The organism is Sediminibacillus sp. JSM 1682029, from assembly GCF_041366435.1.
In the GTDB taxonomy this organism is placed as follows: Bacteria; Bacillota; Bacilli; order Bacillales; family Amphibacillaceae; genus Sediminibacillus; species Sediminibacillus terrae.
The window spans coordinates 230,685-288,355 of record NZ_JBEWYY010000004.1 but is presented as its reverse complement, the minus strand read 5'-3'; the positions used below and the strand labels follow the sequence as shown (position 1 = coordinate 288,355).

At 43.2% G+C, this 57,671-nt stretch carries 55 protein-coding genes, 1 pseudogene and 1 riboswitch (2 of these 57 cut by a window edge); of the genes and pseudogenes, 12 read left to right on the top strand and 44 right to left on the bottom strand.

What is annotated here, in order from left to right:
• Positions 1–951, bottom strand: the 5' portion of a protein-coding gene (gntK, locus tag ABVF09_RS09485) for a gluconokinase (RefSeq protein WP_026772220.1). It extends 597 nt beyond the left edge of the window; the window shows 951 of its 1,548 coding nt (coding positions 1–951); it begins with the start codon at positions 949–951; its stop codon lies beyond the left edge, outside the window.
• 238 nt (positions 952–1,189) lie between these two features.
• Between gntK and ABVF09_RS09480 the strand changes: the two genes are divergently transcribed.
• Positions 1,190–2,047 carry a MurR/RpiR family transcriptional regulator gene (locus tag ABVF09_RS09480; RefSeq protein WP_026571052.1) on the top strand — a complete coding sequence of 286 codons (858 nt, stop codon included), beginning with the start codon at positions 1,190–1,192 and terminating at the stop codon, positions 2,045–2,047.
• 472 nt (positions 2,048–2,519) lie between these two features.
• On the opposite strand, the gene ABVF09_RS09475 is transcribed toward ABVF09_RS09480, so the two are convergent.
• Positions 2,520–3,326, bottom strand: coding sequence for an alpha/beta fold hydrolase (locus ABVF09_RS09475; protein ID WP_026571053.1), 807 nt, complete (start codon positions 3,324–3,326; stop codon positions 2,520–2,522).
• Between the two features lie 170 nt (positions 3,327–3,496).
• On the opposite strand from ABVF09_RS09475, the gene ABVF09_RS09470 reads away from it, so the two are divergent.
• The gene (locus ABVF09_RS09470) at positions 3,497–3,967 is read left to right on the top strand and encodes a nucleoside deaminase (RefSeq protein WP_153463094.1); all 471 of its coding nucleotides are present in this window, start codon (positions 3,497–3,499) and stop codon (positions 3,965–3,967) included.
• A 59-nt stretch (positions 3,968–4,026) separates the two neighbouring features.
• Here ABVF09_RS09470 and ABVF09_RS09465 read toward each other — a convergent pair whose 3' ends face one another.
• Together ABVF09_RS09465 and gloA2 are read right to left on the bottom strand one after the other, a co-directional pair.
• On the bottom strand, positions 4,027–4,479 hold the full coding sequence (locus ABVF09_RS09465) for a hypothetical protein (RefSeq protein WP_026571055.1): 453 nt from the start codon (positions 4,477–4,479) through the stop codon (positions 4,027–4,029).
• Positions 4,480–4,597: 118 nt separating this feature from the next.
• Positions 4,598–4,981, bottom strand: coding sequence for an SMU1112c/YaeR family gloxylase I-like metalloprotein (gloA2, locus tag ABVF09_RS09460; RefSeq protein ID WP_026571056.1), 384 nt, complete (start codon positions 4,979–4,981; stop codon positions 4,598–4,600).
• A 370-nt stretch (positions 4,982–5,351) separates the two neighbouring features.
• Here gloA2 and ABVF09_RS09455 point away from each other — a divergent pair, with 370 nt between their 5' ends.
• Both ABVF09_RS09455 and ABVF09_RS19790 read left to right on the top strand, forming a co-directional pair.
• Positions 5,352–6,203 carry a C40 family peptidase gene (locus ABVF09_RS09455; protein WP_051382205.1) on the top strand — a complete coding sequence of 284 codons (852 nt, stop codon included), beginning with the start codon at positions 5,352–5,354 and terminating at the stop codon, positions 6,201–6,203.
• A 377-nt stretch (positions 6,204–6,580) separates the two neighbouring features.
• Positions 6,581–6,714: pseudogene (locus ABVF09_RS19790) on the top strand (transposase); the annotation flags it as partial.
• 452 nt (positions 6,715–7,166) lie between these two features.
• On the opposite strand, the gene dhaM reads toward ABVF09_RS19790, so the two are convergent.
• The 7 genes from dhaM to ABVF09_RS09415 all read right to left on the bottom strand — a co-directional run bounded on the left by dhaM (position 7,167) and on the right by ABVF09_RS09415 (position 13,519).
• Positions 7,167–7,541 (bottom strand): dihydroxyacetone kinase phosphoryl donor subunit DhaM, encoded by a 375-nt coding sequence (gene dhaM / locus ABVF09_RS09445; RefSeq protein WP_026772218.1) that lies wholly within the window; start codon positions 7,539–7,541, stop codon positions 7,167–7,169.
• Positions 7,542–7,544: 3 nt separating this feature from the next.
• Positions 7,545–8,165: a dihydroxyacetone kinase subunit DhaL gene (gene dhaL, locus ABVF09_RS09440; RefSeq protein WP_026772217.1), complete on the bottom strand. Its 621-nt coding sequence runs from the start codon at positions 8,163–8,165 to the stop codon at positions 7,545–7,547.
• 18 nt (positions 8,166–8,183) lie between these two features.
• Positions 8,184–9,179: a dihydroxyacetone kinase subunit DhaK gene (dhaK, locus tag ABVF09_RS09435; RefSeq protein ID WP_371069079.1), complete on the bottom strand. Its 996-nt coding sequence runs from the start codon at positions 9,177–9,179 to the stop codon at positions 8,184–8,186.
• A gap of 244 nt (positions 9,180–9,423) precedes the next feature.
• Positions 9,424–10,917 (bottom strand): glycerol kinase GlpK, encoded by a 1,494-nt coding sequence (glpK, locus tag ABVF09_RS09430; RefSeq protein WP_026571252.1) that lies wholly within the window; start codon positions 10,915–10,917, stop codon positions 9,424–9,426.
• A gap of 13 nt (positions 10,918–10,930) precedes the next feature.
• A complete protein-coding gene (locus tag ABVF09_RS09425) occupies positions 10,931–11,761 on the bottom strand; it encodes an MIP/aquaporin family protein (RefSeq protein WP_026571251.1) in 831 nt (276 codons plus the stop codon).
• 258 nt (positions 11,762–12,019) lie between these two features.
• Positions 12,020–12,862 (bottom strand): MIP/aquaporin family protein, encoded by an 843-nt coding sequence (locus tag ABVF09_RS09420; RefSeq protein ID WP_026571250.1) that lies wholly within the window; start codon positions 12,860–12,862, stop codon positions 12,020–12,022.
• A gap of 108 nt (positions 12,863–12,970) precedes the next feature.
• Positions 12,971–13,519 (bottom strand): glycerol-3-phosphate responsive antiterminator, encoded by a 549-nt coding sequence (locus tag ABVF09_RS09415; RefSeq protein ID WP_026571249.1) that lies wholly within the window; start codon positions 13,517–13,519, stop codon positions 12,971–12,973.
• Positions 13,520–14,205: 686 nt separating this feature from the next.
• Here ABVF09_RS09415 and ABVF09_RS09410 point away from each other — a divergent pair.
• The gene (locus ABVF09_RS09410) at positions 14,206–14,493 is read left to right on the top strand and encodes a VanZ family protein (protein ID WP_371069078.1); all 288 of its coding nucleotides are present in this window, start codon (positions 14,206–14,208) and stop codon (positions 14,491–14,493) included.
• 130 nt (positions 14,494–14,623) lie between these two features.
• On the opposite strand, the gene ABVF09_RS09405 is transcribed toward ABVF09_RS09410, so the two are convergent.
• The 4 genes from ABVF09_RS09405 to ssuE form a co-directional block, all read right to left on the bottom strand.
• On the bottom strand, positions 14,624–15,013 hold the full coding sequence (locus ABVF09_RS09405; RefSeq protein WP_026571247.1) for a hypothetical protein: 390 nt from the start codon (positions 15,011–15,013) through the stop codon (positions 14,624–14,626).
• Between the two features lie 25 nt (positions 15,014–15,038).
• Positions 15,039–16,184 (bottom strand): trans-sulfuration enzyme family protein, encoded by a 1,146-nt coding sequence (locus tag ABVF09_RS09400; protein WP_371069077.1) that lies wholly within the window; start codon positions 16,182–16,184, stop codon positions 15,039–15,041.
• A 286-nt stretch (positions 16,185–16,470) separates the two neighbouring features.
• Positions 16,471–17,850: an LLM class flavin-dependent oxidoreductase gene (locus ABVF09_RS09395; protein ID WP_153463086.1), complete on the bottom strand. Its 1,380-nt coding sequence runs from the start codon at positions 17,848–17,850 to the stop codon at positions 16,471–16,473.
• 29 nt (positions 17,851–17,879) lie between these two features.
• Positions 17,880–18,488, bottom strand: a complete 609-nt coding sequence (ssuE, locus tag ABVF09_RS09390; protein WP_371069076.1) for an NADPH-dependent FMN reductase — start codon at positions 18,486–18,488, stop codon at positions 17,880–17,882.
• Between the two features lie 59 nt (positions 18,489–18,547).
• Positions 18,548–18,655: riboswitch (SAM riboswitch) on the bottom strand.
• 168 nt (positions 18,656–18,823) lie between these two features.
• Here ssuE and ABVF09_RS09385 point away from each other — a divergent pair.
• The gene (locus tag ABVF09_RS09385; protein ID WP_026571243.1) at positions 18,824–20,059 is read left to right on the top strand and encodes a cation:proton antiporter; all 1,236 of its coding nucleotides are present in this window, start codon (positions 18,824–18,826) and stop codon (positions 20,057–20,059) included.
• A 280-nt stretch (positions 20,060–20,339) separates the two neighbouring features.
• On the opposite strand, the gene ABVF09_RS09380 is transcribed toward ABVF09_RS09385, so the two are convergent.
• The 5 genes from ABVF09_RS09380 to ABVF09_RS09360 form a co-directional block, all read right to left on the bottom strand.
• Positions 20,340–20,756, bottom strand: coding sequence for a hypothetical protein (locus ABVF09_RS09380; protein WP_371069075.1), 417 nt, complete (start codon positions 20,754–20,756; stop codon positions 20,340–20,342).
• Between the two features lie 303 nt (positions 20,757–21,059).
• Entirely contained in the window at positions 21,060–22,016 is a 957-nt protein-coding gene (locus ABVF09_RS09375) for an LCP family glycopolymer transferase (RefSeq protein WP_237648639.1), read from the bottom strand.
• A gap of 276 nt (positions 22,017–22,292) precedes the next feature.
• Entirely contained in the window at positions 22,293–22,649 is a 357-nt protein-coding gene (locus tag ABVF09_RS09370; protein WP_035427145.1) for a hypothetical protein, read from the bottom strand.
• Between the two features lie 81 nt (positions 22,650–22,730).
• Entirely contained in the window at positions 22,731–23,102 is a 372-nt protein-coding gene (locus tag ABVF09_RS09365; RefSeq protein ID WP_371069074.1) for a hypothetical protein, read from the bottom strand.
• Complete coding sequence (locus tag ABVF09_RS09360) at positions 23,099–23,551, bottom strand: hypothetical protein (protein ID WP_371069073.1); 453 nt, start codon at positions 23,549–23,551, stop codon at positions 23,099–23,101. The genes ABVF09_RS09365 and ABVF09_RS09360 overlap by 4 nt, the downstream gene beginning before the upstream one ends.
• Before the next feature lie 137 nt (positions 23,552–23,688).
• On the opposite strand from ABVF09_RS09360, the gene ABVF09_RS09355 reads away from it, so the two are divergent.
• Positions 23,689–24,912, top strand: coding sequence for a dicarboxylate/amino acid:cation symporter (locus ABVF09_RS09355; protein ID WP_026772209.1), 1,224 nt, complete (start codon positions 23,689–23,691; stop codon positions 24,910–24,912).
• A gap of 65 nt (positions 24,913–24,977) precedes the next feature.
• Here the strand turns inward: ABVF09_RS09355 and motB are convergent, their stop codons facing one another.
• Positions 24,978–25,754: a flagellar motor protein MotB gene (gene motB, locus ABVF09_RS09350; RefSeq protein WP_026571238.1), complete on the bottom strand. Its 777-nt coding sequence runs from the start codon at positions 25,752–25,754 to the stop codon at positions 24,978–24,980.
• The gene (motA, locus tag ABVF09_RS09345) at positions 25,751–26,533 is read right to left on the bottom strand and encodes a flagellar motor stator protein MotA (RefSeq protein ID WP_026571237.1); all 783 of its coding nucleotides are present in this window, start codon (positions 26,531–26,533) and stop codon (positions 25,751–25,753) included. The genes motB and motA overlap by 4 nt, the downstream gene beginning before the upstream one ends.
• Before the next feature lie 1,325 nt (positions 26,534–27,858).
• Between motA and ABVF09_RS09340 the strand changes: the two genes are divergently transcribed.
• Entirely contained in the window at positions 27,859–28,425 is a 567-nt protein-coding gene (locus ABVF09_RS09340) for a ribonuclease H-like YkuK family protein (protein WP_037329376.1), read from the top strand.
• Positions 28,426–28,619: 194 nt separating this feature from the next.
• On the opposite strand, the gene ABVF09_RS09335 is transcribed toward ABVF09_RS09340, so the two are convergent.
• Positions 28,620–28,991 (bottom strand): hypothetical protein, encoded by a 372-nt coding sequence (locus ABVF09_RS09335; RefSeq protein WP_371069072.1) that lies wholly within the window; start codon positions 28,989–28,991, stop codon positions 28,620–28,622.
• A gap of 189 nt (positions 28,992–29,180) precedes the next feature.
• Here ABVF09_RS09335 and ABVF09_RS09330 point away from each other — a divergent pair, with 189 nt between their 5' ends.
• The 4 genes from ABVF09_RS09330 to ABVF09_RS09315 all read left to right on the top strand — a co-directional run bounded on the left by ABVF09_RS09330 (position 29,181) and on the right by ABVF09_RS09315 (position 33,179).
• The gene (locus ABVF09_RS09330) at positions 29,181–29,381 is read left to right on the top strand and encodes a hypothetical protein (RefSeq protein ID WP_371069071.1); all 201 of its coding nucleotides are present in this window, start codon (positions 29,181–29,183) and stop codon (positions 29,379–29,381) included.
• Between the two features lie 169 nt (positions 29,382–29,550).
• Positions 29,551–29,748, top strand: coding sequence for a hypothetical protein (locus ABVF09_RS09325; RefSeq protein WP_371069070.1), 198 nt, complete (start codon positions 29,551–29,553; stop codon positions 29,746–29,748).
• Positions 29,749–30,012: 264 nt separating this feature from the next.
• The gene (locus tag ABVF09_RS09320; protein WP_371069097.1) at positions 30,013–31,716 is read left to right on the top strand and encodes a serine hydrolase domain-containing protein; all 1,704 of its coding nucleotides are present in this window, start codon (positions 30,013–30,015) and stop codon (positions 31,714–31,716) included.
• A gap of 179 nt (positions 31,717–31,895) precedes the next feature.
• On the top strand, positions 31,896–33,179 hold the full coding sequence (locus ABVF09_RS09315) for an exo-beta-N-acetylmuramidase NamZ family protein (protein WP_371069069.1): 1,284 nt from the start codon (positions 31,896–31,898) through the stop codon (positions 33,177–33,179).
• A 46-nt stretch (positions 33,180–33,225) separates the two neighbouring features.
• On the opposite strand, the gene ABVF09_RS09310 is transcribed toward ABVF09_RS09315, so the two are convergent.
• The 21 genes from ABVF09_RS09310 to ABVF09_RS09210 all read right to left on the bottom strand — a co-directional run.
• Positions 33,226–33,948, bottom strand: coding sequence for a LutC/YkgG family protein (locus ABVF09_RS09310; protein WP_153463078.1), 723 nt, complete (start codon positions 33,946–33,948; stop codon positions 33,226–33,228).
• Positions 33,929–35,374, bottom strand: coding sequence for a LutB/LldF family L-lactate oxidation iron-sulfur protein (locus tag ABVF09_RS09305; protein WP_371069068.1), 1,446 nt, complete (start codon positions 35,372–35,374; stop codon positions 33,929–33,931). Before ABVF09_RS09305 ends, ABVF09_RS09310 begins: the two co-directional genes overlap by 20 nt.
• Entirely contained in the window at positions 35,374–36,099 is a 726-nt protein-coding gene (locus ABVF09_RS09300) for a (Fe-S)-binding protein (protein WP_026571232.1), read from the bottom strand. Before ABVF09_RS09300 ends, ABVF09_RS09305 begins: the two co-directional genes overlap by 1 nt.
• A 154-nt stretch (positions 36,100–36,253) precedes the next feature.
• Positions 36,254–37,015 (bottom strand): DeoR/GlpR family DNA-binding transcription regulator, encoded by a 762-nt coding sequence (locus tag ABVF09_RS09295; RefSeq protein WP_026571231.1) that lies wholly within the window; start codon positions 37,013–37,015, stop codon positions 36,254–36,256.
• 224 nt (positions 37,016–37,239) lie between these two features.
• Positions 37,240–39,309, bottom strand: coding sequence for a bifunctional aldolase/short-chain dehydrogenase (locus ABVF09_RS09290; RefSeq protein ID WP_371069067.1), 2,070 nt, complete (start codon positions 39,307–39,309; stop codon positions 37,240–37,242).
• Between the two features lie 334 nt (positions 39,310–39,643).
• Complete coding sequence (gene rhaA, locus ABVF09_RS09285) at positions 39,644–40,897, bottom strand: L-rhamnose isomerase (protein WP_371069066.1); 1,254 nt, start codon at positions 40,895–40,897, stop codon at positions 39,644–39,646.
• Positions 40,894–42,321 (bottom strand): rhamnulokinase, encoded by a 1,428-nt coding sequence (rhaB, locus tag ABVF09_RS09280; RefSeq protein WP_371069065.1) that lies wholly within the window; start codon positions 42,319–42,321, stop codon positions 40,894–40,896. The genes rhaA and rhaB overlap by 4 nt, the downstream gene beginning before the upstream one ends.
• Before the next feature lie 91 nt (positions 42,322–42,412).
• Positions 42,413–44,086 (bottom strand): ribulokinase, encoded by a 1,674-nt coding sequence (locus tag ABVF09_RS09275; RefSeq protein WP_371069064.1) that lies wholly within the window; start codon positions 44,084–44,086, stop codon positions 42,413–42,415.
• Positions 44,087–44,105: 19 nt separating this feature from the next.
• On the bottom strand, positions 44,106–44,792 hold the full coding sequence (locus ABVF09_RS09270) for an L-ribulose-5-phosphate 4-epimerase (protein ID WP_371069063.1): 687 nt from the start codon (positions 44,790–44,792) through the stop codon (positions 44,106–44,108).
• A 40-nt stretch (positions 44,793–44,832) separates the two neighbouring features.
• The gene (locus ABVF09_RS09265; RefSeq protein ID WP_371069062.1) at positions 44,833–45,789 is read right to left on the bottom strand and encodes a sugar phosphate isomerase/epimerase family protein; all 957 of its coding nucleotides are present in this window, start codon (positions 45,787–45,789) and stop codon (positions 44,833–44,835) included.
• Between the two features lie 101 nt (positions 45,790–45,890).
• On the bottom strand, positions 45,891–46,937 hold the full coding sequence (locus ABVF09_RS09260) for an autoinducer 2 ABC transporter substrate-binding protein (protein WP_371069061.1): 1,047 nt from the start codon (positions 46,935–46,937) through the stop codon (positions 45,891–45,893).
• A 124-nt stretch (positions 46,938–47,061) separates the two neighbouring features.
• On the bottom strand, positions 47,062–48,024 hold the full coding sequence (locus ABVF09_RS09255) for an ABC transporter permease (protein WP_026571224.1): 963 nt from the start codon (positions 48,022–48,024) through the stop codon (positions 47,062–47,064).
• An 11-nt stretch (positions 48,025–48,035) separates the two neighbouring features.
• Positions 48,036–49,019: an ABC transporter permease gene (locus ABVF09_RS09250; protein ID WP_026571223.1), complete on the bottom strand. Its 984-nt coding sequence runs from the start codon at positions 49,017–49,019 to the stop codon at positions 48,036–48,038.
• Positions 49,020–49,023: 4 nt separating this feature from the next.
• Positions 49,024–50,580, bottom strand: a complete 1,557-nt coding sequence (locus ABVF09_RS09245; RefSeq protein ID WP_202616131.1) for a sugar ABC transporter ATP-binding protein — start codon at positions 50,578–50,580, stop codon at positions 49,024–49,026.
• Between the two features lie 15 nt (positions 50,581–50,595).
• Entirely contained in the window at positions 50,596–51,546 is a 951-nt protein-coding gene (gene rbsK / locus ABVF09_RS09240) for a ribokinase (protein WP_026772201.1), read from the bottom strand.
• Positions 51,547–51,572: 26 nt separating this feature from the next.
• Positions 51,573–52,262, bottom strand: coding sequence for a ribulose-phosphate 3-epimerase (gene rpe, locus ABVF09_RS09235; protein ID WP_026772200.1), 690 nt, complete (start codon positions 52,260–52,262; stop codon positions 51,573–51,575).
• Between the two features lie 243 nt (positions 52,263–52,505).
• On the bottom strand, positions 52,506–53,309 hold the full coding sequence (locus ABVF09_RS09230) for a DeoR/GlpR family DNA-binding transcription regulator (protein WP_235162503.1): 804 nt from the start codon (positions 53,307–53,309) through the stop codon (positions 52,506–52,508).
• A gap of 442 nt (positions 53,310–53,751) precedes the next feature.
• Positions 53,752–54,618, bottom strand: coding sequence for a MurR/RpiR family transcriptional regulator (locus tag ABVF09_RS09225; RefSeq protein WP_371069096.1), 867 nt, complete (start codon positions 54,616–54,618; stop codon positions 53,752–53,754).
• Between the two features lie 44 nt (positions 54,619–54,662).
• Entirely contained in the window at positions 54,663–55,493 is an 831-nt protein-coding gene (locus tag ABVF09_RS09220) for a carbohydrate ABC transporter permease (protein ID WP_026571219.1), read from the bottom strand.
• A 59-nt stretch (positions 55,494–55,552) separates the two neighbouring features.
• On the bottom strand, positions 55,553–56,446 hold the full coding sequence (locus tag ABVF09_RS09215; RefSeq protein WP_153463066.1) for a carbohydrate ABC transporter permease: 894 nt from the start codon (positions 56,444–56,446) through the stop codon (positions 55,553–55,555).
• A 192-nt stretch (positions 56,447–56,638) separates the two neighbouring features.
• A protein-coding gene (locus tag ABVF09_RS09210) for an ABC transporter substrate-binding protein (RefSeq protein ID WP_371069060.1) crosses the window boundary here: on the bottom strand, positions 56,639–57,671 show its 3' portion. The gene runs 350 nt beyond the window's last position; 1,033 of the gene's 1,383 nt are visible here — the last part of the coding sequence; its start codon lies off the right edge, out of view; it ends in the stop codon at positions 56,639–56,641.

Genomic DNA, 57,671 nt, shown 5'->3' with positions numbered 1-57,671 from the left:
TTTTATGTCTGGGAACAAGTTGTCCCTGGCCCAGCGGAAAGTTATCCCTCCATTGTTGATCGGACCACCGATCACCCACTGATCGTCTGTCAGCGCATAACAAAATATCCTTCCTTTCGGATCGACAGATGGTTTGGAAACAACTGTACGGATGGCCCCGCTTGTGCCGATTGAACAGGCCACAGACCCAGGGTCGATCGCACCGACTCCTAAATTGGCGAGGACTCCGTCACTGGCTCCGATGACAAACGGAATGTCCGTTGGCAGGCCGAGGTCTTTTGCTTTTTCAGCGCTTAATCCACTGACTAGATATGTCGTCGGCACTGGATCGGAGAGCTGTTCTTTGCTGATTCCAGTCAGATCAAGTGCTTCCTTGTCCCAATCAAGCTTTTCCAAGTTGAAAAGGCCGGTTGCCGAGGCGATGGAATAATCGACAATATACCTGTCAAACAATCGATAAAACACATATTCTTTAATCGAAATCCATTTTGAAGCCCTTTCAAAAGTTTCCTGATCATGCTTGCGGAACCAAAGCAATTTGGTCAGCGGAGACATCGGATGGATAGGGGTTCCGGTGCGCAAGTAAATTTCATGACCTTCTCCGCTTTTCAGTTCTTCGGTTTCCTCAACCGACCGCTGGTCCGCCCAAGTCAGCGATCCCGTCAGCGGGTTACCGTTTTCATCCATGGCGATCAAGCTGTGCATCGCTGCGCTGAAGCCGATACCGCCGGGAGTGCCCCCTTGTTTATCAACCGCTTTCAAAACTAGTCGAAGTGCGGTTTTCAAAGCTTGAAAGATCTCTTCCGGATTTTGTTCTTTCCAGCCAGGATGCGGGGTGTAAAGCGGGTATTCCTGTTCTTCTTCGGCCCAGGCATTTCCGGCTTTATCATATGCAAGTATTTTTGTACTCGTTGTCCCGATATCGATGGCTATGACTACTTGCTCACTCATTGGATTTCCTCCATTCTTAAAACTTTCATTAAGTAGAGCGCTTTCAAACTAACGCTAAATTATCTTTTCCCTAAAAAACAAGTATTTGTTAAAGAAAATATTTTTCTTGTTTACCAATTATACATGAAATTTTTTTCGCATCAAGTGTTAAAAGAAATATTTTTTCACATTTTTCTCTTTATTATTAAAATAATTTCCTTTAGTATTATAGAAAAGAGATTCACAAGGAGGAGCATTCGTGGTTGAAAACCAAAATGTAAGCGTAACCAGGAGGATTCGTTCGATTTATCAGCAATTAAGTGACAAGGAAAAGCAAATCGCCGACTTTATACTGGAGCAGCCTGCCGGCATCATCCACTCTACCATCAATCAGGTTTCGGATGATTTGAATGTCGCGGATGCCACCGTGTTCCGATTTTGCAAACGTCTCGGTTTCAAAGGGTATCAAGCATTGAAAATTGCATTGGCCTCGGAAATTGTAAATCCCATCAAGGATATTCACGAAACCATCAGTGCGGAAGATTCTGAATTGGAGATTGCACAAAAGGTTTTTCAATCCAATATCAATGCTTTAGAATATACACGGGAAATCCAGGATCCGGGGAATTTCCAAAAAGCTGTCCAGCTCCTCGTTCAATCAAACCAAGTCCATTTTTACGGAAATGGCGGTTCCGGGATAATTGCTCTCGATGGACAGCATAAATTCATGCGGACAGGACTGCCGAGCTACGCACACACCGATACCCATATGCAATTAATGGCCGTTTCGCAATTAACCAGTAGTGATACCGCTGTCTTCATTTCTCATACGGGAGCAAACAAAGATTTACTCGAAGTTGCTGAACTGGCGTTTGAAAACAGGGTACAGACAATCGGAATCACCAATTATGCCAAGTCTCCGTTGAATAAACTGGTCGATGTCTGCCTTTATACCGCATCGCAAGAAACCGAATTCCGATCAGAAGCATTATCTTCACGAATAGCAGAACTCTCCTTGATCGACGCTCTGTACGTGAATTACAGCATCAAAAAAGCCAATCAATCAAAAGAAGCACTCACCCACATGCGCAATGCTATATCGAGAAAACGTATGTGACAACAAAGGGGGGTTACTTCCAGCATCCTTGGAACTTTCAAGTGAATTCCTTACTTTCTTCTATTATAAGAAAAAACCAGTGTCATGTGGCGAGGCCACTGAAAAAGTTCTTTTATTATAAAATTGCTGTCAACGTTCGTTGTTGATTCCCCGAATAAATTGTCGGTGTATGCTTGCCGCGGGCACGCTAAGCTAACTTGGTCTAGAAAATCACTTGACCAAGTGGATCTTCTGCTCGCGCTGTTCCCGCAGGCGTCATCACGGTCCGCTCATCGTGGAATTTTCAAGGGCCAGTCCAAAAAGAGTCGATTTTCTTTGACTTAAAAAAAGAAAATCGACTCTTTTTTCTTGTCCAATGATTGGTTTATTGAAAAGAATGAGGGCTTTCTGCCTCCTTTCCATCTTCAACTATTTCTCTGAAAAATAGAAAAGATGGCGCCCTTACCTACAGGCGCCATCCTTTTGTATCTTCTCACTTTAATGATCGAAAAAACGCATCTAATTCCCTGTTAAACTTATCCGGTTCCTCCAAAAATAAACAATGGCTGCTATTTTCAAAGGCAATCAGTCTAGAATCGGGTATGCGCTGCTGGATATATTCTCCGGCAGCCACCGGGAAGAATGTGTCGTCACGGCCGAAACAAATCAGTGTCGGTACCGTGACGTTTGAGAGCGTTTCTCGATAATCGACTGCTGTTTGATTGAATACAATAGTGCTCGCTATCGCTGCGGGCAGCTTCATCATCTCTTCTAAAATCCAACGATGCTGGTCCGGATCGGGCTTTTCCTTGAACATGCCGTAAATGAACTCACTGTTAAAAGCATGCTGATCCTCCTGGATTGCCTGCATGACACCTTTGATTGCTTCAAAATTGAATGCCCCATACTCCCAACCATCCCATAGATAATCAGATGGGGATTGATCAACAATGGTCACCGCTTTAACATGGTCACTGCCAAATTGATTGAAATAGTCCCACACAACAAAAGCACCCATTGACCAGCCAACAAGGATCACTTCGTTCAAATCGAGTTTTTCCATGAACCGTTTCAAGTCCTTTGCATAGTTCGCGACCGTGTGCCCATAAGGCACTTTGCTCGATTCCCCGTGTCCTCGCAAATCGAATGTAATGGTCCGATAACGTTGCTTGAAATAGTCAAGCTGATTCCCGAAAAACTTGCTGCTCATCATCACTCCGTGAACAAACACGACAGTTTGCCCTTCTCCCTGATCCTGATAATACAATTCCGTCCCCGCTTCTATTTCCATATAAGGCATAGCAGTTCTCCTTTTCTGCTTATTTAGAGTGATTCAATAATACCTTCCAAAACATCAGCCATTCCCTACCTGTAAATAGCAATTCTGTTTGTTTCTATGTAAAATAGTTGCTGTAGTATTGATTTTCCGACCACTCGACCAGATTCCCTTGTAAGAACAGGAGGTATAAAATGAAAAAAGCAACATATATAGAAGAAACAATTCAACTTGCTTTCGACAATGTCGAAAACGACGGCGGACCTTTCGGAGCAATTATCGTAGATAAAACCGGGAACATTATCGGCAAAGGTACCAATATTGTCACAAAATCCAACGATCCGACGGCCCATGCGGAAATACAAGCAATCCGCGAGGCTTGCCAAGAAAAGCAAACATTCCAATTGTCTGATTGCATTTTGTATACCAGCTGTGAACCGTGTCCGATGTGCTTAGGTGCTATATACTGGGCTCGCCTTGAAAAAGTATACTACGCGGCTGATCAAAATCTGGCAGCAGCGGTCGGGTTTGGTGATACTTTCATATATGAAGAAATCGAAAAAGCACCCAGCGAAAGACATATTCCATTTCGGGAAGTACCAGTGAAGGAAAGAAACCGCCCCTTCGAGGAATGGGACAACAAGCCAGACAAAATAACATACTGACGGTCAGTAAATATCCTTCCTGCCAAACAAGATTTTTCTTGTTTGGCGATCCCGCTCAGCTACTTTTGGTAGTTCCACAGCACTCTCCATTCGCCATCATCCTTGGCAGCAAACACGTCTTGCACAATACTGAAATTTCCATACTTGCCCTTATAATTTTGAGTTACTGTTATTTTATAAACAACAGCTAGCGGTTCCACATCTTCCTCCATTTTCCAATCCTTTATTTTGTCGGTATCGCCTAACGAATAAGTGAAGGTTTCGGAACCTAACTGATTCATGAATACGTGGGCCCGATCCTGTAAGTAAGCGCCCTTCTCAAATTTCTCCTTCATCAGTGGATGAAACAAAGCATAGGATTCTGCAAACATTCCCTGTTGTTCATAACTATAGAAGCTATCCACTACAGCCTTTGCCTGCCGATTCGGCAAAAAATATACCAGTCCAGTCATACCAAGGATCAAAATCAGGATCAGCACCAATATGATTAGCGGATTTATTCCTCTGCGCACTGAACATCCTTCTCCCTCGAACAACCATATACAACCATATTATTCTGCTTGCCGGGAAAATATTACATGATCCAGGACAGCCCCTGCTCCTTCTCTCATGGAAAGCCGGGGAATCACTTTATTTTTCATAAAGCTCAATGGGAAGCTGGTCGGGGTCGGTAAAAAAAGTGAATTTCTTTCCAGTTGAAGAATCGATCCGGATGCTTTCCGGCTCTATCCCCCTTGCCTGCAGTTCCTTTAACGTCGATTCCAGCTGGTCTACTTCAAAAGCCAGATGCCGTAAACCGCACGCTTCCGGGTAATTCGGCCTTTCAGGAGCATCCGGAAAACCGAACAGTTCAATAATATAATCCCCGTTCAGTGCTAAGTCCAATTTATATGTGCCTCTATGAGACTGGAATGTCTCCTTAATGATTTCCAACCCCAGTTTTTCTGTATAAAAATGCTTGGATTGCTGGTAATCGGAACAAATGATGGCGGTATGATGAACTCTATTAAACATATTTTCCCCCTCGTTTTTATGATGATATTGCCTTTACTTCTTGGGCAATTCTATCAAAAAAGGGAAAAACAAGGTTACAAAAAGATTAAAGCAACCCGCCAGACTGCTTCTATGATATACACTAAAACCTGTCACGACAGTAATTTGGCAATCATTTCTAGCATTTCCTTATTTAACAGCTAGATTAAAATCCTTTACAGTTCTATTACAACCCTTCTCAGTTGGTAAATCCATGCTATACTGTATCCAGTTCTCCAAAAGAGAGAAAAAATAGTAACCACGTACCTTTGCTTTGTGACTCTTCATTATCTTTTCTTTTGCAGATAGCAAGGGAAAAATTAATCTTAAACATTATCAGGGAGTGGAAGAATTGAGAAAGTCTAACAAAACATTATTTTCTGTAGCGGCAACTGTGGTTTTGGCATCAGCTTTTACAACAAGTGTGGAAGCTTCTTCCTATAAAGTGCAAAGTGGGGATACATTGTGGAGCATTTCACAAAAATATAATACGACTGTACAAAATTTACAATCTACTAATAATATATCAGGCACCATCATCTATCCGAACCAAGTGATTGAAACCGGCGACGGCGAAAGCAGCAGCAAGTCTCACGCTTCTTCGTCCAATGGAAAAACGTACAAGGTGAAATCCGGCGATACTTTATGGGCAATCGGAAAGAATCATGGTGTATCGGTAAGCAACCTGAAAAGCTGGAACAACCTTTCTTCTGATTTGATTGTAACTGGTCAGACGCTTAAGGTAAGCGGATCTTCCAGCTCTAGCCAAGCATCCTCCAATTCTAGTGAAAAGGTTAGCGAGAAAGAAACAAAAGTTAAATCTGCCAGCGTTTCAACGAGCGGCAACAATGGTTCTGCCCTTGTCAACGAAGCGAAAAAGCATGTCGGCACTCCATATGCATGGGGCGGCGCATCTCCAAGCGGTTTTGACTGCAGCGGATTTATCTATTATGTAAGCAAGCAAGCTGGTGATAGCTTCGGTCGTACGTCTGCTGCGAACCTTTACAATCAATCTACCAAGGTAAGCAGTCCGCAGCCTGGCGATTTGATTTTCTTTAAAGGCACATATAAATCCGGTATTTCTCATGTTGGTTTCTATGCCGGGAACAATCAGTTCGTTCACGCAAGCTCTAGCGGTGTAGAAATCACTAGCGTCAGCAATCCATACTGGAACAGCCACTTTGCTGGATACGGACGTATGTAATTATCGTAAAAACAGATCGGAATTTCCGGTCTGTTTTTTTTATGTGGCAAAATCCCGATTCTTGTTACCCAAAAGCTTGTTACAGCACTATTCCCGCATCTCCACAACCTAAACCATCTTTTTCGAAAATTTTTTGTTCTTTACTGAATATGTCGGCGTCCCCCTGGCGTGATGAGTGTTCCTGCAGTGTGCAAAAAAATACACTCTTTCCCTCTTTCTTTATTACCGTAAAGATACTTACCCCAAAGGAAAAAAAGAGAGAGATTAGCGCTCAATGTTATTAGAATTACTGGATATTTATAAATAAACATGTGGATGTATGAAATATAGAGGAAAAAGAAAAAGTGCTTTTTGAGTAGAACTCTATGATTGTGATTAATGGGTATATCGAGGGAATAAACAATACGAGAAAAGTTTTAAAACGAGATTCTTTTGGCATCAAAGATTTTAAAGATTAAAGCCTAAAATTTCATGGCAGCAAGCGATGAAATTGCTCTATAGAGCGAAATAGTAACGTAGCAGAGGAAATAAGCGAGACTCCTGCGGAATAACGGGCGACCGAGACCCCGCAGCGGGCTTTGCGAGGAGGCTCGGACGTTCGTCCGCGGAAAGCGAGTTTATTTCCTCTGCGGCCTTGAGAAAATAGCCATTTCTTGGAGTATGCCTTACGATAAAAAGAGGATGGAAGAAGAATCACCACCACGATTCATTCATCCGTGAAGAATAAAGAGTGTTTATTTCCTTTGCCGCTTGAGGATAGTCGCTAGTAGATGGAAAGATTCGTGGCGTGAAAATCCCATCACCACCATGGACAGAGAACCGAAAATTTTTTCTTTAGTAGAAATAGATAGAGAAAGGATATCCCGTCTAACCGACACCGTCCATCCCCTCTTCTATCTTCTTAGAAAAAACTGCCCCCGGAAAATGTTCTTTTCAGGGGACAGCCTTTTATCTTTAGAAAACTTATCCAAAGTTCTTCTTTAATGTTTCGGTTATTTCTACAACGGATTTCCCCATTCCGGATTCTACAGCAGCTACATAAGCACCTTCTACTATCGGGACATCGGCAATTTCTATGTGATCGTATTCCGACATTTCCACCGCCATTTCGGCGTTCATCTTGGCGCTGCCAATATCAAAAATAAGCAGAACCCCTTTAGGACTATGCGCGTTCTCGATAGCAGCCTGGATTTTTTCGATGCTGGTTCCGATATCTCCGTCATCGGTACCTCCTGCCAATTCAATCGGCACATCCGAATTCACTTGGCGGATGAGATCCTTGATTCCTTCGACGATTTTGGGGCTGTGGGATATCAGAACAATGCCTGTCTGGTCCATTGACTACACTCCTTTTCTTACTATCTCAGCCAGGGTTGAAAATAAGTAATAAGAGGAAACCGAACCAGGATCCAAATGACCGACAGAACGCTCTCCCAAGTAGGCAGCTCTTCCTTTTTTGGCAGACATGTCTTTGGTGGCTTCCATGGCCGATTTTGCTTTGGATTCGATTTCATCACCAGAAAAATCTTGCTCCGTCTGTAAATATTCAGCCATTGGCAGCCAGACATCGATCATGGTTTTTTCACCTTGCTCTGCTTTCCCTCTTTGCTTTAACCCTTCTGCTGCTGCCGAAATTCCTTCAGCGAAATGCTGAAAGTCTGCATTGTCCGACCCTTTCATGCTGGTGGACATTTTGAGGAAGGCGGTACCGAACAATGGTCCGGATGCGCCGCCGACTTTCGACATCAAGGTCATCGCCGTATCCTTCAATACGTCGCTTACGCTGGTATATTCAGCAGCTTCTATTTTATTTTTGACCTCTTGAAACCCGCGTGCCATGTTGATACCATGATCTCCATCGCCGATAGCCTGATCGAGCGAGGTCAAATACTCCTTGTTTTCCTGAAACAGTTGATTGGCCTGTAATAGCCACTGTTTTATATCTTGTGGTTGTAACTCCATCCTGCATGCTCCTTCCTATTACATTTTAAACGCTGGGGCCTCGGACGGGGCGTCCAGCAATTCTTTCAATTCCTCATCCAGTTTCAACAGGGTGACCGAGCATCCCGCCATTTCCAAAGATGTCATGTACTCACCAACAAACGTTTTGTGGACACGTATATTTTTTGCTGCCAGCAATTCCTGGACTTTTCCATTGAGAATGTACAGTTCCATTTCAGGGGTTGCTCCAAGTCCGTTGATCATGACCGCTACTTCTTCTTCAGCAGCGATATCGATGTCAGCCAAAACTTTGTTGGTCAACTCCTCGGCAATTTCATCGGCAGATGCGATTGTTTTTCTCTCTATTCCAGGTTCCCCATGAATCCCGATTCCAATCTCCATTTCATCATCGGCCAATTGAAAGCCCGGCTTCCCTGCAGCTGGAACCGTTCCGGAACTGAGCGCCATTCCCATCGAACGCACATTGGCCACCGTTTTTTCCGCCACCGCTTTCACTTCTTCCAGTGAACCACCTGCCTCTGCTTTTGCCCCGGCAATTTTGTGAACGAAGACGGTACCGGCAATGCCTCGTCGTCCGGAAGTGAACGAGCTGTCCTCGACTGCTACATCATCATTCACCACCACATGCTCCACCTGTATTCCTTCTGCCTCGGCGAGTTCCGCTGCCATTTCGAAATTCAGGACATCTCCGGTATAGTTTTTGACTACCAAAAAAACACCAGCACCATTGTCGACTGCTTTTATCGCCTCAAAAACCTGATCCGGAGTAGGAGAGGTGAAGACTTCGCCAGATACAGCCGCATCCAGCATTCCTTCGCCAATATATCCGGCATGGGCAGGTTCATGACCACTTCCGCCGCCGCTTACCAATCCAACTTTCTCTGATCTAGCAGGCTGTTTCCTTGCAAGAACCATCGTGTCCGGAAGTTGCTTGAGACTGTCAGGATAAGCTGCCGCTATTCCCTTCACCATATCCAGTACTACCTGATCCGGATTATTGATAATCTTCTTCATTTTGCTTCACTCCTTTATTATTTTCACTCTACTAACACTCTAATGATAAACCTTCGCTAAATCCTTAAGGAAACCCTTTACTGTAAGAAGGATTTTTTCGACAGAAGTCGGGAAAATCCGACTAAGCATTATAAAAATACGGGACCAATCGATCGAAAGCTTCCTTATCGATAAACCGGTCCCGCGGTATTGATTGGTGCTATCCGAGGCTTTCGTCACTTCGGAAACGCATCCTTACCACTTCTTATTTAAATGCACGTGTCGCTTCCACGGCTTTTTTCCAGCCATCGTAAAGCTTTTTACTCTTCTCTTCCGGTAAAGCGGGATCAAAAGTACGCTCATTCTGCCACTGTTTTGCAATTTCCTGCTTATCCTTCCAATAGCCCACTGCCAGTCCCGCCAAGTAGGCCGCACCAAGTGCAGTGGTTTCTTGTACGACTGGACGTTCTACCGGCACTTCGAGAATATCGCTTTGGAATTGCATCAAGAAATCATTTTTGACTGCTCCTCCATCCACGCGAAGTTTTGTCAAATCGATGCCGGAGTCCTTACTCATGACATCGGCGACATCCTTGGTCTGATAAGCAAGGGATTCCAACGTCGCCCGGATAAAGTGATCCTTTGTCGTCCCGCGGGTCAATCCAAAGACAGCACCGCGTGCATCACTGTCCCAATATGGTGTGCCAAGTCCGACAAATGCCGGTACGAAGTAAACCCCGTCCGTTGAATCTACATTTTTGGCATGAGCTTCACTCTCTGGAGAGTCGTTGATCACTTTCAATCCATCACGCAGCCACTGAATGGCAGATCCTGCCACAAATATACTTCCTTCCAAGGCATACTCCACTTTTCCGTCAACGCCCCAGGCAAGTGTCGTCAAAAGGCCATGTTCGGATACTACGCCTTTTTCGCCGGTATTCATCAGCATGAAACAACCGGTTCCATAAGTATTTTTAGCCATACCCTCTTCAAAACAAGCCTGACCGAACAAAGCCGCCTGCTGGTCACCGGCTATGCCCGCAATCGGCACTTCCTCGCCAAAGAAGTGGTAATCCACTGTTTTTGCATATACTTCCGAGGATTGCTTCACCTCCGGCAGCATGCTTTTCGGTACGGTCAAAATATCCAGCAGTTCTTCATCCCACTTTAAATCATAAATATTGAACATCAAGGTTCTCGAAGCATTGGAGTAATCGGTGATATGGGCTTTTCCACCAGATAACTTGTAAACAAGCCAGGAGTCGATCGTACCGAACAGCAAGTCTCCATTGTCGGCTTTTTCCCGGGCACCTTCCACATTATCAAGAATCCATTTCACTTTGGTTCCGGAAAAATAAGGGTCGATCAACAGGCCGGTTTTTTCGCGGAACAAATCGTTATAACCCTGTTCTTTCAGCTCATTGCAAATTTCCTGGGTTTGACGGGATTGCCAGACAACCGCCTTATAAATCGGCTTTCCAGTATTCTTATCCCATACTACCGCTGTCTCACGTTGGTTGGTGATGCCGATGCCGGCTACTTGGGATGGTTCCGCATCTGCCTTCCGTAATACTTCCGACATACAGGCAAGAACAGAAGTCCAGATTTCATTGGCATCGTGTTCCACCCAGCCTGGTTGAGGGAAAAATTGTTCGAACTCTTTTTGAGCCGTTTCAACAATTTCCCCATTACGATTGAACAGGATCGCTCGCGAACTTGTTGTCCCTTGGTCTAATGACAAAATATATGTTTCACTCATGATAAATTCCCCCTTAAGATATTTTTTCTTCCACTTTATCAGCAGTGGTTTCTCCTTTTTTCAGTTCTGCATTTGCAGCTCCGATCAAGATGACAGCCATCACAGCACTCAATATCCAGAACAAGACCGAAAAATCGCTTACAAAAATGGCACGATAGAAAACCGCTCCATAAATTCCTCCCAAAATCGGTCCAAGAACCGGTATCCAGGAATAACCCCAGTCAGAACCGCCTTTTCCCGGTATCGGAAGCAGTGCGTGGGCAATCCGCGGGCCAAGGTCCCGAGCCGGGTTGATGGCATAACCGGTCGTACCGCCAAGCGACATTCCAATCGCTACAATCAATGCACCTACTATCAATGGGTTCAACCCTTCGGTAAATTCGTTCGCGCCGATAAACAAAAGACCCATGACAAGAACAAATGTACCGATCATTTCACTGACCAGGTTGGAAAACGGACTGCGTATTGCCGGATCGGTAGAAAACACGCCCAGTTTCGCTCCAGTATCTTTGGTCGCTTTCCAATGCGGCAAGTAATTCAAGAAAACAATAACACCGCCGATAAATGCTCCCAACATTTGTGCCGTGATATACATCGGCACTTTTGACCATGGAAATTCACCTACTGCAGCAAACCCTAACGTCACTGCAGGATTGATATGGGCTCCCGATACGCTGCCGACCGCATAAACGCCCATTGTCACTGCAAGACCCCATCCAATTGTAATGACGATCCAGCCGGCGCCTTCCGCCTTTGTATTTTTAAGTACGACTCCCCCGACAACTCCGCCGCCAAAAATAATCAAAATCATTGTACCAATTAGTTCTGCTAAAAATTCGGACATCTCCAGCACCCCTTTTCCTATATTAACCTAGTAAACGATGTGTTTTTGAACACAAAAAGACCCACACTCCAATCGACGCACTTCTCCTGAGAAGTGCCATTGTAGTGTGGGTCTCCGAATCTCCATCACATCGTTAACTTGTTGTCTTAACTTTACACCATGCTGCAAACGCTGTCAATCCATTTAGTGATTTTTTTGTAAGCACTTACGTTTCCTTGCATATCTTGTTTTCTCCCCGTCCTTGTAACGGCGCTGTTTTCACGAATCGTCACCGATTATTTTTTCTTCCACTTCTTCGGTTTGGGAGTGTCCACTTTTTAATTCTTTGCTGGCAGCAGCGATCAACAGCAGAATCATCACAGCACTGAGAATCCAGAAGAAAACCGAATAATCACCGGTAAACAAAGCACGGTAAAATAACGCACCATATATTCCGCCCAACACCGGACCGGCCAGAGGTACCCAGGAATATCCCCAGTCGGATGATCCCTTGCCCGGAATCGGCAGCAAGGCATGTGCAATCCGTGGCCCGAGGTCGCGGGCAGGATTGATAGCATAACCCGTGGCACCCCCCAACGACATTCCAATCGCCACAATCAACAATCCAACGATCATTGGATTCAATCCTTCGGTGAATTCATTTGCACCGATAAACAAAAGTCCCATCACGAGGACGAATGTACCGATTATTTCACTGACCAGGTTGGAGAACGGACTGCGAATCGCTGGATCTGTTGAAAACACTCCGAGCTTGGCTCCCGGATCATCTGTCGCTTTCCAGTGGGGCAAATAGTTGCAAAAGACGATACCTGCCCCGATGATGGCACCGAGCACTTGAGCCGAAATGTACATTGGCACTTTCGTCCATGGAAACTCTCCAATCGCCGCGAAACCAAGGGTAACAGCGGGATTGATATGGGCACCAGACACATTCCCGACGGCATAAACACCCATTGCAACCCCGAGCCCCCATCCAATCGTAATGACGACCCAGCCTGCCCCTTCAGATTTCGTTCCTTTAAGAACGACTCCACCGACGACACCGTTCCCAAGAATGATCAAAATCATGGTTCCGATTAATTCAGCTAAAAACTCCGACATGAAAACGCACTCCTTCCGATTTTCTAATCTAATTAACATAAATCGGAAACTTCAAACCTTTTGCGCACTAGTCAGTTATCCGGATGTGTTGTCGCCTGATGTTCCATCTCAGTGAATGTTCCATAGTTCGGAACGGGAAGTGGTGACAGCTTTCGCTCCTCCCTGGTATGCATTTTCCACATCCTCCTGGCTGCGGATCAACCCGCCAGCGATGACCGGGATGCCTGTCCGTTCAAAAATTTCCCCGATCAATTTCGGAATGAGACCAGGCAGCACCTCGATATAATCTGGTTTCACCTTGTTGATGATTTTTATATTGCTCTCCAATGCATGCGAATCAAGAGCGAATAGCCGCTGAACCGCTAGAACCCCCTGTTTTTTGGCGTAGGAAATGACATTCCCTCTGGTGGTGATGATGCCATCTGGTTTCAGATTCCGGATCAAGAACTCAATCCCGGCTTCATCGGTTTTCAACCCTTGAATCAAGTCAGCATGGACAAACACTTTCTTTTGTTCTCTTTTTGCATATTTTATCAGGGAAACAAGCTGGGAAAGCCTTGTCTCCAAGAAAATGATATATTCATAATCACTCGTAAGCAGCTTTTCAAAATCTTTCATATCACGGATCGCCGGTAAAGTCCCTTGGAGTATTGTCATATTATCACCCAATCCCGTTAATTTACTAATAGTTATTCATTTTATCATAATGCTTGTCCAAAGGTTAATATGTAAACAGTTGGTGAAAACGCTTATCTGTCGGTTGTAGCTTGATAATTTCCGATTTAGAAATTAATTTCGACTTAACACTGGCCTGCTCACCCCATTTTATAAAACGAACCCTAATCAATTGCTTAAAAATGCTCGCTATACGGGATGCTACCGGCATATCCTGTTTGAATCCCGCTTGTTCACTCCTTTTAGTATCGGAAAATCCAATACGGAAATATGTGGAAGGAACGGTCACAAGATTTTGCCGTTAGATAAGGCGAAGATTCCAGCGGCAGAAAAGGCATAGGGGGAGATGGCCCTGGAGAGCGCTGACTCGAGGAAACTCTCCACCGCCCGCGGAAGATGCTGGTTATTTCTTAAAACCGGCACTGCACTACTGAAGAGAATAGGTAGTTTCTAAAATACCCTAAAGAACACTACTCATGAAATAAACAGACGAAACGTTTTCCAAACAAGTCGCAAGGGAAATTAGTAAGGAGTCCCATTAAGAAAAGAGTGACGAACATGAAAAGGCTGTTGATTACCTTGCTTCCGATTCTTTACGCTGTGTTGATCTGGATTCAATCAAGCTACTCGCATGAAACCATTGTACGCTTTTTCAAGGAGGTTATGCCGTGGTGATAAACTTTCTATGGGAAGCTTTCCATTTTATAGAGTTCTCCATTCTTTACCTTCTCCTGGCAGCAGCGTTGATAGTCAACAAACGTCACAACACACTGACGGACCTTGCTGCCATGTCTGCAACCATCGTTTATGCTTTCGTGGATGAAATTCATCAATTTTATGTACCAGGACGTTCCTTTTCTCAGTTAGATCTAGTTAAAGATATGGCTGGGGTGGTCGCTGCGTGGATTTTGCTGGAAAGTATCCAATCCAGCAGAGGACAAAAGAATGATCATTAACAACAAGCTTTTCTTGGCTGTGCCGACACGTTCCGCAGTGTGAGAAGCTTGATATATTTTTCCTGCCTGAACATGAAATCACAAAAAAAGCTGTCCCTTGGCATTAGCCGGATAGGACAGCTTTCATGAATTATTTTTTGCGGCGTAAGAGTTTTATACAGGCCAGGATGACTAAAGCAATCGCCACATAAGTGAGGAAAAACACGATGAATCCCCACAGCCCTACAACCGCATCGGCAAATTCCATATCGCCGCCGGTTAGAGCCTGTTGAATTTCGATTGCAAAAACAAGCACCACCATCATGGTGAATGTGTAAATAAAAGAAAGAATGGTAATGCTCCACTTCATGCTGGCGATCAATTTAAAGAAAAAGTAGACGATGAAAAAGGCAAAGATACCGATAATGCCGATCACCCAAAAATGCAGTTGTTTATCCGTCATTGTCAATCCGAATAGTTCAATTAATACATCATGGATTCGGTTTACGATATCAGCCAGCAGTAAAATGACTTCCTTCATACTTTTTCCTCCTATTTTCTACCGTTCAACTACGTCGGGCCTGATTCAACGCCTGATTGAATCCTGCGATGATATCGTCTGCCGCTTCAATTCCTACAGATATCCGGATCAATCCTTCCGTTATTCCCAATTGTTTCTGTGTCTCTTCTGGAAGGGCTCGATGGGACGTAGCCAATGGATAGGATACAGAGGTTTCGACCCCAGCCAATGTAGGAACGATTTTTATCCAGCCGAGCGATTGGAAGAATGTTTCCACATCACAGGTAGCCCTAATATCCATCGTTACGATGGCTCCATTTCCAAACGGTGATACGTCCTTCGGGTAATATACTTTTTCCACTGCCTCATGCTTTTGCAATGCATCGGCTAGTTTTTGTGCATTGGTGACATGCCGTTCCATTCTTACACTCAACGTCTTCAACCCGCGGCAGGTGAGCCAGGCCTCGAAGGGACTTAAACTGCTGCCCAAATTCACGATTTTTTGATTGGCTTTTTCAATTAAATCTTCGTGACCGACAAGCACACCGGCTGTAATGTCACTGTGACCGCCGATGTATTTAGTCGCACTGTGGACAACCAAATCGGCGCCCTGCTCATAGGGACGGCACAGGTAAGGTGTGGCAAATGTATTATCGATCATCAAGACCAGCTGGGCGTCCTTGGCCAGGGCAACGAGCGCATCTATGTCCTCTCTGCGCAGCAACGGATTGGAAACAGATTCCGAGTAAACCATCTTTGTATTGTTTCGGACATATTCGGCGATTTTGTCCCAATCGGAAAAGTCGATAAAAGACACTTCGATTCCTAAGTCCGGAAGTTCATTGGCAAGCAGTTGATATGTACCACCGTAAATATCAGCAGCCGCGATGACATGGTCCCCCTGCTTGGCAACGGCAAGAATTCCAGCCAATATCGCAGCTGTTCCCGAGGAAGCGGCTACTCCTCTCGGCGCTCCTTCCAGCTGAGCCACCGCAGCTCCTAGCTCATCGGTATTCGGATTCCCGACTCTCGTATATAAATAATCATTCTTCCCTTGGTAAAAATTCTCCAAATCTTCAAGGTCTTTGAATTTAAAAGCTGACGTCTGGTAAATCGGCGTCGTCTTGCTATTGATTTTTTTCTCCTGAATGCCAGATAGATGAACAGATTTCGTATCAAAATGTTTCCCCATGTGATCGCTCTCCTTTACCAGCTTTCCATAATTATACCTACTTTAACGCAAGACAGATTAAAAGCGCAAGCACTGTTTAAAAGAATACAACCCGGATTCTCCACGTCCTTGGCAACCTGCATTATCAATAACGCGCGGTCCTTCGCCAAACGTAAGCAAAGCTTCGAAATGGATGACACAGAGGTTTTGCTTAAGACCTCCAGGAGTAAGGACCGGACACCTATGGAAATTCATCCTTTTTTAAAAATAGAATCGGAGAGGCTGGGTACACCTCTCCGATCCTTGGTTACACAGTTTGAGTTGCCCTGCTGTACTTTTTCCCGGGGTGGTTTTCAAGAAGACGCGGTCCTGCTCCAAAAAGGTTATCCCGCAAGCTTTCTCCTTCATAGCTAGAGCGAATCAGGCCTCGATCTTGTAAAATCGGAACAACCAAATCGACGAAATCCCGGAAAGTTCCCGGCGTAATCGCATATGCAATATTGAAGCCATCGATACCAGCCTCTCTGACCCATTCTTCCATCGTATCGGCTATTTGTTCGGGCGAGCCGACTGCATAGGCGCCAAGACCTCCGATCCCGATAAATTCTTTGATTTCTTCTACTGTCCATTGTTTGTTCGGATCAATCCTTGTAAAGTTTTCGACTGCTGATTGGATGGCATTGTTTTCAACATACCGCAAACTTTCATCAGGGCCATACTGCGAAAGGTCGATACCGGTCCATCCACCGAACAAGGCAAGTGCCCCTTCATGGCTGATATGTTTTTTATAATCGTTGTACTTTTCCTTCGCCTCCTGTTCTGTGCGCCCTACAATGGGAGTGAACATGGTCAAAATTTTCACATCCTCTGGATTCCGCCCAGCCAGTTCAGTCTCTTTTCGCAACTTTTTGACTGACTTCCTGGCAGCCTCTTTGGTTGGAGCTCCGATAAAGACACACTCTGCATTCCTGGCTGCAAAGGCCCTGCCTTTCTTGGAAGCTCCCGCCTGATAAATAACCGGTGTACGCTGTGGCGAAGGTTCACTCAAATGGGCGCCAGGCACTTTGAAATACTTTCCTTCATGCTGGATGTCATGGACCTTTTCCGGATCGGTATAGATGCCATTCTCTTTATCGAGACGGACTGCATCATCTTCCCAACTGCCTTCCCAAAGCTTATAGCAAACATCCACATACTCTTCTGCAATATCATACCGCTCATCATGACTTACCTGATCTTCCAAACCCATGTTGACTGCTGCGCTTTTCAAATAAGACGTAACGATATTCCAGCCCACCCTTCCATTTGTCAAATGATCGAGTGTCGACATTCTTCGGGCGAAGGTATAGGGATGTTCATGGCTGACAGAAGCGGTCACGCCAAAACCGAGATGCTTGGTGACGGCCGACATGAGCGGTACGACCAGCAACGGATCGTTCACAGGCGACTGGGCTCCCTGCCTTACTGCCGCATCCCGAGAATTTTCGTAAACATCATAGGTGCCTAGCACATCAGCCAAAAACACAGCATCGAAATTCCCTTTTTCCAATAGCTTTGCCAGCTCTATCCAATATTCACTGTCCTTATAACGGTGTGATTGGTCGTCCGGATGCGTCCATAATCCTGGCGATTGGTGTCCCGCACAATTCATATCAAAGGCATTCAAATATATCCGCTTATCCGTCATCGATTTTCTCCTCCTATTGTTTTATTGGTTCAAATTGGCTGTTTTTGCTTGTTGACCGTCTGGACAAAATAGTCCAATTGCTTTTCTAATCGCTGGTTTAAATCAGGATCGTGAATCGGCTGATTGATATCCTGTTTGTCTATGCATTCGTTCAACAAATAAACACCTTTCAAATTCTGTGCCTTCAATGTCGCCAATAGCGGCTTCAGACTATATTCCAATGCCAGCAAATGGGAGGGACTGCCGCCTGTCATCAGTGGCAAAACCGGAGTATCTTCCAACACATCCTGCGGCAATATGTCCAGAAATGCCTTTAGAACCCCTGAGTAAGCTGCTTTATAAACGGGAGACCCGACAATCGCGCCTTTCGCCTTCCGGATGAGCGCTGCCGCTTCCGTTACACTCTGGCTGTCATACCTTCCTTCAAACAAGTCGACCTGAGGGATCTCCTTTACGGATAAGTGTACGGTGGAAAACCCTTTTTGCCTCAAAGACTCCCCTAAATAGTTCAAAACCACGTCGGTTCCTGATTGGGCCGAAGGACTTCCCGATAAAATAATGATTTCACTCAAAATAATCTCTCCCTTTCTGCCAAATGGGCTTGCGTTTCGACTCGGGGAAAGAGGGATTTTTTTCATTAGAAAAAGCCCCCTTCTCCGCAACATGAGAAAAGAGGGCTGTCATCGTCCGATATCCGCTCTTATCTCCCAAGAATGATCTTGGCTGGAATTAGCACCTTTCTGACAATGGTCAGAGGTTGCTGAAGCGTCAATGGGCCAGTTCCCTCGGCTTCTCTGGATAAGAATTTTTAATTTGACACCTATCATAATACCAATGGCTTTCCATGTCAACCACTTTTTGCAATAATCAGAATAGTCCTGTCTGTTGAAAGTGCCCTGCACTTACTCCAGCCAGGTTTATCTGCCCAGTTTTTGAGAAACATATAGATATACTTAATCCAGGAGGAATCGTGATGCATGAATTTAACGAGACTTTTATCCAAATCCTTATCCTGCTTGCTATCTCGATCGCCGTGATCGGAATTGCCAAAAAAATCGGTCAGCCCTATACAATTGCACTCGTTTTGGTCGGTTTAATTCTTGGTATTATTAACGTACATGTACCGCTTATTGACGAAGCAGAGGCATATATCACTCAATCAGAAGTGTTCCAGGCAATCATCATATCTTTGTTTTTGCCGATTCTACTCGGAGATGCGACGTTAAAACTTCCCTTTCACCATTTATACCAGCACAAGCGGGCCGTACTTGGCATGGCATTCGCCGGTACGTTTCTTTCCTTTATCGTGATCGGCTTATCCACTCATTATGTTATCGGATTGCCGATAGCGGTCGCTTTCACATTCGCCGCTTTGATGAGTGCCACAGATCCGATAAGTGTTGTATCCATATTTAAGTCACTCGGTGTTTCGGAAAAGTTATCCACGGTCATGGAAGGGGAATCACTGTTCAACGACGGGATTGCGGTCGTCTTGTTCAAAATTTCGTCGATCTATTTGCTTACTTATATCGAATTAGGCTGGGAGGGGCTTGGCAGCGGCATCCTGTTATTCCTGAAATTCAGTCTCGGCGGTGTGTTGGTCGGTGTCATCCTTGGTTTTGTGTTCTCCCAAATCATCCGCTTTTTTGATGATTATCCATTTGAAATTGCCCTGTCGGCCATCTTGTTTTTCGGAAGCTATTTTATCGCGGAACATTTGGAGGTCTCCGGGGTCATCGCAGTGGTTGCGGGTGGTTTTATGTTCGCCGACTATGGCGGGAAAATCGGTATGTCGGAAAAAACGCGGGTCACCATCAATACGTTCTGGGATGTCATCACCCTTGTGGCCAACTCGATCATCTTTTTGTTGATTGGTTTGGAGATCCGCAATATTGATTTCAATAACCAGTGGGACATCATCGCATATGCAATCATCCTTGTAATCCTGGGTAGAATCATCGCTTTGTATATCAGTACACTGCCTGTCAAAGATTTGAACCGGAAAGAACGTATCCTGCTGAACTGGGGCGGCTTGCGAGGCAGCTTGTCGATTGCACTTGCTCTCAGCTTGCCAACCGAATTCGCCGGCCGTGACACCGTCCTGTTACTGACCTTTTCGGTTGTCTTGTTTTCTTTGATCGTGCAAGGCCTGTCCATCAAACCATTGATCAAAAAGCTCGGTCTGTCGGGCGCCGATTCGAAAGAATAAAAAGTCCCGATGCAAAGGACATAGAAGCAGGCGGGAACAGCGCGGAATCAAGCTCCACTTGGTAAGGCGGCTTTCTTTGACAGTACGCTGAATCCATGCCCGCGGAGAGGGAATCACCTTTTACCTTGCACACGTGGTGTATTTTCACCATTCATGTGAGAATGTAAGAATGCTATTATTTGTCAAAGTCAATTCATATAAAAAACCGGACGAGTCCGAATGAACAGGATTTCGAATTAACGTCCGGTTTTTGGCTTGGCCATTATTGCGTCGTTCCACTTTATTTTGCTGTATTCACTTCAATCACTTTATTGACAAAAGAGGCGAAGGGTTCGTCCTCAAAAGAATAATCGTCTAACTCCTTACGGTAGATTTGAATGATAACCGTATCATATCCCTTTTCATGTTGTGTAAGTCCGAAATGAGAGGTGCGTAGATGGGACAAATCCTCCCGGTACGGCAATTTAATTGCATTGTTTATTTCCTCCATAGGGATAGAATTCTCCGGAACTTCCAAATCGATCCGCAATCGATTTTCCCCCGCATGGATTTTTCCGAAACGCTTGGAATGCCGCTTCCATGGCAGCTTTGTCGTTGTTTCAATACCATAGTTGTGTTTTTCCCGGTTGATCAATTTCACTTCACATTTCCCGCTGTTTTCCAGCAGGGTAATGAGTTCGTTGACTTTCTTGTACATCTGATCCATCCTTTCCATTCCGAGTCAGCATCTAGTTAAACTATTCCCCGTGACCAAATGTTTTACCCGTTGAATGTTTTACGATGGGATAAAGAACGCTGTCATCAGAAGCGAAAAGAGTCCATTCACAATAATTGCAATTTTTGTCTCCTTCTGGGCTGCTGGTGAACTCCTCACATTCCTCTAGGGGAAAGAGCCATAATGCAACATGGTGCTGGACTTAAAGAGAATAATACAGAACGGATTTCAAATAAACAAAACCCAGGAGTTTTTTCACTTAGCCCCCTGGGTTTTGCCCACTTATCAAGATTTCGCTTTCTTTATCATATCGTGCACCTTTTGAATCTCATCATCGGATACGACCAAATAATACACATCCTGACCGCTTGAATTCGTGATATAAGTGCCTTCGCCTTCCATTTGATAGCTGACAACATTTTTCCTGGTGTCCCGATAGTTCATCATCAGATTTTTCATGTCACTGAAATCCATATTGGTTTCCATGTTATTCCCGAGGACATCGATCATATCATCGATTTTGTTCACGGAAGCTACACTGGCGCCTTTATCGACAATTGCTTGGAATACTTGCCGTTGACGACCTGTTCTGGCAAAGTCGCTGTCAAAATGACGCATTCTGACAAAGCCCATTGTTTTGGCCCCATCTAGTTCGATTTTGCCTTCTTCGTAATGATAGCCTTTTTTATAATAGCCCTCGTCGATCCAGTCAGTCTTGTTATCTACCGTGATGCCGCCAACTGCATCTACCATTTCAGACAAACCTTCCATATTCATTTTCACATAATAATCAAGTTCGATATCCAGCAGGTTTTCCACTGTGTTGATCGACATGTCTGTTCCACCATAGGCATACGCATGATTGATTTTATCCTCGTACCCTTTCCCCACTATTTCCGTACGAGTATCACGGGGAATGCTAACCAGATTCATGCTATCGTCTTCCGGATCAAGCGATAAAACCATCAGGGCATCTGATCGGCCGGAATCTCCAGAACGTTCGTCTACACCCAGAAGGAGGACATTCAAAGGTTCGTTGTCTTTCACCTTTTTTTTGCCGACTGAAGTATCGATTGAGTCGACCGGCTTGTGCATTTGCTCCTCAACCGTTTGTTTAGCATTATGATATATAGAAAAAGCGTAGACACCCACGCCAATAACGACTACCGCAATGACAGCCAGTAGAATTTTCCACCAGCGTTTCGACTTTCCCGTTTTTTTAGCTCTTCTGCTTTCAGCCAAGTAAATACACCCCATCTATTATTATTAACGACTTCTTTTTCTTCAACCATTATACTATAACATTGTAAATTTTTGTCTACCCTTAGCGAAAAATTTTTTGTCGAAAACTTTTTCCAATATACAAGACGGTTTCAAAAAGGTAGTGTCACTCCGAATCAAGGAAATAGTAAACACGGGCCCGGTGAAGGCTGTTTTGCTCGTTTTTCTGTTTTCCTTGCGGGCTTGAAAAAGTAAAAAAGCCAGAGAAGCAGTTGCTTCTCTGGCTTTCATCTGATTTTACGATCCGTCCATTTGTGATTGCTGCCCATAACAATCACTTTCTTTCAGAATGTCCATCGCTTCCTGATAATCCGCTTCATCTACGTCGAAATGGAGTAGATGTGTCACTGTTTCCGGATTTCCGTCACCTGATTGATTCTGCTGATTTTTGTTGACCAATGGAGCGATCGGGGCAAAACCGCCATTGGTACCGGTACCTGTATTGGCAGGGAAAAACGGAACGAGAACTTTTGTATCCGTGTCTTCCGGCACTTCTTCGACTGACACGTTATTCACCTTTAGTGTTTGAAGCCGGGCGTGCACTGCTTCTGCATCGTTTTCATTTTTAAAATAAGCATCAATCTGCTTTGACATTCCTTTCACCCTTCCGAGCTTTGTTACCGTTAACATACCCGGTCTTGCACACTTTAAAACAGATCCGGGGCGAGAGGTGAGTCAAACCCGGATCCTTATATAAGCTCTGTCATCAAATGATTCATTGCCTTTTATCAGACCCTTTGAGGCTTTGTAAGTCCGAAAGCATAACGGATCTTCGTTTAGTAGTTTCCCAAGCACAGTTTCGGACTCGAACAGGTTGTTTTTTAAAAAAGGATACCCGTCCGAAGCGAGGATGACTTCGGCTTTACCGGAAGGGACATGCGTCACCTCGATCATACTCAAGTCAATCGGGAAACCATTTATCACTTCATAGCCATACTGATTTAGCGGGTCATTTTGCACATAGTACTGCTGCAGGATCAAAGGCTGGATGAATTCCCATCCAGTATCGCGAACAAGCAGGTCGTCTACTGTTTTCCCTTTCTTCAACTCTGCTTCCAAATAGAGAGAGCCGTGATGGTATCCAGATGTTTCTCATTTTTATAAAGCTCGCCTTCGATGATGGCCTGACAATCTCCGATTTGCCAAACCTCCCGGTGGTAATTTCTGTAAATAGCCATACAAGCAGAAGGTGCTAACCACTTCTTATGATCAATCTCCTCCAACAGACCTTGCTCCTGATAGAAATTCTGCATCGATTGATTGATTTGTTTGATCATTCCTTCCAAAGTCACTTTCCTATCCAATCGTCCCACAGTTTGTTTTACGATTTCTGCAGCAATTCTTCCTGGCGACTTTCCATTGATCATTCTGCCTGAAACATTGGTAGCACCGTCAATAACAGCTGCAAAGTCCTCATTTATGACAATCATATCTTCACAAAGTTCAGGATCAGGGCGCTTCCCTTGCAGAAACGATTCGATAATATGTATTCCCACAGTTCTTCCTCCTCATATTTATTCCAATATTTTCAACGATTGCCTGGTCCATTCCATGCTTTAGCTTTTATGTGGTTGTGTTTATAATATATAATTGGGTTTCTAACTTGAAAAGAGGAAGGAAGGTATTCGTGCGAATAAAGTTCAATCTCATTACACAAATTTTCATAGCGTTCATTCTCGCTATTATTCTAGGAATTATTTTCAAAGAATCCATCGCAGTCATCGCACCGCTTGGTGATTTGTTTTTACGGCTGATCAAATTCATCATCGCCCCGCTCATCTTATCGACCCTCGTCGTCGGCGTTGCCAGCAGCGGTGATCCGAAACAACTGGGCAGGATAGGATTGAAAACTGTTGTTTATTATTTGTTGACTACCGCAGTCGCAATCATCATCGGCCTGGCCGTGGCCTTCATGATGTCACCGGGAAAAGGGGTGGATGTTTCACTTTCGGAAAGTGCTCCCGCTAAGGAAGCACAAGAATCCCAAAGTGTTGTCGATACCTTCTTAAATATCATTCCGGAAAACCCATTCGAAGCGCTGGCAAGCGGCAATATCCTTCAAATTATCTTTTTTGCCTTGTTTATCGGATTGGCGATCACCTTCGTCGGGGAAAAAGCCCAGCCAGTTTATCGATTTTTCGATGGCTTTGCAGAGGTGATGTATAAAATCACTTCCATCGTCATGTATGTGGCACCGATTGGCATTTTGGGACTTGTGGCGCCTGTCATCGGAGAATACGGCTTGTCCGTGCTGCTTCCATTGCTGAAAGTGATCCTTGCAGCGGTAATTGCCTGTATCCTGCACGCTGCAATCGTCTATTCTTCGGCAGTCCGGTTATATGGGAAAATGAGCCCTATCACCTTCTTCAAAGGCATTTCACCGGCTGCTTTAGTCGCATTCAGCACAGCTAGTTCTGCAGGAACCTTGCCGATAACATTGAAAAACACTCAAGAAAACTTGGGTGTTCCCAAGAAAATCAGCAGTTTTGTCCTGCCCCTGGGTGCAACGATCAATATGGATGGAACCGCGATATATCAAGGAATTGCCGTTGTTTTCATTGCTCAATTTTATGGATTGGACCTGTCGTTTATTCAGTTGCTTACCGTCGTGGTCACCACGGTACTGGCATCCATCGGAACAGCCGGGGTGCCGGGAGCAGGCTTGATCATGCTCACCATGGTATTAAGCTCCGTCGATATGCCTTTGGAAGGAATCGCTTTGATAGCCGGGGTCGATCGAATCCTGGATATGTTCCGGACGACCTTGAATGTTGTCGGAGACGCTTCCGCAACCGTGGTCATCTCTGGATCTGAAAAAGAACTGCCGGGTCAGAAAAATTCGGAAGCGCCAAGATAATTTTCCTTCCTAATCAATTAAAAAAATCCCTGCCGTTTCCGGCAGGGATTTTGTATGGATTCGTATCATTCGTAATTCGGCAAAATCATGACTTCTACACGTCGATTCTTTTCCCGGTTTTCAGGACTGTCATTCGGAGCGATTGGTTCATACTCTCCGTAACCTTTCGCGCTGAACGATCGTTCATCCAAATCTTCATTGTCCAATAGTAGTCGCATGAAGTTGACAGCACGCATGACGCTCAATTCCCAGTTCGATTTGAATTCACTACTGTGTATAGGCTGGTTGTCGGTATGTCCGCTGACTGTGATTTCATGCGGAGGATTGGTGTACAAAAAGTTCGAGACTTCTTTCGCAATTTCCTTTCCATCCCCGCTCACTTCTGCACTTCCGGAGTCGAAAGAAACATCATTCAGGATAGAAATCAACAAGCCTTCATCTGTCAACTTTGTATCCAACACATCTGTCAATTTATTTTCGGATATATACCCGTTGATTTTTTGTTGGATTTTTGTAAGCTTCTCGATTTCCTCTCTTTTTTTCTCTTCATCCTCAGCATCTTCCTGTTGTTCTTCGTCTTGTTCTTCTTCTTTTTCCTCCTGCTCTTCACCAATCAAAGGTTCTTCCTCAGGGGAAATCGTTGTGCCGCCCTCCATGATGCCTTCACCGCTTGAAAACTCTCCTCGCATTACATTGGCCAGTTCTGCAAACTTTTGTTGATCGACTTTACTGATGGCAAACAATACAATAAACAGCGCCAGAAGAAGTGTCAGCAAGTCGGCATAGGGAACAAGCCAGGTTTCGTCAATGTGGTCCTCCTTATGCTTCTTTTTCTTTCTCACTGTTCTTCTCCCTCCTCAAATTCGGCATATTCTTTCGGGGAGAGGTAGGAGCTTAGTTTCCCTTTGATAACTTGGGAAGAGTCACCAGTGGTCAATGATAAAATGCCCTCAATCATGACCCGCTTCGCATGCAATTCCTTTTTGGATTTTTCCTTCAGTTTGTTGGCAAATGGATGCCATAGTACATAACCGGAAAAAATACCAAACAATGTCGCGACAAACGCCGCAGCGATTGCATGTCCAAGAGCCTCGGTGTCTTCCATGTTTCCTAGAGCGGCAATCAGGCCGATAACGGCTCCCAATACCCCCAAGGTCGGAGCATAAGTTCCCGCCTGGGTAAAAATCGAGGCACCTTCCTGATGACGCTCTTCGATTGCGTCGATTTTTTCCAATAAAACGTCGCGAATGAATTCCGGTGTCTGTCCATCGACCGCCAATTCCAATCCAGATGCCAAAAATGGATCTTCAATTTCATCCAAATGGTTTTCCAAAGCGAGAATACCTTCTCTTCTGGTCAGGTTGGCCCATTCTGTGAACATCGGTATGATATCTTTTACATCCTCGGTTTTTTGCTCTGTAAAGATGATTTTAAATAGTGCCGGAACCTTTTTCAGTGTTTCCAACGGAAAGGCAATACAAACGGCAGCCATGGTACCAAGAAAAATGATCAAAAGGGCGGCAGGATTGAGCAAGTTTACAGGACTAACTCCTTTTAGCACCATCCCTACGCCAACTGCAATAATCGCTAAAAATATTCCTCCAAATGAAGTCTTGTCCATTATTCTCCCCCATATCGATTTCTTGTTGTTTTTCATAAACAACTCTCTGTTTTTGATGTCTCTATAAAAATAGCCAAAACAGCCATTATCCACTGAACCAATGAATGTCTCTGTTTCTGGCACAAAGGAACGCCGGTGAATTCCTCTTCTATGCACTGTCACTCGGCATCGTGCCATGTCGAATAAAGACGAATTTCTTCCTCTTTTTATTTATCGGATGGTAAATCGCAATTTTAAAGGAGAAAAGGAGGAGAAAAAGCAGGAGCTGCAAAAAAACATTTAAGAAAGCCCTTTTCCCATGCTTTTTTGCTGTTAACTGGCCCAGTTGATAGAAACTGCGACATAATTGTAATGGGAAGTTCCATTGCCTATTCAAAAAGTGTGTTACCCACCGCTTCGGTAGCATACTTCGCTTTCCGCGGGCACGGCTTCAGCTAACTTGGTAAAGAAAACCGCTTTACCAAGTGGATCTTCAGCTCATGCTGTTCCCGCTGGAGTCTGCGTATGCTCCCTGCGCTAAGGAGCATGCTGATTAAAGGAAGCATAGACTTTTTCCTTGAGAAACAACAAGCCGTCTTAAAACGTTTGTCAGGAAATGTGTACTTCTTTTCATAAAAGACAGTTGTAATTCCCGTCTTTTCTCCTGTTTTTGGACTTTTCTGCTTGTTTTCCTGGCAATGTCTTTTGATGATACGGTGCATAGAGTACCATGAATAAAAAAATTTCGAGGGGTTTCTAAACAGAAAGCGATTCCTAGCGAAGAAAATACCCGAAGACTCCTGCGGGAGGAAAGGCCTCGGTGAGATCCCGCAGAGCGTCAGCTCGAGGAAGCTCACCAGCCGCCCGCGGAAAGCGCAGGGTATTTTCGCAGCGTTGAACTCCCTCTCAATAAATACAAGATGTCAGGGAAGGTGTATTCAAACTATGTCGCAGTTTATACTTTGTGGGATAAAACAACAACTTTTAACCGCATCCTTCAAAAAAACAAAAACAATGCACGAGTTATCGGAAAATCGCCGGGGAGGCCACTTATCGGAGTACTCGTGCATTGTTATGAAAAATATATTGTTCTCCATCATTATGCCATGGATTTCTCAATCTGTCATACATCTAAGGTTGGAATTTTCCTAATATTTTCGACGGAATTCTCAAGACGAGCCGTAAGCATGTTGATCGATAATGCTCATATACTTGGATTAGCAGTACAACAGCAGGAAACCGATCATCTCTTTAAGAATAGAATAAGAAGAAATGGTCATGATTACATAAAAAGCCTTGTGTGGAATCCACTATTTGTTTCTTAACCAAAAAAGGAGTTGGATAAGATGAAACAAGGCAGGTCGCCTTTCCATCCAGGACATCACTTTATGAATCTAACCGAAAAAAAGTTAAGCTTCGAAGAGGTTTTCCAACGAATTCTTTCTTTCATGCAGCAAAATCCGGCAGCCAATTACCGCTTGATGGTCGGGACGGATTCTCAAGTATATCGGTCGCATACACTGTTTGTAACAGGGATAGTCATACAACGGAAGGGGAAAGGAGCCTGGGGATGTGTTCTCCCCACCATATTCCCACGAAAGTATATGAATTTGCATGAGAAAATTTCCATGGAAACATCCTTGACTGAACAAATCGCCTATTTATTCGATGAGAACAAAAAAGAACAACTAATCGATATCATCCTCCCCCACCTTTACCATGGCAGTTCTCTTACCATGGAAGGGCATATCGATGTGGGCTTGGAAAAACGGTCGCTCTCCCGTTTTTTGGCAGGGGAAATGATGGCCCGGATAAAAGCTTCCGGATGGGAACCAGTGGTGAAACCCGAAGCATTCGTTGCTTCCGGCTATGCCAATCGATATACAAAAACGCCAGAGAAATTTTCCATCTAGATAATTCATTGCTTTATAAAAATCGCAATAGAATCGCCTGTAAGAGGGGCTTTTATCTCTTTAGCTGAAAAGTTTATCTTACTCATGTTATCTCTTTGTCCCAGAAGAAATTCAGCATAAAAAAATACCTGTAGCTAAAACATTCTTTCTCACGTGTACTAACTACAGGTACCAAGTCTTTAAATAGTAGTTCTCTAGAGTCCTCTCCACCCATAATCATCAGTAAATCTTATTGTTGTATCACTAAAAACGACCTGCCCTTCTGTTGATAAACTTGGTTTTACACCACTTGCATAAACTGAGACCCAATACACATCTTTTCCCGCAAAATAGGCTCCTAACGTTTCATCCGTCGGCCCTCCTGCAAAATAACGTGATACAATGCTATTTAGAAAACCAGCCGGTGTCCCAATGCCTGAACAAAATACAAAATCGTTTAGTGTATCTAAAGTATCGGCCCCACTATAATAACTATCTATTAGCTGACCCAATTGGTAATTTGATATGAAACCGGTGTCATTAATTGACTTGTTAAATATGGTAAGATTCTGCCATAATGGAAACATGTCCTTCATTTCCATTCAGAGAATATGCCGAGACGGGTAAAGCTAGTAATCCAAATGCAAGTAGCAAACCGATAAGTGTCAATGTAACTCTGTTAAAACTTTTCATAAAACACCCTCCACTTTGTAATTTATACATTTTAAGAAAAAATGTATTATTATAACTCTGGCATGAAGGAGAGTAATTTTAAAATGAAAAATTTAAATATTAGAAAAAAATATTTTTTAGTTGTTTTTATATTTTCTTTTGGAGGTTTATTAATTAAAATTACAGATAATATGCGAAAAGATGACATAATTATAAACATGAGTGATTCCATTATCATTGGTGCCCTTGTTTTTGGATTAGTAGGCTATATCATAACTTATAGAATTGAAAAGAAAAATGATTAATTTATTCAGGATTAGCCTCTTTAATAAAAGTAGTATGGGGGTATTTATACCGATTTCCCTTAAATTAACCTGATCTTATCGAATCATTTACAGTCACTTCATTTTAAATTGCTAAAATTATGGGTATACCACGAAATGTACCCTCCATCCTATAAATGAGGTGATACGAATGCTTGAAAAGTTGTTGAATGTTTTGGTAGATGATTTTGATGAGAAAGAACTGGAAGAGGATTTTGAATTACAAGAGGAAGAAATGATGGAGTTAGACGAAGAAGATCGCATAGAGCAGGATCAATTCATCGAAGACCCGGGCATCATCGGGATGTATGGAGAGAATAATGCAAACGCCCCTTATACCCGTTCTTAAATACTACCTTTTATCTATAGCATCAATTACGCAGGCCATTCTTCAATCAGGCCTGCTTTTTTATTTCCTATCGCCGCCTATGTCGAAAAAATAATCCCTTTTACCTGCGTAAATATACCTTTAGAATCCATTGCTTTTTTATCAATAAGGACTTATTCGGTATAGACAACTATATTAGCCATTTAATATGATGAAGAAGAGTTATCTATCGAAAGGAGGTATTTTTTGCCGAAAGAAAATAATATGGCGATAAAAGGAGGCCGCATGAAAAAATACTTTATTCCTGTTTGCACAGTCGTTATTTGTTCATCATTTCTCATACCCGCTATGGTCACCGCAGATCCCCACACCACAGATAAACATTCACCTTCTATTGAAACCAAACAAAACAAACATGCACAGCCTAAATCCCATCCGGTTTTTTCCTGGGATCAACCTGGAAAATTGCCGCCAGTCATTCATCCGGGAAACGCCAGGGGAGCAGGAATGGTCCAACAGCCGCTCGATGCCATCGATCAAATGGTCAACGGGTTTATCGCTGAACAGGCAATGCCCGGTGCTGTCACATTGGTCGCAAGACGTGGCCATATTGTCCAGCATGAAGCATACGGCTATGCCGCCCGTTACACGGATGCTAACCGTACGGAAATGGAAAAACCCATTTCCATGAAAGAAGATACCATCTTTGATTTAGCCTCACTGAGCAAAATATTCACGACAACTGCGGCAATGAAATTGTATGAAGAAGGCTATTTTAGACTGGATGATCCTGTTTCCGATTACATTCCCGAATTTGCTGCGAACGGAAAAGAAAGCGTTACCATCAAACAGCTTATGACTCATACTTCCGGCTTTCCCGCCTGGATTCCCCTTTATACTGAGGGAGAAAATCGTCAGGACAGGATGGAAGTTGTTTATCAATCGGAACTGACTGCCCTTCCCGGCGAACAGTACACCTATAGTGATTTGAACATGATTACACTCGGAGGGATAGTCGAACGGTTGTCCGGCAAACGGCTGGATCAATTTGTCTATGAGAATATAACAGGTCCGTTGAACATGCACGATACCATGTACAATCCACCAGCCGAACTGAAAGATCGAATTGCCGCAACGGAATATCAGTCGGTTCCCGATCGCGGGCTGGTCTGGGGGGAGGTCCACGATGAAAACGCCTGGTCCCTTGATGGTGTTGCGGGACACGCCGGCGTATTCTCCACCGCCCATGATTTAGCGATATTTGCCCACATGTTCCTCAATGAAGGACGGTACGGCGGCACTCAAATTTTGCAGCCGGAGACGGTGGAATTGCTTACCGAAAACCAAATCCCTGAATTTCCCGGAAACAGCCACGGATTAGGTTGGGAACTGGGACAAGGCTGGTATATGGATGCCTTGTCGGAAGGAACGACGCTAGGCCATACCGGATATACCGGCACTTCCATGGTGATCAATCAGAACAATGACACAATTGCCATCCTGCTGACAAACCGTGTCCATCCCAGCAGAGACACCGTTTCAACCAATCCGGTACGACGTCAATTCGCCCGGCATGTAGCTGATGCGATTCCTGTAGCCATCCCCGGGAAAAAAGATGCCTGGTTCGCCGGTTATGGCAATCAGCTTGATCGTTCCTTAACAGTGGAATGGGATGGAAACGATCCAGCCTTGTTAAGCTTTGATACCTGGTATCGGACAGAAACCGAATACGATTTTGGTTATGTAGAAGTTTCCAAGAATGGCGAAGACTGGGTACAGCTTGATTCAGTCAATGGAAGCAGTGTCGAATGGCAACACCGTGAAGTCAAACTGCCAGAAGGTACAAGCTATGTCCGCTTCCGTTACGACACAGATGGCAGCGTCAATGGAAGAGGCTGGTATGTGCACAACCTTCAGTTGATAGCAGAAAAAGGGCAACAGATTAAAACACGAATAAATAGCGATGGATGGATCGAACGCCACTATTAAAAAATTTTCACCCGAACTGAACGATTTTTCTACAGTGGAATTTGAACTAGCCCATGTGGACGCAGAGAAGGACCGGACGCCCCACAAAAGTTTGAGAAAATTCATCTGCCCATTTAGCTGGCGATGTTCCTATGTAAATGCGAGAAGCAGTTTTAAAAACGAACAGAGGAGTGATTATTGTGAAAAAGACAGTTGTCTCGTTGTTTGCAGTCGTTCTTTTGCTTTCTTCGCTAACCGTCGTGTTTGCCAATGGCAATGGGAATGGACACGGCTATGGAAAAGATAAAGGAAAAGGCAACCCGCATAAATTCCGGCTCGGAGTTGAACAGTTGCTAAATGAGCAAAAAGATCTGATTGAAGGACAAAAGGTCGGCCTCATCACCAATCCGACCGGTGTCGACCAGGATCTTAACAGTATCGTAGATTTGCTGCATAATGATCCAGATGTTGAATTGACTGCATTATACGGACCGGAACACGGGGTGCGTGGAAGTGCACAAGCGGGCGATTACGTCGAATATTATATCGATGAACAAACCGGTTTGCCGGTCTACAGTTTGTATGGTGAAACAAGGAAACCGACACCGGAAATGCTGGAAGATATCGATGTTCTTTTGTTCGACATCCAAGATGTCGGCACACGTTTCTATACCTATATTTACACCATGGCCTATGCCATGGAAGCAGCTGCTGAAAACGATCTTCCCTTTATCGTGCTGGACAGGCCGAATCCAATCAGTGGAGATAAAGTAGAAGGTCCTGTCCTTGATCCGGAATATGCTTCCTTCGTCGGGAATTATCCCATTCCATTGCGCCATGGCATGACAGTCGGGGAGCTCGCGAAATTTTTCAACGAGGAATATGACATTGGTGCAGATTTGACTGTTGTGGAAATGAACGGCTGGGACCGGGACGAGTACTATGATGAAACGCCATTGGAATTCGTCCTGCCGTCACCGAACATGCCGACGCTTGATACAGCATTGGTGTATCCAGGTGCAGCTTTGATTGAAGGCACGAATGTCTCAGAAGGCAGAGGCACGACAAAACCGTTCCAGCTGATCGGCGCCCCCTTCATCAATAGTACCGAATTGGCAGCAGCTTTGAATGATTTGGAACTTCAGGGCGTCACCTTCCGGGCTGCATCGTTTACACCAAGCTTCTCCAAGCATAGCGGTGAACTTTCAAATGGTGTTGAAATCCATGTGATGGATAGAGACAAATTTAAACCAGTGGAAGCCGGACTACACTTGGTTAAAACGATCCATGATATGTACCCGGACGATTTCGCCTTCCGTGCCGAAAACAGCAACGGTGTCTCCTTCTTCGACAACTTGATCGGAAATGGCTGGATTCGTGAAGGCATCGAAAGCGGCCGATCCGTGGATGAAATGAAAGCCGAATGGCAGGATGAACTGGATGCGTTTAAAGAGGTTAGAGAGCAGTATTTAATTTACCGTTAGACAAAAACAGGCCGCTCTAAAAGCGGCCTGTTTTTACTTTCACTAGTCACCTGTCTTCCACAACAATATAAGCTGCTTTGATCGGACCGTGTACTCCGACTACTAAATTCATTTCAATGTCAGCACTATTGCTTGGACCACTAATAAAATTGATGCATGAAGAAATCTGTTCTCCGCTTTCTATCTGTTGATGGATTTCTCTCGCTGCCTGAGACATTCTTGGCACCAGAGAACTTTTTGGAATGATAGCAATATAAGTAGAAGGAAGCAAACTTACTGATCGTCCCTTTCCGCCGCTACTAAAAAGAACGACAGTGCCAGATTCAGCCAGGGTGATGTCACTGAACGTAATCCCTGCATCAGCTTGCTCTGCTAAACGGCGGCTTTGCACAGGGTTTTCTATATCCCATTTAAAAACATCAATATCATTATTGTTTTTCCAATCTACGTACTTATTTGTTAAGCCGAAACTGGAAAAACGCGGATCATCCCAGGTCATCGCTGTTTTAACACCATACGCCTGCAATACTTGTAAAACCTTAGCTTCCAGCTCTTTCTCTGTTGCCCTGATAAAGTCAGTATGGATTACCTCACATTGCTTCTCCAAAACATCAACCAGCTCATTTTCTGTAAGGTCCGCAAGCACTTTCCATTGAACCTGATGCTTCCATCTAGGCCGGATAACATTATCTTTCCTGCGGTTCCGTCCCAACTGACCGGCAACCTTATCTAAAAACGTTTCCCTATTTTTAATCTCCCCTGTTTGCAATGTGTTGTCCTCCTTTAGTTCTATGCTTAAACCAATCCCTGAACCGTTCTTTTTGTGGCAATGGGAGATTGCGAGCCCCGGTCCAAGCTTTTAGCGGTCCAGGCCCTTTGGAAATAGTTCCATCTCTGACAAACGGTGTAACGAGGAAAGGAGCCATTTTCGTCGCTATATTAAAAAGGCCGGCTGAACCTGCTACTTTATTAAAGCCTTGCATCATCAATTTTTCAGATAAGTTTGATTTGTTTTCTTTCTCTACAATGTTTCTCCTGTGGTCAATTAAATACTCATGTAAGGGTATTTTAACAGGACATACCTCTGTACATGCACCACAGAGCGAAGAAGCATATGGCAATTCTTTATAATCCTCATAGCCCGCCAATAATGGTGTCAGTACGGCACCGATGGGCCCTGGATAGATAGATCCATAAGCATGGCCACCTATATGTCTGTAAACAGGGCAAACATTGATACAAGCAGCACACCTGATACAGTGCAGAGCCTCTTGGAATTCTGTTCCTAATATTTTGGATCGTCCATTGTCGACAACGACTAAATGAAATTCTTCCGGTCCATCTCCATCAGATTCTTCCTTTGGCCCTGTTAATGCTGTCACATAACTGGTCAACTTCTGCCCAACTGCAGCTCTTGTCAAAAGACTGACTAGTACATCCAGTTCTTCCCAGGTAGGAACAATTCTTTCCATTCCCATCACAGTGATTTGCGTTTTAGGGAGGGTTGAAACCATCCGCGCATTCCCTTCATTCGTGACCAGGGCGCAGGTGCCTGATTCTGCAACAGCAAAATTACACCCAGTGATACCTACATCGGCGGATAGGAACTCTTTTCTTAATTGTTCTCGTGCAAATAATGTCAGCTCTTCCGGTTTATCTGTGTGGAGATATCCCAACTTTTCTTTAAATACATCCCTGATTTGTTCTTTATTTTTGTGCAGTGCGGGGGCGACGATATGTGAGGGGGGGTCATGATCATCGATTTGGAGGATATATTCTCCTAAATCTGTTTCAATTACGTCACAACCTCGATCTTCCAGAATATCATTTAAGGCAATTTCTTCTGTTACCATGGACTTTGACTTGGCTATCTTCCGTGCCTTTTTCTTTTCAATTACTTCACTGATGTAATGATTGGCATCTTCAGCTGTTTCAGCGAAATAAACATGTCCGCCTCTCTCTGCTACCTTCTCACTTAATTGCTGTAAATAGAAATCGAGATTTTCCATTGTGTGTTGTCTGATTTCCTGCCCAAGATTGCGCCATTCTTCCCAGTCCCCTAATTCTTCAGCTGCATGGGAACGGCTGTCCTGAAGTCGTCCCTGTGCAGAACGGACGGCGCCTCGCATGAATTCATTTCCAAGGCCTTTTTCAACTCTGCTCTTAAATGCTTTTTCTCCAACATGCAATGGCATCAGTTATCACCCCGACTGTTCAATATTTCAGCAATGTGCATCACCTTTATTGGTTTATTTTGTCGATTCAACCGCCCTCCTATATTCATGAGGCAACCCCCATCTGCTCCAATCAGCACATCAGCATCTGTTTCTTCAATATGGAGAGCTTTTTCATCCACCATTTGTTGGGAAATCTCCGGCATCTTGACAGAAAAGGTACCTCCAAATCCACAGCAATCATGGCGATTAGGTAAATCAACCATCTTTAGACCGCTAACATTGCTCAATAGTTTTAATGGTGCTTCTTTCACACCAAGTAAACGAGTCATATGACAGGATGTATGATAGGTAGCTTTAGCATGAAATTCTGCTCCGGTGTTTTCTATTTGAAGAATCTCCGTTAAGAATTGGGTGAGTTCATACGTTTTTCGCTTTAATGCTGTCGCCTTTTCTTTCCAGTCTGGTTCATCCTGCAATAACTCCTCATATTCATGGAACATATAAGCACATGAACCGGATGGACAAACTACATACTTTGAATGCGCAAAAGCGGTAATCATGTTTTTAGCAGCTGCTTTTGTCTTTTCATGGTAACCACTATTATAAGCAGGTTGACCGCAACAAGTCTGTGTTTCGGGGAAGTCAACTTCACATCCGTACCGCTCGAGTAACTCCACCGTCGCTTTACCGGCATTCACATAAAATACATCCCCAAGACAAGTAATAAATATGGAAACTTTCATTTTCTCTCCTCCTGCCATCGAATGGTGACGCATTCAAAAGACTTCTCAATATCCCTTCCTTAAACTCCGTTGCTGGCTGGTGGTCATTTCCCTAGGAGACAGACTCTTACTTTTTCTTATCCATAAAAAACCACTGCCATTTTCCGAGCACTTATTATACTTTAATTAAATTCAATGATTTGTCAGACAATTGCTGCAAGATTGCTGCATCCACATTTCCATCTGTTATAACATGGTCAATAGCTTCTACACCGCTAAGCCGGGAAAAAGCCCTCACACCGAATTTACTATGGTCAATCATAATAAAAACAGAGTCAGCGTTATCCATCATTTTTTTCTTGATTCTTGCCTGTTGTTCGTCTGACTCACTGATTCCTTTATCGAGGTGGAACCCTTTACAAGAAATAAATGCTTTATTTACATGATAAGTATCCAAAGAAGATTCAGCCAAAGGTCCGACGTAGGAAAGTGATTTAGACAGCAATGTACCGCCTGTTGAGATTACAGTTACTTCTTTCCTGCTGCTAAGTTCCATCGCTACTTTAATCGAATTCGTAAGGACTGTAACCGGAATATCAGGTAGGGCTTTTGCCAAATACCATGCAGTTGTACTGGCATCCAGCATGATTTTATCTCCTTCGATGACATGTTTTGCTGCCTCATTAGCAATTTCCTTCTTTTCTTTAACGTTGGTTATTTCTCTTTCGGAAAATGAAAGTTCTGGAGATTCATCCGGGATTATGCTTACAGCCCCTCCATGGCTTCTTGACAACTTCTGCTCTGTCTCCAACTTTTCCAAATCTCTGCGGATTGTCTCTTCTGTAACCGAAAATATACGACTGAGCTCGGAAACACGGATACTTTTACGTTCATTTACGACCTCTACTATCTTTTGTTGCCTCTCTGCAACTAACACTTCCTACCCCTACTTTCATGCCCTCTCTATACGACGGTTTAATTTACTCCTCATTTTAAACAGGAAAATACGGATCCGCAACAGGACATAGAGGGGGCTTCCATTTACTTGCCCCTCCCAAATTTCCAGTTTAATATCTCATTTTTCTTTTTTAAGCAGGATAGACAGGGACGGTTACACCGGAATAAATGCTGTTACCCCGCAGCGCCCTCCATGAGTTACCTTTATCTTGTAAATGCTGCTGCTACTCCGCCATCTACTGTCACCATACATCCAGTAGTCTTAGCTGACTTGGAAGAAGCAAGGAACGCGATCGACTCTGCAATGTCATGCGGCAGTATGTTGACGTTCAAAATGGTACGTTTTCGATAATGTTCTTCTAAGTCGTCTGTCTCAATTCCATAAGAGGAAGCTCTTTCTTCTTTCCACTCAGAATCCCATATTTTTGAACCACGGATAACGGCATCAGGAAGGACGGAATTAACACGGATACCGTATCGACCTCCATCAGCAGCCACAGTGCGGGCAAGATGGACTTCCGCTGCTTTAGCCGTGCTGTAGGCTGCAGCATTTTTGCCTGCATAGATGGAATTTTTTGAGCCAACGAAAACCATGCTTCCACCGATTGCCTGATCTTTCATCAACTTGAACGCTTCTCTGGCAACCAGGAAGTAGCCGGTTACCAATACATTCATATTCAGGTTCCACTTATCCATCGTTGTTTCTTCAAAAGGACTTGAACTTGCCAATCCAGCATTATTGACAACAATGTCCAACCCGCCATAAGTTAAAACGGAATCTTGAATTGCAGCCGTTACTTCTTCTTCCTTTGTAACATCCATTTTCACGGCAATGGCACGGTTTTCACCGAATCGATCGTTGATTTGAACGGCAAGCTCCTCTGCCCCCTCCAGATTGATATCAGCTACCACGACGTGGGCACCTTCAGAGACAAGTCGATGACAAGCAGCACTTCCGATTCCGCCGGCTCCGCCAGTTACGAATGCTACCTGGCGGGAAAATTCCGCTTCTGGCGGTGCAAGGCTGAGTTTGTACAGTTCAAGCGGCCAGTATTCAATCGCAAATGACTCTTCTTCATTAAGAGATACGAAGTTTCCAAGAGTGGTAGATCCTCTCATCACAGAAATCGCACGGTGGTAAAGGGAATCACTGACATTGGCTGCAGTCCAGCTTTTGCCCGTATTGATCATGCCGAGTCCTGGAATCAACACTACCCGAGGGGCTGTTTCCACGATTTGGTCCCCCTCCGATTTATTTCTTTCAAAATATGCTTCATATTCTTTCTGAAAGGAAGCGATACCAGCTTTCACGCTTTCTATCAGAGCGTCTGCATCTTTGCTGCTGGGGTCCCATTCAATGAATAAAGGCGTTCGTTTCGTATGCACTAGGTGATCCGGACATGCCGCACCGACTTGTGATAAATCTTTTGCATTTTCGCTGTTTACAAAGTTCAAAACATCCTCACTGTCGTCATATGTAACCAGCATCTTTTTGTTTCCGCTTACTTGGCCACGGACAACTGGAAGCACTTTTGCAAAGATTTCTTTTCTTTCATCCACTGGCAAAGACTGATATTTCTGTCCACCGAACAGTGTTTGATCCTTTGCTTTTGCTTCAATGTAGTCTTCCGCTTCCTGAATGACAGAAATTGTTTTATCATAACTTTCTTTTGAGGTTTCGCCCCACGTCACCAATCCATGCTTTTCCATGATTACCAATTCAGCACTAGGATTGTTTTGGACTCCTGCTGCAATCATTTTGGACAACTTGAAGCCAGGACGAATGTATGGAACCCAAACAAAACGGTTACCATATATTTCTTCTGCGACTGCTTTTCCATTGTCTGCACAGGCAATGCTGATAATTGCATCGGGATGTGTATGATCTACATGTTTAAATGGTAAAAATGCATGTAGCAATGTTTCAATGGAGGAACGAGGATGTTTGGCATCAATCATACAGTGTGCTAAGTAGCTGACCATCTCCTCATCTGTCATATCGTTTTTTTTCATTAAGGGGCGGATGTCGTCCATTTTCAATCCTGTGAAGTTTTTCGCGCCCATTGCGGCTAAATCTGAACCACTTCCTTTCACCCACATGACTTCGATTTCGTTACCCCGGAAGTCGGTTTCTATGGATTTTGTTGAAGTATTTCCGCCACCCCAGTTGGCAACAGATCGATCTGATCCCAATAAATTGGAGCGATACACCAATTCTTCTAAACCGCTTTCATCATTTGTTTTACTTGCATCCCATCGATTTTGTACCAACATTAATTCCTCCTCTGTTCGGTTTGTTTATTTTTCTGCTTTAATCTTAACATACGTTTGTTTATTTTTGAATAGTATTTTTTATTTTTGTTTGTTTTTGTTTTGATTGATAAGTATACACCTATTTAACAGTCGATACATATGCCACGTGCAACGTAAAAAACGGAAATCTCAGCAGTTGAACGTTTGGATTTGCTATGAAAAAAACAACATAAACAAACATTTGTTTTTTGCAAAATAAGCTTCTATTAATAGAATTTATGAGAACACGCCATCCCTTCTGAAAGTCGCCAACAAAAAACGGACCAGCTTCATCTTCCGCTGATCCGCATGTATATTATCTCTTCAGCAAAACCTCGTTTTCATATTGCTTGATATCTTCCAGCCATGTTTCTTTTGCAGGCACTCCCATTTTTTCACAATAATAATCCCAAATTGCACCGAATGGATAGGTCTTAAATTCTTCCATTAAAGCCAAGCGTTCCGTAAAGTTGCCTTCTTCCTGTAACTGTTTTAAGTGCTCGTTTGGATGAAGCAGTGCATATAACAAAGCTTTAATCATGTTACGGGTCCCGATGGTCCATGCAGCAACTCGGTTAATACTTGCATCAAAGAAGTCTAATCCTATTCTTACTTTATCAAGGGCATCGTTTCGGACAATTTCTAAACCAATTTCTTTCAACTCATCATCAAATATGACAACATGATCGCTATCCCAGCGGACTGGCCTCGATACGTGCAGTGCCAGTTGATCACTATACAAAAGCATCGCCGATATTTTATTGGAGACCACTTCTGTTGGATGGTAATGTCCAGTGTCCAGCAAGCACAGTTTATTATTCTTTAAAGCGTATCCTAAGTAAAATTCATGGGAACCGACAACATATGCTTCAGAACCGATGCCGAACAGCTTGCTTTCCACAGCATCGACATTATATTTTTCATCAATTTCAACAGCAAATATCTCATCGAGCGACTCTTTTAAACGTTGTCTGGGAGTTAAACGGTCACTAGGGATATCCTTGTAACCATCCGGAATCCAAATATTTGTTAAAGCAGGTGTACCAAGTTCTTTACCGAAATACTCCGCAATCTTGCGGCTGGCGATGCAATGTCTGATCCAGTAATCGCGTATCTCTTTATCCGGATGTGCCAGTGTCAAGCCATCCGCCGCTTTTGGATGAGAAAATAGTGTCGGGTTGAAATCTAACCCTAATCCATTCTCCTTCGCCCAGTTCACCCAGTTTTCAAAATGCTTCGGTTCCAGCTGATCCCGTTCCACAACTTCTCCATTAGTTTCCGCATAAATCATATGCAGGTTTACTCGGTGTTTCCCTGGTATAAGTGAAAGAGCCTTTTCTAAATCTCCCCTTAATTGCTCCGGTGTTTTAGCTTTACCGGGATAATTTCCTGTTACATCTATTCCTCCGGAGAGTTCCTGCTTATTTACTTCAAATCCACTGACGTCATCCCCTTGCCAACAGTGAATCGAAATAGGGATTTTTTGCAATTTATCTAATGCTCCCTCGACATCTATTCCCCACCTCTCATATGCCTCTTTCGCCATTTTGTATTGCTCTTTTATAATCATGTTACACTCTCCTCCTCTCGTCCGGTTGCCGTATATCCCTTAAGCTCAAAGGATTGGCCAATAATGTTTCTTGCCTCGTCGATATCCTTTATTTTTCCTAGTGTGATTAGCTGAGAAACAAGGTTACCAATCGCCGTTGCCTCTACCGGCCCTGCTATAACTTCTTTTCCTGTTTTATCAGCGATCAACTGATTTAACATTTCATTCTGGCTGCCGCCCCCGATAATATTGATTTTGTTAAATTCTTTTTCATATATTTCTTCAATTTGATTAATAGCTTTTTGGTAGCTATCTCCTAAACTATCAAAGACGCATTTCGCTACCTCACCAGGTGTTTCAGGTACCTCTTGATTTGTCTCCCGACACACCTTTTGAATTTCTTCTATCATGTTTTCCGGTTTCAGAAAACGATCATTATCCACATTTATCTTTGCTCTGAATTCGGAGGCTTTGGCTGCTAACTCCACTAACTCCGAAAAACTATATTGATCGTTGTAGTTCCTCTTGACTTCCTGAATCATCCATAATCCCATCACATTTTTCAAAAAACGGTACTGATAACTTAAACCACCTTCGTTAGTAAAGTTATAGTCCAACGCTTTTGTAATACAGATAGGAAACGGATTCTCGACACCAATCAGTGACCAAGTCCCAGAACTTATATATACCGTATCATCCACCTCAGGAACGGCAACCACAGCAGAACCGGTATCATGGGTGGCAGGGAGGATCACCTTCATATCTATACCAAGCTCTTTTGATAGCTCTGTTTCCATATCTCCCAGTATTGATCCTGCTGGTTTTATTTCTAAGAACATTTCTTTGTTTATACCAAGCAAATCCAATAAATCATTGTCCCACTTTTTCGTAAAGGCATTTACTAACTGAGTAGAGGTAGCATTCGTATATTCATTTACTTTCTTTCCGGTCAATAGGTAGTTGAAGTAATCAGGAAGCATCAGAAAAGAGGTCGCTTGCTCCAGAACTTCCGGATTACTCTTTTTTAGAGAGTATAATTGATAAATTGTGTTGAATTTTTGAAACTGTATTCCAGTTTCCAAATACAGACGCTCTTTGCTAATGAAGTGAAAAACTTCCTCCATCATTCCGTCCGTTCTAGCATCGCGGTAAGCAATAGCATCTGTAAGTAATCGATTTTTTTCATCTAATAAAACAAAATCAACTGCCCAAGTATCAATTCCGATACTTTCAGGATGTAAGCCCCTATCCCTGCAAATGCGGATTCCCGTTATAATTTCGTTGTATAAAGCATGAACATCCCAACAATAATGACCGTCTTTTATAATCAAATTGTTGTCAAACCGGTGTATTTCCTTCAACTTAAGGTTATTATCCTGCAGGCATCCAGCAATAAGCCTTCCACTTGATGCACCAATATCAACGGCTATACTGCATTTGCTCATTACTACACCTCCTGTCGAAAGCGCTTAACTAGTTGATATAGGGAAATAAAACCATCTCTTGGGATGAGATTATTCCACTTCCTCGAATTATTTAAATTGGAACATTCTCTCTCAGACTCTTCAATTCTTTCATTATATTATTTTGTCCCCTGCCAAAGTAATCGTGCAGCTTTTCATATTCTCTGAAAAGTCTTTCGTAGACTTCCACATTTTTTGGAATAGGAATTATTTTTTCTTCTTTTACTCTAGCCATTTTGTTTGCAGCTTCCACAATGGTGGAAAAACCGCCATTCTGTTTTCCGGCTGCTACTGCTCCAAACATAGCTGCTCCAACTGCAGGAGTATGCTTAGAATCAGCTAGTGTAATGGTTCGGTTCGTTACATCTGCATAAATTTGCATTAATAACTTGTTTTTTTGCGGTAATCCACCACATGCATATAGTTCATCAACGGAAATGCCGTTACTATGGAAAGCTTCGATAATTTTTCTTGTTCCAAATGCTGTTGATTCCAAAAGTGCTCTGTAAATTTCTTCCGGTTTAGTTTGAAGGGTTGCTCCTATCAGTAAACCGCTTAATTGTGTGTCTACTAGTACTGACCTATTTCCATTCCACCAGTCGAGGGCAAGCAACCCTGTCTCACCTGGTTTATATTTACTAGCTTCTTTTTCTAACCATTGATGAACGTTCATTCCTTCTTTCTCTGCTGTCTCCAGAACATAAGCAGGCACGCCTTCTTTTACGTACCAGGCAAAGATATCTCCGACAGCTGACTGCCCTGCCTCGTAGCCATAATAACCAGGAATGATTCCATCTTCTACTACTCCGCACACACCTTCAATATCTTTTTCCTCTGTCCCCAAGAGCATATGGCAAATGGAGGTGCCCATTGCCATTACCATCTTCCCTGGTGACACTACTCCTATCGCTGGCACGGATGCATGAGCATCGACATTCCCTACAGCTATTGAAGTTCCAGCACACAAGCCAGTAAAAGCAGCCATCTCCTCTGACAATACTCCAGCCTTCGAACCAAGTGGTTCAACTTTCCCTTTTAACTTGGTGTCCGTCAAGTCCGCTAATCCAGGGTCAAGAGCACGAAAGAATTCTTTATCCGGGTAGCCCTCTTGTTTGTGCCACATTGCTTTATAGCCAGCTGTGCAACTGTTTCGGACAAAGGTTTTCGTCATCTTCGAAACTACCCAATCTGCTGCTTCTACAAATTTATCTGCCTTGTCATAAATGTCCGGAGCTTCATTCAAGATTTGCCAAGCTTTTGCAATCATCCATTCAGATGATATCTTGCCACCGTATCTAGATAAAAATGCCTCGCCCCTTTCTGATGCTATCTCATTTAGTTGATTAGCCTCCTTTTGTGCAGCATGATGCTTCCATAATTTCACCCAGCTATGAGGGTTATCCTGCAATTCTGGATGGAAGGAAAGCGGATCCCCATTCGCATCTATTGGAAGCATTGTACATGCCGTGAAATCTATCCCCACCCCGATAACATCCTGGGGTGCCACTCCGGATTTTTTGAGGACTGCCGGAACAGACTTTTTTAAAACTTCTATATAATCGCCTGGATGTTGCAGTGCCCATTCATGGTCTAGTTTAATCCCTGAAACAGGCAATTTATTATCAATAACACCATGTGGATAAGGCGTTACATGTTCTTCTAGTTCTCTCCCGTCCGATAACGCGACGAGTACTGCACGTCCTGATTCAGTACCATAATCGACCCCAATCGCATACTTTTCAGTCATCATTGCGCCTCCTTATCCTCTACTGGCCATAATATGCATTTACTCCATGTTTTCTTAAATAATGTTTATCTAACAGAACTTGATCCATAGGTCCCAGCCCATTGTTTATTTGAAGAGAATGGAAGGCCATTTTTGATACTTCTTCCAGAACCACTGCATTGTGGACAGCCTCTTGGGGATCTGCTCCCCAATTGAAAGGGGCATGGCTGTTAACCAAAACGCTTGGAACCCGACGGTAATCTATATCTTTAAAAGTCTCCACAATCAGTTTTCCGGTTTCCTGCTCATAGTTTCGGTTTATTTCTGTTGCTGTCAATGCTCTGGTACAAGGAATAGAGCCATAAAAGTAATCAGCATGTGTTGTTCCTAACGGCGGGATGAATTTCCCAGCTTGTGCCCAAATAGTAGCCCAAGGAGAATGAGTATGGACAATCCCACCAATTTCAGGAAACGATTTATAAAGTTCGATATGGGTGGGCAAATCTGATGACGGTCTTAAGTCACCCTCCATCACATGCCCCTCCATATTTAGTACTACAAGCTTTTCTTTGGTAAGATTTTTATAGGGGACACCACTTGGTTTAATAACAACCAACCCACTGTCCCTATCAATTCCACTGGCATTTCCCCAAGTGAAAGTAACCAAATTAAAGTCTTCTAATGCCATATTTGCCTGCAAAACCTTTTCTTTTAATTTTTCCAGCAAACGAAACAACACCTTCCTACTTAAATCATGCCAGAGGAGACTATCCTCTATTCATGCTCAATAATTCCTTCTCACGCTCTCTAAAGTAACTTGAAGTTTGGTTTACTAAAAAATCCAGTTTTTGTTTATCTGGCTTTGCATTCATCGCCGGATAAGGATCTCCCCCTGGTCCAAGAGGTTCAGGTGTTACGTACTTTCCTGGCTGATTAAATCCGATCAGATAAAGTGACATAATAATCGTATCAATATCCATAAATCCTTCCCCAAGAGCTCCTCGATTGCTATCGGCCAGATGCAAGTTCACTAGTTGATCCCCGGCTTCTAAAATTGCTTCCCCTATATGTGCTTCCTCTGACTGCATATGATAAATATCACCGTTTATATGACCAATGCCTTTATGATTAATTGCCTCAATGTATGTTTTCGCCTCTCCGACAGTATGTACCAAACTAACCTCCGCTGCTCTTACCGGTTCTATAGCTGCTTTGATCCCCTTTTCGATGAACAAATTCCCTAAGCCACCAAGTGTTTCAACACTTCTATCAAACTCCGTCTCATCATAAGCATTGGGACGTCCGACAGCTCCAGGCACAACCAACAAGTAATCCCCATTCACAGCATGTGCAAAATCTAGTTCTCTCTTAATATATTCAATGGCTGCTTGTCTTTTCATCGGGACATTGCTAGAAAGATCATTTTCAGCAGAAAACATGCCACAAACACCTGACACTTTCATGTCATAGTGGTGCAGAATATCTAGCGTCTCATCTGTTTTGTACCCAAAATCAGCACCATAATGGTTACCGTGTAATTCGATGTAATCAATACCTGCGTTTTTTAGTCTTTTTACAGACTCTTCAAGGGACTCCAGCCCGAATCCCCAGTTACTCCATGATAAGTTCAACCTGGTTTCCATTTTCTCAGGCTGCTCTTCCTTCAATCTTTGAAAAGCTTTATTTATTCTTTCAGTTTTAAGTTCGTAGTTTTGTTTTTTCAAATTAGTTCCTCCTTCACGATTAAACGTCCAGAAGAGAAAAAGAGCCCGGCCAAAAGTATTAATATTACTAGTAGCCGGCCCTTTTCTTTTAGATGTACTAATTAAAAATCAAAGTCAGCTGCATTTTCTTTTGTGAAGTCAGCCGGAGGTCCCATAATCACCGTTTTCCCATCTTCTTTCACCGTAATTTCTCCAACACCTTCAATTTCCTGTCCATCTTCTGGCATTTCGCCTTCTGCCAGCATTTGTCCTAATGCAACGGTTAGATAGCCCAATTTACCCGGATCCCATAGAACTGCAGTATCAAGTGATCCGTCTTCTAGGAATGGAGCGGAATCAGTAGGAAGTGCAGAACCTACTACGGATACTTCATCTTGCAAACCTTCTTCCTGCACTGCTTGTGCTGCGCCTAGGGGAGCCGGTGTAGAAACAGCCAACACACCTTTAAGGTCAGGATAAGATTTCAGTAAGTCCAAGGTTTTTTGGTAAGCAACCTGTTGCTTTTCATCTGTAGGAATTTTTTCAGATACTATTTCTATTCCAGGATAATTTTCATCGAATTCTTTTTGGGCTGCTTCAATCCACAAATTTAAGTTGGCTGCAGACAGTCCTCCTGTCAAAATGGCTATCTCTCCTTCCTCAGTGCCCATTGCTTCTACTAGTTTTTGTGCCATATGGCGTCCGAACTCTTCATCATCAACTTGTTTTACGGAAAGATCTACTAATTCTTTATCCGCTGGAGTGTCCCAGTCCATTACATGGATGCCACTCTCTTTCGCTTTCTTCAATACCGGTTCTACAGAGGCCGGATCATTCGGTGCAACTGCTATGACATCGACGTTCTTAGAGATAAGATCTTCAATTACTTTTACTTGTGCAGAGGCATCTGCTTGTGTAGGACCTGTATAATTAACATTGACTCCTTCCAAATCTTCACCAGCTTCATTTGCTCCCGATTCGGATGCATTGAAGTAAGGAATGCCAACTAACTTAGGCACCACCGCTATATCCAGACCCTCTTCTCCTCCAGCAGACTCACCTTCCGCGCCTCCTGCTTCAGCTTCTCCCTCGCTATCTGAGCTGCCACTGTTCTCGGCAACACAACCAGCTAAAATACCAACCAATAACAGAGCAGCAATTAATAACAAATACAACTTCTTCATCGTTCATGTCCCCCTTAGTTATAATGATTTAATTTATATTACCTAGATAATCCAGGATAATATCCAAATCGCGTAATCGCTTACAATGAATGCCATATACCCTTTCGGTTTAGGCAGCCTTTTCTGCTTTTCTTGTTTCCGCTGCCTTTTTAAATTTATCTGAGAAGAAATTCATCGCAAGGACTAGAATCAAAATGGCACCTATTACCACGTCAACAAGGGAAGAATGGAACCCTAGCAAATTTAACCCATTGCGTATGAATTGGAAAATCATGACTGCATAGACAGTACCAATAACCTTTCCATATCCGCCATGTATGTTTGTTCCGCCCAATACAGCTGCTGCGACGGATTGTAGTAGATAGGATGAACCTAAATCCACTTTGACGGAATTATAACGAGAGGTCATGATGATAGCAGATATGGCTGCCAGCAAGGATGCATATAAATACACCTTCATGAGCACTCTGCTGTTTTTCACTCCAGAAAATAATGTGGCGGTTTCATTGCTTCCATACATATACACGCTTCTTCCCCAGCTAGTTTTGCTAAGCAATATGGCGGTTATAATGGCAAATAGGACAAATATAACTATCGAAAGCGGGACAAGCCCCAGGTAATACCCATTGCCTATTAGGCTATATCCATCACTAAATCCTGAAATAGAATTTCCTTTTGTTATGGCCAAGATAATCCCTTCGAATAAGACCATTGTCCCTAACGTCACCAAGATGGGAGAAACCCCGATTTTCGATATAACAAAACCGTTGAATGCACCACAAGCTAGTGCAAAAAGTATTGCTACAATGATGGCAGGTAGCATTCCATACCCATTTGTCAGCATCAAAGCTGCCCCCACACCAGATAATGCAGCTATATAAGTTATAGAAAGATCGATTCCGCCGGTGACGATTACTACCATCATCGCCAGAGCAATCAGCCCGAATTCTGGCAGTTGAAACATCATACTTGTTATGTTGTTTGAAGATAAAAATCCAGGGGCTATAAGTGCTAGTAATAAAAATGTCCCAAGAGCGATTAATCCTAAAATACTTTCTTTTGAAAGTTTCATCCTTGGACCTCCTATGCCTCGACTTCTATTTTTGCTAGTTTATCCTGAGATCTCTTATAGCTTATGTGATCATATGAAACAGCTATAACGATAATGGCGCCAGTAACTACGTTTTGCCAATAGGTATCAATTCTTGCCAATATCATGCCATTTTGCATTATAGCCAGTAACAATACACCCAACAGAGTCCCATGAACCGAACCTCTACCGCCATGAATATTCGCTCCGCCTAATACTACTGCAGCAATTACAGTCAGTTCCAGCCCCAGCATGCCGTTAGGATCTACAGCTTTTGTATAAGCTGTTTGTGCAATTGCTGCGATGCCGGCCAAGACGCCCATATACGCGAAAACAAATAGTTTTACTTTTTTATAATCAATTCCAACTCTTACGGACGATTGTGTATTTCCGCCTATAGCTAACACGGACCTGCCAATTAATGTGTGCTTCAAAATGTACCAGGTTCCAATCGCTACTATTGCAAGTAAATATATCAAGATTGGTATTCCCAACAACTCATAGTTTGCAAATTCCATAAAAGACTTGGGGAAGCTCGTGCTATTAATATAGTTGCCATTGGTGATATACAAAACTATCCCTGCAATGATATTCAAGGTTCCGAGTGTCACAACGATTGCCGGTATCTCGATGATAGATACGAGTAAACCATTTACTAATCCCATAACCAAACCTATTACAGGTGCTATCAGGAACAATAGCAGAACAGAAATCCAGCTATCCGGCAGATAAGTAAACAGATAGCCAATTGAGACCGCAACTGCAGTAGTCACTGCTGCCACAGATACGTCGATATCACTGGTAATGATGATCAACGTCATTCCTATTGCCAATATCCCTAGAACTACATTTCCTTCGATTATGTCCAGGAAATTTCCTATCGTTAAAAATACCGGGCTGACAAAGGATAGAACGGCTCCTATTAAAAGGATTATTGCTAAGATACTTATTTCCTTTTGTTTCAGCAATTCTTTCATCGTTTCATACCCCCTGGCTTACCTGATTTGGTTCATTTAACACTTCAGATGACTCATCCTTGTTCCCCGAATTCAATGCATAACTCATGATTTTTTCCTGGGTTGCCTCTTTGATACCTAATTCACCGGATATCCTTCCCTGTCTCATCACTAAAACTCTGTCACTGACTGCTAAAATTTCCGGAAGTTCGGAGGATATCATGATGACGCCAATTCCGTCGTTTGCCAATCTTCTAAGTAATTTATGGATTTCCGTTTTTGCTCCAATATCTATACCATTTGTCGGCTCATCAATAATAAGTATTTTAGGTTGTGCGGAAAGCCACTTACCAATTACCACTTTTTGTTGGTTTCCACCAGAGAGCTTCGAGGCCGGTAAATCAGGAAGCGCAGGACGCACATCCAGTGACTTAATGTATTGTTCAGCCAGTTGAACTTCTGATTTTCTATCTATCAACTTCAGCTTATTTCTCATTCTATTAAGAATAGGCAGCGAAATATTGTTGATTATAGACTGTTCCAACACTAATCCTTGAGTTTGCCGGGCTTCAGGTATGTAGGCCACACCTTTCTTTACAGCATCTGCTGATGAACGGATTTGCACATCATTTCCGTATATCTTCAGTTCACCACTATCCGGTTTGTTTACTCCAAAAATGGCTTGAGCTAACTCAGTCCGCCCCGAACCAACCAACCCGGTAATCCCAAGAACTTCTCCTTTTTTCAGGGAAAAGGAGATGTCTTTAAAGTTTCCTTGTTTAGAAAAGTTGCTAATTTGGAATATTGTTTCCCCTGTTTCGACTTCCTTTTCATTCTTTTCATAAGAAACATCTCTTCCTACCATTAGATTGATCAACTTAGACTCATCTATCTCTTCTGTTTGATAGGAACCTACATACTTGCCATCCCGTAAAACAGTAAATCGATCTGAAACTCTAAATAATTCTTTCAGTTTATGGCTGATAAAGATAATAGAAATCCCTCTGCTGCTTAGCTTATCCACAACCCTATACAGCTTCTCTACTTCACTTGACGATAAGGCAGAAGTAGGCTCGTCCATGACAATTAGCTTTGCTTCAAAAGCCAGTGCTCTCGCTATTTCCACAAGCTGTTGTTGTGCAATACTTAAACGCTCTACAGTAGTATTCGGATCAATATCTACCTCCAGCTCTTCAAGTGCTCTTTCCGCTGTTTTTTTGATGTTTTTCCAGTTTATTTTTTTCCATGGTTTCTTATTGCTGTCCTGACCGATATAAATGTTTTCTGCTACTGAAAGGTTAGGAAAAAGGCTTAAATCCTGATAAATTATCGAAACGCCTTTTAAAGTTGCATCAATCGGCTTGTTAATCTTCGCTTCTTCTCCTTCGAAGTAAAATTTCGCCCCTGGATCCGGTTTATGAATACCTGCCAAGATTTTGATTAAGGTTGATTTCCCTGCGCCATTTTCCCCTATTAAAGCATGGACCTCTCCTTTCTTTACTTCCAGTTCAACATTATCAAGTGCTTTTACTCCGGGGAATGTCTTGCTAATGTTTTTCATCTGTAAAATATAATCACTCAACTTGACTACCTCCTTTTAGAACGTTTTCTCTTCCAGCCCGTAATAGCTCAGGCCTCGCTCCTTACAAAAAGCATCTACTTCTTCAAGTGTTGGAATTCCTGATTGTGCACCTAGCTTCGTAACTTTCAAAGCACCTACAATGGAGGCGAATTTAGCTGCTTCTATAAGGTCATATCCGTCAGAAATCGCACATGCCAGTGCACCAGCAAACGAGTCGCCCGCGCCTACAGTATCTAGCGGGGTCACCGGTATAGATGGCAGGTGCTCCCACTTTCCATTTTGGTAGACAACGCATCCTTTATCCGCCATCTTTAAAATCGAATTTTTGACACCCATTTTTTCAAAAGTTCTACCAGCGTCAACGGCAGTCTCGATATCAATAACATCGATTCCAATCATATGCTTGGTCTCTTGTCTATTCGGCGTAATGACATCAGCATAATCCAAGGCTTTAACCGTAATCCCTTCAGCAGGAGCAGGATCTAAAATTACATACATCCCTCTCTTCTTAGCGAGCTCCATCGCCCTAATTACAGTTTCCTGTGGTACCTCCATTTGTACTAGTAACACTTCACTATGTGCCATCTTCGCGAATGCGCTTTCAATATCTTCCGGAAGTAAATCGTCATTAGCACTTTTTAATACGAGCATGGTATTTTCTGCCGTCTGGTCTATCGTTATGATCGCTGTGCCAGTTGCAAGGATTTGGGATCGTTTTATAAACTCAGTGTTGACTTTCCGTTCTTTTAAGGTATCCACTAATTTATCCCCATGAAAATCATTGCCTACAGCACCAATCATGCTTACTTGTTTTCCCAATTTAGCAACAGAGGTGGCTTGGTTTGCCCCTTTTCCCCCAGAAAGATAATCTATTTTTTTTCCGAAAATTGTTTCCCCTCTAGAAGGATAGCGGTCTGTTTGAGCGACTATATCAATATTGATGCTTCCAACCACGGTTATGCTCATCTGATATCATCTCTTTCTATCTTAAGTTAGGAATTGGCCAGATTCTTTTCCTCAAAGTCTTGTAAAAATCTTTGTAAATTCGCTGTTGCATGCTCAAGAGTCTCATTTTTTCTAAATAAGCAGGATGTACCGCATACTAGCATTTCTGCTCCTCTTTCCAACACTTCTGGAATAATTTCATAGCTGATATTTCCATCCACTTGGATATCAATATTTCTGCCGCTTTCTCTTATCAACTCGTTTAGCATGGAAATTTTTTTTAATGTCATTGGAATGAACTTTTGACCAGCGAAACCCGGATTCACTGTCATAACCACAATATAATCGACTGTATCCCAGACATACTCCAAACAATTGAGCGGAGTAGCAGGGTTTAAGGCTACTCCTGCCTTTAAACCTCGATTTTTGATTTTTTGAAGCGTACGCTGTAAATGAATCGTAGCCTCTGTATGAACAGAAATCATATCGCAACCCGCATCGGCAAATAAATCTATGTATCTTTCAGGTTCCTCAATCATTAAATGGGCATCAAATAACTTATTCGTATGAGGTCTTAAGTTATTTATCATATCTGGTCCCATCGTGAAGTTAGGAACAAATAAGCCATCCATAATATCAAAGTGAAAAAAATCTACAGGTGCTTGATCAAGTCTCTTAACTGTATCTCGGAGTGTGCCCATATCCGCACACATTAATGAAGGACCTATAGCTGCCATTGTATTCCCTCCTGAACGACCATGACCATGTCGTTGATTGAATTTTTAGATAATTGTAATCGCATTCATTAGTCCGGAAAAATTTTTCCTGTTTTCTTATTTAGTTGATTGCATCAATTATAACAAGCAAGTTTTTGGTTTTCAACATTTTTTTGTGGATTATTTGATAATTATTTTTGAATATCAACATTATCAGGGGTCGAGATGTTGTTAAACCAAAATTAGGTAAAAAAAAGAGAAAAGCTAATCGCTTTTCTCTCCAACTATTCCGGTTACTCCCAGATTATTTAATTCTCTTATAGTATTTATCGGAACTTTATTATCTGTGATTAAATAATCAGCCTCTGTTATATCACATAAACGAAACAGGGATTTTTCTCCGAATTTACTATAATCAGCCAATAAAAATAGCTCCTCTGAGATGGAAATCAGCTGCTTTTTCACAAGGGCCTGGTCTTCATGGATCTCACTGACGCCTCTTTTGAAATCCACTCCTAAACACGAAAAAAAGAATTTATCAACATGATAATCCTGAATTACTCTTTCAGCAAAGTTACCTACCAACGACATGGAACTTTCAGCAAGATAACCACCAATAAGAATTACTCTTATATCACTTTCTTGTGCAAATTCCAAAGAAACGCCGATCGAATTAGTTATTACAGTCAGACTTTTTCCTTTTATATACTTGGTCATAATTAAAGTCGTTGTACTAGCGTCCATCGCTATAATATCCCCATCTTCTACATAAGAAGCCGCCTTAGCCGCAATCATTTCTTTTTCCTCAATATTTTTAGCTCTTCGCTTTGGAATCGGTATTTCCGACTTTTGTTCTATTCTAACTGCTCCCCCATGAATCCTGTTTAACAATCCCTGTGCTTCTAACTTTTCAAAGTCACGTCTAATTGTTTCCTCACTGACATTAAATTGTTTACTCAAATCGGCAACTCTTAATGAGCCGCTTTTATCTACCATTTCAGTGATTTTTTGTTGTCTTTCATTAAAGAAGGACAACTTTTCTTTCATATCTTCTGTATAATCGAACATTTTACCCAACCTTTGGTTTGTATTTTATTAATAATCCCAACTATATTATATCTAAAACCAACAAAAATTCAACAATATGATGTTGTTTATTGTGGATTATTTTGTGGTTTTTAAAATCACTTGATCAGCTGCTTCAAATAAAAGGATGTGTGTAATGGGAAGGAAAGAGAAAGAGAACGAAAATTAGGCAAAGCAAATAGCAACCGATTCCACAGATGCCAGTTTCTATTCTACATTTCATGAAGCCTCCTCCCACATCGAAAAGTAAGCGTTTCATTGTCTAGTATAATCATAACAGATATTATCCCCCTCATGAATAAATTAGTTTATAAGGGGACAGTCCCCCAGCTAAGATTGAAGACAATGTTCTATAATGCCTATAATCACGCAATTTAAAAAAGCCCTTCACATGAAGGACTTTCTTTTAGAAGAGGAAGAGCAGCTAATGCTGTTTCAAAAAATTCATCGCTGTACTGATTTCCTGAAAGTAATCCGCTGCTTTGTCATATTGATCTGTCACCACACTGACAAATAAAATATCGATCATATGAAGCTGGGCCAGGCGTGAAGAAGTCGCACCGCTCCGGAACGGGGCCGGGACCTCCCTTGATGCAGAAATGTACAAATTGATGTCCGCGTGCTCTGCAACCGGCGAACTTCCATACCTGGTCAAACTGATGGTGACAGCTCCCTTTTGCTTGGCCAGTTCCATCATTTTCGCTGTTTCCATCGTTTCTCCGGAAAAAGAAATACCGAAAACAACGTCGTTTTGATTCACATTGGCAATGTACATGGCCGCATTATGGATATCGGTAAAGGCCGAGGTCGCTTTGTTCATCCGCAAAAACTTTTGCTGGGCGTCCTGCGCGATGATCCCCGAGGCGCCGACACCGAAAAAATGTATTTTCCCGGCATTCTTCAAGGCTGACACCGCTTTTTCCAACGTTTCGTAGTTGACGAATTCCGTCGTTTCTTTGATGGCCTGCAGACTATTGTTGGTCACTTTATCGACAATCGATTCCGGAGACTCTCCGGGATGAATATCCCTGTACTGAATATCCGGCGATTTCTGCAAGTCGCCGGTAATCCGAAGCTTCAGTTCCTGAAACCCCTTTAAACCGAGGGATTTACAGAGGCGGATGACGGCAGCGCTGCTGGTGGAGCTCCTTTCTCCCAGTTCTGCCGCTGTACAGTGAATCGCTTCATGTGGTTGTTCTAAAATGAAAACTGCTATTTTCCGTTCCGATGGAGGCAGCTTGTGCTTCACTTCATTCAGCATCGCCAGCCCTCCAGACAAGGACGTCAGCATATTTTTTTCTTTCACCATTCTCATCCTTTTTTGTACCGGTTTCGTTACCCCTTGATTGCGCCTTCCGTCATGCCTTTCGAAATCCGGCGTTGGAAAATCGCATACAACACGATGACCGGGATAATCGCGATGGCAAGACTGGCGAACAGTGTACCCCAGGCATTGGTGTACTCCGCTTCATTGCTGATATAATCGATTGCCAGCGCCAGGGTATAGTTCTCCTCGCTTTGCAGGAATATCAATGCCATGAAATACTCATTCCAAAATTGAATGGCATTCATGATGGTAACGGTGATAATTCCCGTCATCGAAAGAGGGGTAATGATTTTCCATAGTACACCATAAGGGGACAGTCCGTCCATTGCCGCAGATTCTTCCAGTGCCTTGGGAATAGTCCCCATAAAACTGGTAAGGACAAAGATACTGAACGGAAGCTGACTGACAGCATACACAATCGACAACCCGAAAATATTATCCAGCAAATTCAACTGCATCAACAAGAAAAACAACGGAATCCAGCCTAACACAGTCGGAATCATCATGGCCGAAATATACAGCGTGAATAAAAAACGATTCCCTTTGAAAACAATCCGTTCCAGCGCGTATGCAGTGGGAATCGCCATGATAAGCGTCAACAAAGCGCCAACTACGGTGACAATCAAACTATTGAACACACTCGTATCGATATTGTATTCATTCCATGCCTGGGAAAAGTTTTGAAAGTTGAATACGTGAGGCAGCCCCCAAGGGTTGGCATAAATTTCTGCATTCGATTTAAATGCCCCGATGAACATCCAAAGTATCGGATAAATGACTGCAATCGCCCATAAAATAAGCGGCAGTCGGATCACGATTCGCGATAATGACTTCTTCAAAGGTTCTCTCTCCTTTTCTCGTAATAATCCGAAAGCTTCCTGTCAGAAACTCTGTTGGGTTAGTACTCTACTTTTTCTCTTCTCATGAAAAACTGCATGATCAACACGGTGATCAAGGAGAGGATTAAAATCATGACGCCGATGGTTGCACCATAACCGAAATTATATTGCTGGAAGGCCTGTTGATATAGGTAAGACCCCATCACATGCGTCGAATTATTCGGACCTCCACCCGTCATTACCTGAACGATGATAAACGAACCGTTCAAAGTCGTAATGACTATGTACAGAATCGAAATTTTAATTTGCGGCCAGATCAACGGCAATGTCACTTTCCAAAATTGCTGCCATTCCGTAGCACCGTCGATTTCAGCTGCTTCATAATAGCTTTTCGAGACATTGGAGATACCGCCCATGAGCATCAGCATAAACAAGCCTATCCCTGCCCAGACCGATGGCAGCACGAGACTAGGCAAGGCCCAGTCTTCACTTCCAAGCCATGGCCGTGTCCAACTGTCCAGTCCGACCAATTCCAGACCGGAATTGATCAGGCCCAAGCTTGGGTTGTAGATAAACGACCATAGAATACCGATGACGACGACTGACATGATATTCGGAAAGAAAAAGACAATCCGGTAAAAAGGTGCCTCTTTAATCCGCAGCTGTGTCAGTGCGACTGCAAAAAAAGTGGCCAAAATCATGATGCCGAACACCTTCGTGACGACTAAAAAGTAATCATGGAAAATCGTGCGCGGAATGATAGAATCGTTGAACAGCTTGACATAGTTGCTCAGCCCGGTGAACTCTGCCGCCGAGGAGGAGCCAGACCAGGAAAACAGTGAATAATAAAGGCCATTAAACAATGGATATAACGTAAAAATGGAAAACATAATCATAGTCGGTACTAGACAAAAAGCCAGGAACAGGTACTTCTGTTTTTTTGATTGAACCATGGTATCACCCTTTTCAGCTTTGTAGATTTTTTCTCCGGAGCACTCCCATTTATCATCCAATCTTATCTTGTTTTTTTGGCGGAGCCTTGCCAGCTCCATGATATGACCCCGCAATCAGGCCATCATAAAAGAAAATTGGAATGCAAAGACTCATACTTTGCCTTTACATTCCAATCATTTCAATTACTTAGGTTATTCGCCACGATACTCGGCTGCTGCCGCTTCCGCTTTCTCGACGAATTCCTCTGCTGTGATGTTTCCTAGCATCAATGAAGTGAGCGCATCCCCAATCGGTGTTTCCAAGTCTGAGCTCATTGGATGCGGCTTGTTATAAATTTGCACCTGCTCAGGATCGTTGATCATTTCGTTTGCTTCCGTCAAGTATGGCGGAACATTCTCATTGCCGGTCAAATCAACATTTGTCATGTTCATGATCGCACCGGTATGCTCGGAGAACAAGGTTGCATATTCACGATTGTAGACAAACTCGACAAACGCTTTTGCTGCTTCTGGGTTCTCTGCCTTTTCAGCGATTGCCAGCGGACGCAAATCCGGAACGATGGCAAAAGGATCCCCTGCATCTTGCATTGGAGACGGAATAAAGCCGAATTCGAAACCGTCCGGAACATCATTGGCCATTTCATTCGGTAACCAGAAACCTACCGGAATGAATGCGTTATCATGAAGTAAAAAGTTCATTTGCGATTGCGTATGGTTCAACGCACCGAAACCAGGATCGATGTAACCCGCTTCTTGCATCTTTTCTACTTTTTTCATGACTTCCAGCACCGGCTCACTAGTCCAGGCACCTTCCTCCCCATCAATGACGCTGGCAAGCAGTTCTTCACCGCCCGCAGCTGCGAATGCCGGATAAAGCATGCCGCGCAGGAAGTAGTATGGATATTGACCAGTCGTCACAAATGGCGCGATGCCTTCCTTGTCATTGATCGTTGCCATGGAATCCATGAAGCTGTCGAAGTTTTCCGGTACTTCAAATCCTTCTTCTTCGAACCATGCGCGATCATACCAAGTTCCCCACGTATCGAATACAAGCGGCAAGCTGTAGATGTCGCCATCATAATCGGCCGGCTCGACAATCAGGTTGTCCAGCAACGGCGAACCGTCTACTTCCATTTCATTCACCCAGTCTGTAAGATTCATCAGCTGGCCATCTTCCACCATCTGTGTTTCACTGGAACCGGCACCGTCGATATAGACAACATCC

Excerpts from the sequence above, each read along its gene's own strand:
- rhaA (WP_371069066.1), bottom strand. The coding sequence starts at position 40,897 with ATGATTATAAAAGAGCAATACAAAATGGCGAAAGAGGCATATGAGAGG.
- ABVF09_RS09415 (WP_026571249.1), bottom strand. The coding sequence starts at position 13,519 with ATGACAATACTCCAAGGGACTTTACCGGCGATCCGTGATATGAAAGAT.
- ABVF09_RS09405 (WP_026571247.1), bottom strand. The coding sequence starts at position 15,013 with ATGAAGGAAGTCATTTTACTGCTGGCTGATATCGTAAACCGAATCCAT.
- ABVF09_RS09340 (WP_037329376.1), top strand. The coding sequence starts at position 27,859 with ATGAAACAAGGCAGGTCGCCTTTCCATCCAGGACATCACTTTATGAAT.
- ABVF09_RS09325 (WP_371069070.1), top strand. The coding sequence starts at position 29,551 with ATGCTTGAAAAGTTGTTGAATGTTTTGGTAGATGATTTTGATGAGAAA.
- ABVF09_RS09385 (WP_026571243.1), top strand. The coding sequence starts at position 18,824 with ATGCATGAATTTAACGAGACTTTTATCCAAATCCTTATCCTGCTTGCT.
- ABVF09_RS09370 (WP_035427145.1), bottom strand. The coding sequence starts at position 22,649 with ATGTCAAAGCAGATTGATGCTTATTTTAAAAATGAAAACGATGCAGAA.
- ABVF09_RS09255 (WP_026571224.1), bottom strand. The coding sequence starts at position 48,024 with ATGAAACTTTCAAAAGAAAGTATTTTAGGATTAATCGCTCTTGGGACA.
- ABVF09_RS09230 (WP_235162503.1), bottom strand. The coding sequence starts at position 53,309 with ATGTTCGATTATACAGAAGATATGAAAGAAAAGTTGTCCTTCTTTAAT.
- ABVF09_RS09420 (WP_026571250.1), bottom strand. The coding sequence starts at position 12,862 with ATGTCGGAGTTTTTAGCTGAATTAATCGGAACCATGATTTTGATCATT.
- ABVF09_RS09470 (WP_153463094.1), top strand. The coding sequence starts at position 3,497 with ATGAAAAAAGCAACATATATAGAAGAAACAATTCAACTTGCTTTCGAC.
- rhaB (WP_371069065.1), bottom strand. The coding sequence starts at position 42,321 with ATGAGCAAATGCAGTATAGCCGTTGATATTGGTGCATCAAGTGGAAGG.
- ABVF09_RS09335 (WP_371069072.1), bottom strand. The coding sequence starts at position 28,991 with ATGTTTCCATTATGGCAGAATCTTACCATATTTAACAAGTCAATTAAT.
- ABVF09_RS09395 (WP_153463086.1), bottom strand. The coding sequence starts at position 17,850 with ATGACGGATAAGCGGATATATTTGAATGCCTTTGATATGAATTGTGCG.
- ABVF09_RS09475 (WP_026571053.1), bottom strand. The coding sequence starts at position 3,326 with ATGCCTTATATGGAAATAGAAGCGGGGACGGAATTGTATTATCAGGAT.
- ABVF09_RS09425 (WP_026571251.1), bottom strand. The coding sequence starts at position 11,761 with ATGTCCGAATTTTTAGCAGAACTAATTGGTACAATGATTTTGATTATT.
- ABVF09_RS09250 (WP_026571223.1), bottom strand. The coding sequence starts at position 49,019 with ATGAAAGAATTGCTGAAACAAAAGGAAATAAGTATCTTAGCAATAATC.
- ABVF09_RS09330 (WP_371069071.1), top strand. The coding sequence starts at position 29,181 with ATGAAAAATTTAAATATTAGAAAAAAATATTTTTTAGTTGTTTTTATA.
- gloA2 (WP_026571056.1), bottom strand. The coding sequence starts at position 4,981 with ATGTTTAATAGAGTTCATCATACCGCCATCATTTGTTCCGATTACCAG.
- ssuE (WP_371069076.1), bottom strand. The coding sequence starts at position 18,488 with ATGAAAAAAATCCCTCTTTCCCCGAGTCGAAACGCAAGCCCATTTGGC.
- ABVF09_RS09215 (WP_153463066.1), bottom strand. The coding sequence starts at position 56,446 with ATGGTTCAATCAAAAAAACAGAAGTACCTGTTCCTGGCTTTTTGTCTA.
- glpK (WP_026571252.1), bottom strand. The coding sequence starts at position 10,917 with ATGAGTGAAACATATATTTTGTCATTAGACCAAGGGACAACAAGTTCG.
- ABVF09_RS09275 (WP_371069064.1), bottom strand. The coding sequence starts at position 44,086 with ATGACTGAAAAGTATGCGATTGGGGTCGATTATGGTACTGAATCAGGA.
- ABVF09_RS09225 (WP_371069096.1), bottom strand. The coding sequence starts at position 54,618 with ATGCTGACGTCCTTGTCTGGAGGGCTGGCGATGCTGAATGAAGTGAAG.
- ABVF09_RS09400 (WP_371069077.1), bottom strand. The coding sequence starts at position 16,184 with ATGGGGAAACATTTTGATACGAAATCTGTTCATCTATCTGGCATTCAG.
- rbsK (WP_026772201.1), bottom strand. The coding sequence starts at position 51,546 with ATGAGCATAACCGTGGTTGGAAGCATCAATATTGATATAGTCGCTCAA.
- motA (WP_026571237.1), bottom strand. The coding sequence starts at position 26,533 with ATGGACAAGACTTCATTTGGAGGAATATTTTTAGCGATTATTGCAGTT.
- ABVF09_RS09380 (WP_371069075.1), bottom strand. The coding sequence starts at position 20,756 with ATGTACAAGAAAGTCAACGAACTCATTACCCTGCTGGAAAACAGCGGG.
- ABVF09_RS09305 (WP_371069068.1), bottom strand. The coding sequence starts at position 35,374 with ATGCCATTGCATGTTGGAGAAAAAGCATTTAAGAGCAGAGTTGAAAAA.
- ABVF09_RS09320 (WP_371069097.1), top strand. The coding sequence starts at position 30,013 with ATGAAAAAATACTTTATTCCTGTTTGCACAGTCGTTATTTGTTCATCA.
- dhaM (WP_026772218.1), bottom strand. The coding sequence starts at position 7,541 with ATGGACCAGACAGGCATTGTTCTGATATCCCACAGCCCCAAAATCGTC.
- dhaK (WP_371069079.1), bottom strand. The coding sequence starts at position 9,179 with ATGAAGAAGATTATCAATAATCCGGATCAGGTAGTACTGGATATGGTG.
- ABVF09_RS09300 (WP_026571232.1), bottom strand. The coding sequence starts at position 36,099 with ATGAAAGTTTCCATATTTATTACTTGTCTTGGGGATGTATTTTATGTG.
- rpe (WP_026772200.1), bottom strand. The coding sequence starts at position 52,262 with ATGGCAGCTATAGGTCCTTCATTAATGTGTGCGGATATGGGCACACTC.
- dhaL (WP_026772217.1), bottom strand. The coding sequence starts at position 8,165 with ATGGAGTTACAACCACAAGATATAAAACAGTGGCTATTACAGGCCAAT.
- ABVF09_RS09290 (WP_371069067.1), bottom strand. The coding sequence starts at position 39,309 with ATGTTGGTACAAAATCGATGGGATGCAAGTAAAACAAATGATGAAAGC.